Source organism: uncultured Lamprocystis sp., assembly GCF_903933125.1.
GTDB lineage: Bacteria > Pseudomonadota > Gammaproteobacteria > Chromatiales > Chromatiaceae > Thiodictyon.
This window is the reverse complement of the sequence record NZ_CAIZIZ010000446.1, coordinates 1-41442: the sequence shown is the minus strand read 5'-3', so window position 1 is coordinate 41442 and position 41442 is coordinate 1. Positions and strand designations below refer to the sequence as shown.

40 protein-coding genes and 1 pseudogene are annotated in these 41442 nt (G+C 65.1%); 14 read left to right on the top strand and 27 right to left on the bottom strand.

The genetic code is table 11. From position 1 onward, the window contains the following. The first annotated feature begins 612 nt into the window (after positions 1-612). Positions 613-1068 (top strand): hypothetical protein, encoded by a 456-nt coding sequence (locus QZY03_RS24150; protein WP_295585365.1) that lies wholly within the window; start codon positions 613-615, stop codon positions 1066-1068. 79 nt (positions 1069-1147) lie between these two features. Here the strand turns inward: QZY03_RS24150 and QZY03_RS24145 are convergent, their stop codons facing one another. After that, positions 1148-1882 (bottom strand): phytochelatin synthase family protein, encoded by a 735-nt coding sequence (locus tag QZY03_RS24145; RefSeq protein WP_295585364.1) that lies wholly within the window; start codon positions 1880-1882, stop codon positions 1148-1150. A gap of 66 nt (positions 1883-1948) precedes the next feature. Here QZY03_RS24145 and QZY03_RS24140 point away from each other — a divergent pair, with 66 nt between their 5' ends. Continuing rightward, positions 1949-3313: an MFS transporter gene (locus QZY03_RS24140; RefSeq protein ID WP_295585362.1), complete on the top strand. Its 1365-nt coding sequence runs from the start codon at positions 1949-1951 to the stop codon at positions 3311-3313. Between the two features lie 328 nt (positions 3314-3641). Next, complete coding sequence (locus QZY03_RS24135) at positions 3642-3968, top strand: hypothetical protein (protein ID WP_295585360.1); 327 nt, start codon at positions 3642-3644, stop codon at positions 3966-3968. Positions 3969-4703: 735 nt separating this feature from the next. Here QZY03_RS24135 and cydC read toward each other — a convergent pair. The 6 genes from cydC to QZY03_RS24105 form a co-directional block, all read right to left on the bottom strand. After that, entirely contained in the window at positions 4704-6425 is a 1722-nt protein-coding gene (gene cydC, locus QZY03_RS24130) for a thiol reductant ABC exporter subunit CydC (protein WP_295585358.1), read from the bottom strand. After that, on the bottom strand, positions 6422-8227 hold the full coding sequence (gene cydD, locus QZY03_RS24125) for a thiol reductant ABC exporter subunit CydD (RefSeq protein WP_295585356.1): 1806 nt from the start codon (positions 8225-8227) through the stop codon (positions 6422-6424). The genes cydC and cydD overlap by 4 nt, the downstream gene beginning before the upstream one ends. A 351-nt stretch (positions 8228-8578) precedes the next feature. After that, a complete protein-coding gene (locus QZY03_RS24120; protein ID WP_295585354.1) occupies positions 8579-9106 on the bottom strand; it encodes a lipocalin family protein in 528 nt (175 codons plus the stop codon). A gap of 21 nt (positions 9107-9127) precedes the next feature. Further along, positions 9128-9805: a DUF6134 family protein gene (locus QZY03_RS24115; protein WP_295585352.1), complete on the bottom strand. Its 678-nt coding sequence runs from the start codon at positions 9803-9805 to the stop codon at positions 9128-9130. Next, a complete protein-coding gene (locus tag QZY03_RS24110; RefSeq protein WP_295585350.1) occupies positions 9802-10608 on the bottom strand; it encodes a DUF1295 domain-containing protein in 807 nt (268 codons plus the stop codon). Before QZY03_RS24110 ends, QZY03_RS24115 begins: the two co-directional genes overlap by 4 nt. After that, on the bottom strand, positions 10601-10780 hold the full coding sequence (locus QZY03_RS24105) for a hypothetical protein (protein WP_295585348.1): 180 nt from the start codon (positions 10778-10780) through the stop codon (positions 10601-10603). Before QZY03_RS24105 ends, QZY03_RS24110 begins: the two co-directional genes overlap by 8 nt. Positions 10781-11120: 340 nt before the next feature. On the opposite strand from QZY03_RS24105, the gene QZY03_RS24100 reads away from it, so the two are divergent. Continuing rightward, positions 11121-11798, top strand: a complete 678-nt coding sequence (locus tag QZY03_RS24100) for an OmpA family protein (RefSeq protein WP_295585346.1) — start codon at positions 11121-11123, stop codon at positions 11796-11798. A 187-nt stretch (positions 11799-11985) separates the two neighbouring features. Here QZY03_RS24100 and QZY03_RS24095 read toward each other — a convergent pair whose 3' ends face one another. From QZY03_RS24095 to QZY03_RS24040, 12 genes are all read right to left on the bottom strand, one after another. Further along, positions 11986-12720 (bottom strand): FKBP-type peptidyl-prolyl cis-trans isomerase, encoded by a 735-nt coding sequence (locus QZY03_RS24095; RefSeq protein ID WP_295585344.1) that lies wholly within the window; start codon positions 12718-12720, stop codon positions 11986-11988. Positions 12721-12861: 141 nt separating this feature from the next. After that, on the bottom strand, positions 12862-13959 hold the full coding sequence (locus tag QZY03_RS24090) for an LruC domain-containing protein (protein ID WP_295585343.1): 1098 nt from the start codon (positions 13957-13959) through the stop codon (positions 12862-12864). Further along, a complete protein-coding gene (locus tag QZY03_RS24085; protein WP_295585341.1) occupies positions 13944-14066 on the bottom strand; it encodes a hypothetical protein in 123 nt (40 codons plus the stop codon). Before QZY03_RS24085 ends, QZY03_RS24090 begins: the two co-directional genes overlap by 16 nt. 72 nt (positions 14067-14138) lie before the next feature. After that, complete coding sequence (locus QZY03_RS24080) at positions 14139-14297, bottom strand: hypothetical protein (RefSeq protein WP_295585339.1); 159 nt, start codon at positions 14295-14297, stop codon at positions 14139-14141. A gap of 45 nt (positions 14298-14342) precedes the next feature. Next, positions 14343-14486: an LruC domain-containing protein gene (locus QZY03_RS24075; RefSeq protein WP_295585367.1), complete on the bottom strand. Its 144-nt coding sequence runs from the start codon at positions 14484-14486 to the stop codon at positions 14343-14345. A gap of 52 nt (positions 14487-14538) precedes the next feature. Beyond that, the gene (locus QZY03_RS24070) at positions 14539-14940 is read right to left on the bottom strand and encodes a hypothetical protein (protein WP_295585338.1); all 402 of its coding nucleotides are present in this window, start codon (positions 14938-14940) and stop codon (positions 14539-14541) included. Between the two features lie 375 nt (positions 14941-15315). Then, positions 15316-16584, bottom strand: coding sequence for a hypothetical protein (locus QZY03_RS24065; protein WP_295585336.1), 1269 nt, complete (start codon positions 16582-16584; stop codon positions 15316-15318). Further along, the gene (locus QZY03_RS24060; RefSeq protein WP_295585334.1) at positions 16581-17885 is read right to left on the bottom strand and encodes a hypothetical protein; all 1305 of its coding nucleotides are present in this window, start codon (positions 17883-17885) and stop codon (positions 16581-16583) included. Before QZY03_RS24060 ends, QZY03_RS24065 begins: the two co-directional genes overlap by 4 nt. After that, a complete protein-coding gene (locus tag QZY03_RS24055; protein ID WP_295585332.1) occupies positions 17882-21250 on the bottom strand; it encodes a hypothetical protein in 3369 nt (1122 codons plus the stop codon). Before QZY03_RS24055 ends, QZY03_RS24060 begins: the two co-directional genes overlap by 4 nt. 128 nt (positions 21251-21378) lie before the next feature. Further along, complete coding sequence (locus QZY03_RS24050; RefSeq protein WP_295585330.1) at positions 21379-21798, bottom strand: SufE family protein; 420 nt, start codon at positions 21796-21798, stop codon at positions 21379-21381. Between the two features lie 73 nt (positions 21799-21871). After that, entirely contained in the window at positions 21872-22198 is a 327-nt protein-coding gene (locus QZY03_RS24045) for an iron-sulfur cluster assembly accessory protein (protein ID WP_295585329.1), read from the bottom strand. Between the two features lie 72 nt (positions 22199-22270). Continuing rightward, complete coding sequence (locus QZY03_RS24040) at positions 22271-22933, bottom strand: LON peptidase substrate-binding domain-containing protein (protein ID WP_295585327.1); 663 nt, start codon at positions 22931-22933, stop codon at positions 22271-22273. Between the two features lie 286 nt (positions 22934-23219). Between QZY03_RS24040 and QZY03_RS24035 the strand changes: the two genes are divergently transcribed. From QZY03_RS24035 to QZY03_RS24005, 7 genes are all read left to right on the top strand, one after another. Further along, the gene (locus QZY03_RS24035; RefSeq protein ID WP_295585325.1) at positions 23220-25229 is read left to right on the top strand and encodes a hypothetical protein; all 2010 of its coding nucleotides are present in this window, start codon (positions 23220-23222) and stop codon (positions 25227-25229) included. A 20-nt stretch (positions 25230-25249) separates the two neighbouring features. After that, positions 25250-25669, top strand: coding sequence for a phosphate-starvation-inducible PsiE family protein (locus tag QZY03_RS24030; RefSeq protein ID WP_295585323.1), 420 nt, complete (start codon positions 25250-25252; stop codon positions 25667-25669). Continuing rightward, on the top strand, positions 25666-25821 hold the full coding sequence (locus QZY03_RS24025) for a DUF5993 family protein (protein ID WP_295585322.1): 156 nt from the start codon (positions 25666-25668) through the stop codon (positions 25819-25821). The genes QZY03_RS24030 and QZY03_RS24025 overlap by 4 nt, the downstream gene beginning before the upstream one ends. A 12-nt stretch (positions 25822-25833) precedes the next feature. After that, positions 25834-26409 (top strand): disulfide bond formation protein B, encoded by a 576-nt coding sequence (locus QZY03_RS24020; protein ID WP_295585320.1) that lies wholly within the window; start codon positions 25834-25836, stop codon positions 26407-26409. Positions 26410-26514: 105 nt separating this feature from the next. Continuing rightward, positions 26515-29307: a phosphoenolpyruvate carboxylase gene (ppc, locus tag QZY03_RS24015; protein ID WP_295585318.1), complete on the top strand. Its 2793-nt coding sequence runs from the start codon at positions 26515-26517 to the stop codon at positions 29305-29307. Between the two features lie 31 nt (positions 29308-29338). Further along, positions 29339-29986, top strand: coding sequence for a hypothetical protein (locus QZY03_RS24010; RefSeq protein WP_295585317.1), 648 nt, complete (start codon positions 29339-29341; stop codon positions 29984-29986). Further along, positions 29983-32217 carry an NACHT domain-containing protein gene (locus tag QZY03_RS24005; protein WP_295585316.1) on the top strand — a complete coding sequence of 745 codons (2235 nt, stop codon included), beginning with the start codon at positions 29983-29985 and terminating at the stop codon, positions 32215-32217. Before QZY03_RS24010 ends, QZY03_RS24005 begins: the two co-directional genes overlap by 4 nt. 289 nt (positions 32218-32506) lie before the next feature. On the opposite strand, the gene QZY03_RS24000 is transcribed toward QZY03_RS24005, so the two are convergent. Together QZY03_RS24000 and QZY03_RS23995 are read right to left on the bottom strand one after the other, a co-directional pair. Next, positions 32507-32665, bottom strand: a complete 159-nt coding sequence (locus QZY03_RS24000; RefSeq protein WP_295585314.1) for a hypothetical protein — start codon at positions 32663-32665, stop codon at positions 32507-32509. Positions 32666-32848: 183 nt separating this feature from the next. Next, positions 32849-33016 carry a hypothetical protein gene (locus QZY03_RS23995; RefSeq protein ID WP_295585312.1) on the bottom strand — a complete coding sequence of 56 codons (168 nt, stop codon included), beginning with the start codon at positions 33014-33016 and terminating at the stop codon, positions 32849-32851. Positions 33017-33219: 203 nt separating this feature from the next. On the opposite strand from QZY03_RS23995, the gene QZY03_RS23990 reads away from it, so the two are divergent. The 3 genes and pseudogenes from QZY03_RS23990 to QZY03_RS23980 form a co-directional block, all read left to right on the top strand. After that, on the top strand, positions 33220-34284 hold the full coding sequence (locus QZY03_RS23990) for a glycosyltransferase family 4 protein (RefSeq protein ID WP_295585310.1): 1065 nt from the start codon (positions 33220-33222) through the stop codon (positions 34282-34284). Then, complete coding sequence (locus QZY03_RS23985; RefSeq protein ID WP_295585309.1) at positions 34281-35030, top strand: polysaccharide deacetylase family protein; 750 nt, start codon at positions 34281-34283, stop codon at positions 35028-35030. The genes QZY03_RS23990 and QZY03_RS23985 overlap by 4 nt, the downstream gene beginning before the upstream one ends. 26 nt (positions 35031-35056) lie before the next feature. Continuing rightward, a pseudogene (locus QZY03_RS23980) lies at positions 35057-35825 on the top strand (AAA family ATPase); the annotation flags it as partial. Here QZY03_RS23980 and QZY03_RS23975 read toward each other — a convergent pair. The 6 genes from QZY03_RS23975 to QZY03_RS23950 all read right to left on the bottom strand — a co-directional run bounded on the left by QZY03_RS23975 (position 35792) and on the right by QZY03_RS23950 (position 41358). Further along, positions 35792-36922, bottom strand: coding sequence for a glycosyltransferase family 4 protein (locus QZY03_RS23975; protein ID WP_295585307.1), 1131 nt, complete (start codon positions 36920-36922; stop codon positions 35792-35794). The pseudogene QZY03_RS23980 and the gene QZY03_RS23975 sit on opposite strands and share 34 nt — an antisense overlap. Continuing rightward, positions 36919-38022: a glycosyltransferase family 9 protein gene (locus tag QZY03_RS23970; protein ID WP_295585305.1), complete on the bottom strand. Its 1104-nt coding sequence runs from the start codon at positions 38020-38022 to the stop codon at positions 36919-36921. The genes QZY03_RS23975 and QZY03_RS23970 overlap by 4 nt, the downstream gene beginning before the upstream one ends. Then, positions 38019-38282, bottom strand: a complete 264-nt coding sequence (locus QZY03_RS23965; RefSeq protein WP_295585303.1) for a DUF433 domain-containing protein — start codon at positions 38280-38282, stop codon at positions 38019-38021. The genes QZY03_RS23970 and QZY03_RS23965 overlap by 4 nt, the downstream gene beginning before the upstream one ends. Before the next feature lie 170 nt (positions 38283-38452). Further along, positions 38453-39028, bottom strand: a complete 576-nt coding sequence (locus QZY03_RS23960; RefSeq protein ID WP_295585301.1) for an HdeD family acid-resistance protein — start codon at positions 39026-39028, stop codon at positions 38453-38455. Positions 39029-39143: 115 nt separating this feature from the next. Further along, positions 39144-40535, bottom strand: coding sequence for a bifunctional enoyl-CoA hydratase/phosphate acetyltransferase (locus QZY03_RS23955; RefSeq protein WP_295585299.1), 1392 nt, complete (start codon positions 40533-40535; stop codon positions 39144-39146). Positions 40536-40689: 154 nt separating this feature from the next. After that, positions 40690-41358: an SPOR domain-containing protein gene (locus QZY03_RS23950; protein ID WP_295585297.1), complete on the bottom strand. Its 669-nt coding sequence runs from the start codon at positions 41356-41358 to the stop codon at positions 40690-40692. Between the last annotated feature and the right edge of the window lie 84 nt (positions 41359-41442).

Here is a 41442-nt window from a genome sequence, read left to right as displayed (position 1 = left end):
TCGTAGGGTGGATAAGCGCAGCGCATCCACCATCGGCCTCGCTGCCGACACACTGTTGGCGGCGGCCACCCAAATTTGGAACTGCTGGCACCCGGCGGAACAGCGTCGGTGGGCGACCGGACTCAGGCACACGGCAAGCACCCAAGTGACATCGTGACGACCGGCCGGAACGACGATCGAGACCCGCGATTGGCCGCAAGGACCGAAAAGCCGGACAATGACAGTCGCCCCGCACAGTCGTCGAGACGGAAATGCCCAATCCTCAGTTGCAGTTGGCGCAGGAGTTCATCCGCGGCACGGATCTGAGTGTCTTTATGACGAGCAAGGCCGTGAGGGTTTAACCTAAATTCGGCAGTTCGCACCACAAAGGCACAAAGATCACAAAGAAAGACAATGGGTTATTGCCATGATGCGCCTCACCTGGCTGGTGATCACCACTTCAACGCAACACATGGAAATCCTTTGTGTCCTTTGTGTCCTTTGTGTCCTTTGTGTCTTTGTGGTGCAACTGCTCTTTCTAGGTTTAAGCATTGAAGAGGTCGCCAGTCCCTCAAACTGAATACGCTTCGCATTGTCTACCCAAAGCAATACAGGATTTCAGGCACCGTCATCATGATTTCTCATGCACACTTTCGCCAACGTACCAGGGCGTTTATCACTGCCCTTGTGGTTTTTCCTTTGGTCTCTGCATCACATGGGGCAAGCTTCGACTGTGCTAAAGCCTCCAATCTCGTGGAAAACGCGGTGTGCTCGGATACGAAAGTCACTGAGAGCTTCAAACGGGCACACAAGAAGTTCGTGGGCCATGCCTATCAAGAGGGCGCGTCAGAAGATGAAGGGTTGGACGCTGATCCCGTCTTCGACGCGCAGGACTACCCCGATAAGGGCTTTCGCGTGCGGAGCTGCGACGCCGCAACCAACGTCGTGATGTTGAAGGGGATCGATCCGAATGCTGAGCCGGAACCTTTTGAGGTGGCGGTCAAGACAGTAAAAACAGAACGGGGATGGCTGGTCGATGGTGCCGGAATTATTAATATTCCGCGAGACCAGCAGGCGCGCAGAGAGTGACATATCCATTGGGTTAGGAAGATCCCGGTTGCTCGGCGATGCCGGCCCGCACCTGATTCTCGCCACCCGGGGTTCGCGATCAGGGTCGTGCCTTGGCGCTATCCGTTGTATTGAAGCCGCTGATCCGGATCAACCCCCGCATGCGTCCGGTCGCCGAGTCCGGCGTCTGCACGGCGGTATACAGGAGTTTAGATGGAATCAAGGAGGGTCCGTAGCCGGGCGTGACGTCCAGCAGCAGCACCAGATCGCGTTCGGCATCGTAACCGCCGATCGGCGAGAAATGGCCGATGGCGACCCCGAAGATGGGCGCCCGGTCGAAGTTGACGATCAAGCGGTCTGCGGGGTTGTCGGCCTCCCGGACCTGACTCAGGAACGCCTCATAGGAGAGGTCCCGCAACACCGTCACCTCGCCGATGCGGCGTTGCGCAATGAGCGCGGCCAGCGCGTCCAGTGTCATTCCCTGCATACGCATACTCAGCCACCCCCAGCGATCTCCATCGAACAGCGTCCGTTCGTCGGCGATGGGCGCGCCGATCGAGGCCAGCACGTTTAAGGCGCTCGCTGGGCCGCAGGATGTCAGGGACTCTTGGGTCTTGAAATGACCGAGGTAGGCACGTGCGATCGGGCCGGAAGACGCCGCGCTCCGGGCGGTCTCGCCAACCAGGACGCCAGGTGCGTACCGATCGGGTTGCGGCTGCGACAGGGACCGTGCGTGAAAGTGAAACGCCGTGCCGACGGCGCCCGCCAGCGCCAATGCCAGCACCAGGACGGCGATAATCCACCGCAAGCGAAATGATCGGGCAACGAAACGCACGGTTGACTCCTCCTTCTATGCTATCTTCCGGTGACGAAACGCCAGCTTCGTCACCCGGAATCCGCCATGTTACCCCTGTCTTCAGCGCCCCCTGCCTGGCCCGCGACCGACGACCTGCTGGCCCGCCGCACGCTGCGGCGTATCGCCTGGCGGTTGCTCCCGTTTCTTGGCCTGTTATACGTCGTCGCCTACCTCGACCGGATCAACATCAGCTTTGCGGCGCTGCAGATGAACCAGGACCTGGGTCTGAGCGCGGCAGCCTATGGTACCGGCGCCGGCCTGTTCTTTCTCGGCTATGTGCTTTTCGAGGTCCCCAGCAACCTGATTCTGCAACGGGTTGGCGCGCGCCTCTGGATCGCCCGGATTATGGTGACCTGGGGGCTGATCGCGATGGCTATGGCGCTGGTGCGCAGTGAAACGAGCTTCTATCTGCTGCGCTTTCTGCTCGGGGTGGCGGAGGCCGGGTTCTTCCCCGGCATCATCCTCTATCTGACGGGTTGGTTCCCAACCCGCGAGCGGGCGCGCGCGGTCGCACTGTTTGCCACCGCCACCGCACTGGCCGGACTGATCGGCAGCCCGTTGTCCGGCGCCCTGCTGGAACTGGACGGCTGGTGGGGGTGGCGCGGCTGGCACTGGCTGTTCGTGGCCGAAGGCTTGCCGGCAGTGCTGCTGGGACTCGTGGTGCTGGTCAAGCTCCCTGACCGTCCGGACCAGGCGCGGTGGCTGCTTCCGGACGAGCGTGATTGGTTGAACCGGACCCTGCAACAGGAGCGGCAAGCGGCCCGCGATCAGACCCGCCATACCCTGCGTGAGGCGCTGACCGATCATCGGGTTTGGGGGCTGGGTCTGGTCTATCTGTGCATGGTCATCGGCATGTATGGCATCGCCCTGTGGCTGCCGCAGATGCTGCGGGCGCTGACCGCTGCCGATGATTTCACTCTCGGCTTGCTCAACGCCCTGCCGTTCCTCGCGGCGGGGGTGGGGATGGTGGTGATCGGCTGGCACTCCGACCGGCGCGGCGAGCGGCGTTGGCATGTCGCCGGTTCGCTGGTCTTGGCGGCGGCCGGGGCCGGGCTGGCGGCGGCCACTCAGACCTTGCCGCTTGCGCTCCTGGCCTTTTCAATCGCCGCGATCGGCGTCTGGGGTGTCATGGGGCCGTTTTGGGCGCTCGCGACCGCGTTGCTCAGCGGCACGGCGGCCGCTGCCGGGATCGCGCTGATCAACGCGCTGGGCAACGTCGGCGGCTTTCTGGGGCCATACCTGATGGGCTGGATGAAACAGACGACGACCTCCTTCAGCGCTGGGCTGGCCGTCGTCGCCCTCATCTTGCTGGCGGGTTGCGCGTTGGTCCTGATGCTGCGGCTGCCGCGGCAGATGGTCGTCGCGGCGGAGGTCGCAGCGGGGTCATCCGATCCCGCGGCGCGACGCTGAATGGGCGCCGGTGGCTGTGCATCCTGAGTTCGTGGCAGCAGCTTGTTCTGGGGTGGAGTCGGTGGCGCTGTGGGCGATGGCGGAGGTGAATGTTGTCGCACTGCTCCAGCGCTTGGGGCTGAGCGCCCCACAACGGGCGCTGATCGTCGGCGCCATCATTGGGCGTAGGCCGCCCCGGGCTCGGATCGGGCGACCCACCGCTGGCTGGGTGAGCGCAGTGCGTTGGGGGAATTGCTGGGGGTCGACTTCGCGACCCTCCCCCTGGCGCCGTTCTACCGGGCGGCGGACCTGCTGATGCGGCACCGGGCGGGTGATCGAGCAGGCGGTCTTGACGCGCGTCAGTGACCTGTTCGGGCTGGACTGGCCGGTCACCCTCGATGATCTGACCAACACCTTCTTTGAGGGGGCGGCGCTTGGCAACCCCAAGGCCCAGCGCGGACACTCCAAGGAAAAGCGTAGCGACTGCCCGTTGGTGACCCTGGGGCTGGTGCTGGATGGCAGTGGCTTTGTGCGCCGCTCCCAAACCTTCGATGGCGCGGTGAGCGAGGGCACGACCCGGGACCCGGCAAACGCGCGACCTGCACGGTCGTCTGTTCGCACAGCGGACCCTCGTGTGCCCGACATGGGCATGTACTTGTTACGTGAAAGGAGGTAACCGCAGCGAGTGACAAGAAGCGTAGCGAAACCCAAGTTGGACGCCGCGAGGCCAAGCTGAAAGCAGGGCTACGCGGCGACACGACCGTAGGAACACGAACAGGCAGTGAGACCGGGTGCGGGCGATGAGCGGGCTAGGGACCGCGAAATCCAACAGTCACTGTATCGGATGTGGAAGGCGCGAAGGCAACCGACACGTGCCCGGCGCTGCAACGACGGCAGCTACCGGGGCGGCGGGCCGAGTCCGAGCGGGTGGATTCCCGCACTGGATGAGGCGCGTGGTGGCCGAGCGTTCCGGGTTCCGAGCGCCGACGCAAGAAGGGGTCCAATGGGCGTCCATCTCGGTGGACGCTTGCGGGCACAGCCCGCTAGGCTCAACCGCCGGATGCGGAAAACCGCATGTCCGGTGGTGTGGGAGGGGTGACGGGCGCAATCCCGTCACCCCGACCCGACCCGATCACGGTTCGCCCGGAGGGTCCGCCGTGTGGACTATTGGCGACCGGCCGGTACGATGATCAAGGCCACACAGTCGATCTTGGGGTCGATGGCGTGTTGTATCGTGAAACGATAGCGTAATCGGGAGCGCAGAGGAGCCGGGTGTCTCGTTTCGGGTCGGTCCGCGCAGCGAACCCTTCGCCTCTTCATCTGTGAACATCTGTGTCATCTGTGGATAAATCCGACCGCTCGCTTTGGCCGGAGCGCTGGTCAAGGCCCGCAACGCGTAACCCCGAACCCTTCAGCCCGTCCCACCCAACAACTCCGCCCCCGTCGCCCCCGCAATCACCGACGCATCCCCGCGCGCCAACACCCGCCCCTGATCCATCACCAGCACCTGATCCGCCCAGTCCAGGCCAACGGGTCGGTGGGTGATGAGGATGACGGTGCGCCCGGCCATCAGGCGGCCCAGTGATTCCATCAGGGCTTGTTCGGTTTCGCCGTCCAGTCCTTCGGTGGGTTCATCGAGCAGCAGGACGGGGGCGTCGCGCAGCAGGGCGCGGGCGATGGCGATGCGCCTGGCTTGGCCGCCGGAGAGCCGTACGCCGGTTTCGCCGGCCCAGGTGTCGTAGCCCTCGGGCAGGCCGGCGATGAAGTCGTGGATTTGGGCGACCCGGCAGGCTTGTTCCAGGCGGGCGGGTGAGGCGTCCGGGGCGGCGATCAGCAGGTTGTCGCGGATGCTCAGATCAAACAGGTGCGTGTGCTGGCTGACCAGCGTGACGTAACGGCGCAGGTCGTCGCCGCGGTACTGTGCCAGGTCGTGGCCGCCCAGGCGGATGGTCCCGCGGTCCGGGGTCCAGAAGCGCAGCAGCAGGTTGAACAGGGTGGTCTTGCCGGAGCCGCTGGCGCCGACGATCGCCACGCGTCCGCCTTGGGGGACGTCCAGGCTCAGGCCGTCCAGGGCGGGCGTGGCGACGCCGGGGTAGCTGAAGCCCAGGTCGGCGATGTGGAGGTCGAAACGGTCCGGGCGGGGTGAGGGTCCCGCGGGTTCTTCGACCGCCGGCCGCGCGTCGACGATGGCGAACAGGCGCCGCGCGGCGGCCAGGGTGCGGCCGAGTTGCTGGAAGGCCAGGGGCAGGGGAGCGACCGCCTCGAAACTGGCCAGGGTGAAAAGCGCCAGCATGGCGAGTTGGGGCGGGGCCAGGCGGCCGTCCGCCACCAGTGGGATGGCGAGCCAGAGCAGGGTCCAGAGGCTTAAGTTGGCGCAGAGTCCGACCGCGCCCTGGTTGATGCCGGAATAGCCTGCCAGCCGGACCTGTTCGGTCGCCAGGGTCCGGCTCAGGGCGTCGATGTGCCGCGCCTGCGCCGCCGCGGCGCCGTAGACCTGAAGTTCGGCCAGGCCCTGGAGTCCGTCGACGCATGCGGTGCGCAGTTCGGCCTCGGTTCGGGCGATGCGCTCGCCGGGGGCTTGACCCAGGGCGCGGCTCCACAGCGGCACGGCGACCCCGGCGAGCAGCAGGAAGCCCAGGCTGACGACGGCGATGCGCCAGTCGTAGAGCAGCAGGAACCCGAGCAGCAGACAGGCGCCGAGGGTCGCGACCAGCACCGGCACCAGTACCCGCACATAGAGTGTGTCGAGTGCGTCCACGTCGGCGCGGATGCGGCTTTGCAGGTCGCCGCTGTGGTAGCGCTGGAGCACGGCCGGCGCCAGGGGTTCGAGGTGGCTGTAGAACCAGACCCGGAGTTGGGCGAGCAGGCGCAGGGTCGCCTCATGGGTGATCAGCCGCTCCGCGTAGCGCCCGACGGTGCGCAGGATGGACCCGCCGCGGATCAGGGCGGCGGGGGTGAAATAGTTCATCGCGACCCCGGCCGATCCCGCCACCGCCATGGCAGTGATGAACCACCCGGAGACCGCCAGCAGCACCACGTTGGCGATCAGGGTCACCAGGGCCGCCAGTGCGCCCAGCAGCATCCAGTGGCGATAGGGTTTGAACAGCCGCAGCAGGCGGATGACGTCCTTCATGCGGCACCCCCGAGCCGACCCTGGCCGGCATAGGCGTGCAGCAGACGCCGATAGGCGCCGTCCTGTGCCAGCAGGGTTGTGTGGTCTCCGGACTCCACCACCCGACCCTGATCCAGGACCAGGATGCGGTCGGCCTTGCGCACCGTATCCAGCCGATGGGCGATGGCGATCAGGGTGCGTCCGCGCGCCAGTTCATCAATGCCTTCCTGGACCAGCCGCTCGCTCTCGGGGTCCAGGTTGGCGGTGGCCTCGTCCAGGATCACCAGCGGGGCATTGCGCAGGAAGGCGCGGGCCAGCGCGATGCGCTGGATTTGGCCGCCGGAGAGCCCGGCGCCGCGTTCGCCGACCGGCGTTTCATAGCCGGCCGGCAGGGTTTCGATGAAGCCCGCGGCGCGGGCGAGCAGGGCGGCGGTGCGCACCGCGTCCGGGTGGGCGCGGGGATCCTCCGGCGGGATGCCGAGCCGGATGTTGGCGCCGATGGTTCCCTGGAAGAGCCGGGGCTGCTGCGGCACCCAGGCGAGGTGCCGGTGCCAGTCGTCCAGGTTCAGGGTGCGCAGGTCGCGGCCGTTGACGGTCAGGGTGCCGGCGGTCGAGGTCAGGAAGCCCAGCAGCAACTGCACCAGGGTGGTCTTGCCGGCACCGCTGGTGCCGACCAGGGCCAGGCGCTCGCCGGGTTGGATCTCCAGGCTCAGACCGCACAGCGCCTCACGCCCTTCGCTGTAGCTGAAATGCACGTCGGTGAAAGAGAGGGTGACCGGGCCGGGCGCGGTCCGGGGGCCGGCGGGTGCTGCCGTCGCGCTGGTCGGCGCTGTTTCAGACTCCGGCCCCAGAACCTCGATCAGCCGCTCGGCGGCGGCCGTGGCTTCCATCCGGCCGTGGTAGTGGGTGCCCAGGCTGCGCAGCGGCAGGAAGAACTCGGGGGCCAGCAGCAGGACAAAGAAGCCGGTCTGGAAGTCGATCCGCGGCAGGCTGATCCAGGCCGGCAGCGGGATCTCGAAGCCGTAGAGCCGGAAGCCGATCAGCACGGCGACCACCGCGATGCTGATGGTGGCGAAGAACTCCAGTACGGCCGAGGACAGGAAGGCCACCCGCAGCACCCGCATGGTGCCCACCCGGTAGGCTTCGGAGACGGCCGCGAGTTCGGTGCCCTGGCGCCGGCTCGCGCCGAACAGCTTGAGTGTCGTGAGCCCCTGGATGCTGTCGAGGAAGCGCGCGCCCATGCGCGCCAACTCCTTCCATTGACGCTGGTTCAGCCGTTCGGCATTGCGCCCGATCAGAATCATGAAGAGCGGGATCAGGGGCGCCGTGACCAGCAGCACCAGGCCGGACACCCAGTCGAGCGGCCAGACCAGCAGCAGGATGGCGAAGGGCAGCGTCATGGCCAGGGCGCGGGCCGGCAGGAAGCGGGCGTAATAGGCGTCGAGATCGTCGACCCCTTTGGTCAGGGTCTCGACCAGGGCGCCGCTGCGTTCGCCGGCCAGGTAGGCGGGCCCGCGGGCTTGCAGGCGGTGATAGACCCGGTCGCGCAGTGCGACCTTGATGCGGGCGCTGCCGCGGATGGCGAAGCGTTCCGCTCCCCAAGCGGTGAGTGCGCGGGCGGCGAACAAGGCCAGCAGTTGCCACAGCCAGGGGCGCACCTCGGCGAGCCCGGCGTGCGCGAAGGTCACGGCGTTCAGGATCAGGGCCAGCAGCCACGCCTGGGCGATGAGGAGTGCGCCGTTCAGGCCCTGGAGCACGATGGCGGCAGGGAGTGCGCGTCCGGCCAGCGGAGTCTGGGCCTTGAGCCAGGCAGTGGGGGTCATGGGATCAGTGTACGGAAAACTCGGGGTAGCGGCAGGATACCGAGCCCGGTGCGCATACCGCAATGCGATGGGTCATGTGCAAGGGCACTTTGTCCCGGAGAACGGCGGTTGGGGTGACGCAGGAACCCCAACGTCAACCATCGACGGCTGGCCATGTTGGGGTTCGTTCCTCACCCCAACCTACATCGGGCCGATTTCGGGTGGGTCAGAACGTAGGTTGGGGTGACGAAGGAACCCCAACGCCGACCATCGAGGGCTGGCCATGTTGGGGTTCGTTCCTCACCCCAACCTACATCGGGCCGATTTCGGGTGGGTTAGCCTCTGCGGTCGGGCTTGAAGCCCGACCCACGGTTACCAGCGTTGCGGCACCCGCTGGACCAGCGCCGTGTCGTAGCCGACCGCTTTGAGGAACGCCATGATCTCGGTGAGCTTGGTTTCCGGGATCTCGGGCTTGCGGGCCATGACCCAGACATAGTCACGCGCGGTGCGGCCGATGACGGTGATGCTGTACTCGGGGTCCAGCCAGATCACCTTGTACTCGGCCTTGAAGGGCCAGATGAACTGCATTCCCCACAGGGCGTTGCCGGTGTTCGGCACCACGAAACCGGTCGGGTGGTAGACCTTCTCGGGTCCGTCGAAGGCGCCCTTGCGGAAGCGGAAGGTGGTGGCGATGGTGCCGTCCGGGTTCAGTGCGTAGGACTCGACCGCGTTGTGGGCACCCTTCTCGATAAAGGTCGGGATGTTGGCGATCACATACCAGTCGCCCATGAAGCGGGGCAGATCGACTTGGGGGACAGTCTCCATCGGTTTTTCCTCGGCGCCGACTCCGGCGGTCAGTAACAACAGGGTCAGGGCGATCAGTTGGGTGGTCAGTTTCATCGCTGTCAGGGGTTCCGTGTTCTAGATGCGTTCATAGCGGATGGTGCGGCCCTTGCCGGTGTCGCTTTCCAGTGCGATCCAGCGGCCGTCCGGGGTATACCACAGGCTGATATCGAGCTGCTCGGCGCGCAGCCGATAGCGCTCGGCCGCGACCTTACGGCCTTGCATCATACGGTCTTCAGTGCCGAGTGACTCAACCCGGACGCTGACCAGTTCGCCGGTCTGCGGGTTCAGCAGCCGTTGCTGCTTGAGGAAATCGCGGTTCCAGTAGGCGAAGGTGGAGACGCATTGCGGCAGGCGCTTGCTGTCCCCGTTGACCCGCAGCGCCAGGCCGTTCGTCGCCTGTTCGCCCTCGACCTTGAACGCCTTGCCGTTGTCGTCCGTGGTGGCGCGAATCTGCTCCAGGCAGCCGTCCCGCCAGGCCTCGCGGCTTTCGTGACGATAGCGGTAGGCGTTGAACACCAGCACTTTCACGTCGAAATTGGCACGGCTAACCACCTGCTTGCCGTCCGTGTCGGGGGAGACCTGGAAGCTGTGCTCGCCAATCGGTTCCTGATCCAGGTAGACGCGAAAGCGCATGGAGTCGGTGACGGCTGCCGCGGGATTGATCATCGCGGCGGTCAGGGCCAGGCCGAGCAGGGCCGCCATGCGGCCTGGACGACGCAGACGTGCCGGCGTTAAATCAGCGTGTCGGGTCATTTCGCGTCTCCGGTCTGGTTGTGCAGGGTCGGCCGCCGCGGCGGGCCGGGGATGAAGGCATTGGTTCTGGCGATGTAGTCACGGTATGCGGGTCGACGTTCGCCGATATTCTGTTCGAGCAGGGTGACGCCCGAGACGCGCAGGAGCAGCCAGGTCATCAGCACGGGTGCGATGATCGACCACCAGCCGCCGGCGGCCAGGGCGAACAGATAAAAGGCCCACCAGATGCACGCCTCGCCGAAATAGTTGGGGTGCCGGGTATAGCGCCACAGACCTTGATCCATGACCTTGCCGGCGTTCTCCGGTCGGGCTTTGAAGCGGGCCAACTGGTGGTCGCCGACACTCTCGAAGAAGAGGCCACCGAGCCACAGGAGCAGGGCCAGAGCGTCCAGGACGCCGAGCGGTGTCTGACCCAGGGCGGTGGCCAACAGCGGCAGCGAGATCACCCAGGCCAGCAGGCCTTGCAGTCCAAACACGATGTAGACGCTCTTCCACCAGAAGCCGGGATCATTACCCGCACGCATCGCGCGATAGCGCCGATCTTCCGGTTCGCCCCAGTTGCGCCGGGTGATGAAGGCGCCGAGTCGCAGCCCCCACAGGGCGACCAGCACGAGCACCAGCCAGGCGCGGTCGCCGGCGGCGGGTGCGCCCAGCACGTAGGTCAGCCCCAGCAGGATGAAAAACACCGGCCACAGGCTGTCGGCGATGCTCGCGTTCTTCAGCGGAATGCTCGCCAGCCAGCCGGCCAGGGCCAGGGCGAGCGCAACGGCCAGCCCGGTCCCATAGATGCCCGGATCAAACATCGCCGGGCTCCTGCCGCAGGGGTAAGGTCCGTGATGCGTCGCCACGGCCGCGGGTCGCCGCGGGTCGTCGCGGGATCAGCAGCCAGGGGGCCGGTTCTTTGCCGCGGGCCAGGTTGCGCCGGGTGCTGCCGTTGGGGGGTTGGGGGTCCCGACTCGATCGGTGGTTGAACATGGTGACTCCAGAATCGATGATTCGTCTTGCTGAATGTCCAACTAATGTCCAATCTTTGAGAAACAAGACCCAGCTTTATTCTTGGGAAATTTCCGGGGATTTGATCCATCGATATCGCTTTCGCACCTGATATCCGGACAGACCCTTGGTGGAGGGGCGGGTTTGTAATCCGCCCTAGGTCCGGTTATCGCGTCCGACGGCGTCAGCCGACAGCCGGCCCGACGCCGCGGGCGCGCTCTGCTATCATCGCGCCCACCGCGCGCTGGTCGGTCCGCGGACGCGGCCGTTGGTCGGCGCGCCAGTCCAGTCAACCATTTTTAGCGTCTTGGGGTCGTACACGATGAAACAGCGTTTTGTCAAAGGAGTCGCCACCGCGGCGACCGTGAGTGTGCTCATCACCGGTTGTGCCGCCGACGGCTCCGGGATGACTGAAACCGGAACCGGGGCGGCCATCGGCACTGCCACTGGTGCCGCACTGGGCGCCATCATCGGTTCACAGGGTGCCAATGCCGGTCGCGGCGCCCTGATCGGGGCGGTCGGCGGGGCCTTGATCGGCGGTATGGCTGGCGCCTATATGGAGCAGCAGCGCAAGGACTTCCAGAAAGCGCTGGCGGCCGAGATCGCCTCCGGTGTCATCCGTGTCGAAAAATTGCCTAACGATGAGTTGTTGGTGGGGATGACCGGCGAGACCGCGTTTGAGGTGGATTCCGATCAGATTCAGCCCGCCTTCTACAGCACCATGGACCGGATCGCGGCCATCGTGAAGAAATACGGCAAGACTGAACTGGTGGTCGCGGGTCACACGGACAACACGGGGTCAATCGAGCACAACCAGTTGTTGTCCGAGCGCCGTGCCGGGTCGGTGGATCGCTATCTGGAAGGCCAGGGTGTCGCCCCGGCGCGCATTGCCTCATCGGGCTACGGCAAGATGCAGCCGATCGCCAGCAACGACACGGAGGCTGGTCGCCGCCTGAATCGTCGTGTGGATATCACCATCGTGCCCATCACCGAGGGCTAAACTGCGCCCAGCGCGGTATGCGATGTTCTTGGATGGAATCGGCCCCGGCAGACTTGACGATTGCTGGAGCTGGCGCGGTTTATTGGAGCGGGGTATGGCCTTCGCACCTGATATCCGGACATGGCCTTGGCGTAGGGGCGGGTTTGAAACCCGCCCCTACACCCGATTGGCGTGTCGGACGCCTAAGTTACTTGCCCTTTTCGGGCTCCGCCGCCTCGGGTGTTTCCTCGGGCGTCGGCGCCTCCCCGACTGACAGCAATTCCACGTCGAAGATCAGCGTCTGGTTTGCCATGGGGCCGCTGTTGCCGTAGGCCAGCGTCGGCGGGACGAAGAGCTTGATCTTGCCGCCTTCCTTGATGAGCTGCAGTCCCTCGGTCCAGCCCTCGACAACCTCGTTCAACTGGAAGGAGGTTGGTTCTCCGCGCGAATAGGAGCTGTCGAACTCCTTGCCGTCGACCAGGGTTCCCCGGTAGTTCACGCTGACCTGATCGGTCGGGCTCGGGGTCTTGCCCTTGCCTGCTTCAACGATCTGATACTGGAGTCCGCTGGCGGTGGTGACCACGCCGGGCTGCTTGGCGTTCTCCTCCATGAATTTCTTGCCGGCTTCGATCATTTTCTGTTCCTGTTCAGCGGCCTTTGCCTTCTGTTCGGCGACGATCTTGCGTTTGAGCTCCATCAGCGTGGTGCGCATGTCCTGGGTCGGAATCAAGGGTTCGGCGCCGGAGATCGCGTCCTCAATGCCCTTGACGATCGCCGCCGTGTTCATCTCGACGCCCTGGCGTTTGAAGTCGCCGCCGATCTGATAGCCCAGGCTGTAATTGATGCGTGCGGTCTCATCCGCGAGGTTCAGGGGGTCGGCGGCCGATAAGATGCCATAAGGAATGGCCAGAAGTGCAACGCCGATCAGGGGGCGGATTCTCATCTTTACAGTGCTCCATATGATGTTGGATACGATGACGGGCGGTGAATACTACCAAGATTGATCAGTGAAAAAACAGTACCAGCTTGCGCCGGCCCTAAAGCTCTTTTCGAGCGTTCAGAGTTCAGATGGATCGCGGGGCGGTCACTTGGTCGGGAAGACGCAGTCCGCCACCGGGGTCTTGTACCAGTCGAGCGCCTTGGCGCCACTGGTGTTGACCCAATCCACAAAGCCAGGATAGCAGAAATGGACCTGCTGCTTTTCCAAAGGTTGTTGCCATTCATCCGGCAGATTGACCGCCCAGGGCAGACCGCGGTCCTTGGTCTTGTAGTAACGCCCGGCCTTGGGGTCGCTGCCCTCGTTGCCCCACCCAAAGAGCCAGCTCTTGTGTTTCGCCGTCGGCGGATGGTTGGGTAGATGCGTCTCACGCAGCCGGTCGCCGACGATGTAGATGAAGGGGTTGTAGGGTGCTGAGCCGAGTTCCTGACGGGTCAGTGCCTGCTTGAAGCGCGCCTTGAAGTGGATCGTCGGCCCCTGATCGGCCGCACAGTTGCGATCGGCGTTGAACTTGGTCGTGTAACAGGTGCGGGTGGTCGCATTCTTGCCGGCGATCTTTTTCGTGTCTTCGGTCAGGATCAGGGTCAAAGTCGTCTGACCGGGCTCGCTGACCAGCGGCACACCGGGTTGGTTATCGACCCAAACGCTGGCCGATTCGAGCGTGTCCGGCTTCAGTTGGGGGAAGTTGATCCCGAACCCCTGTGAATAGGCCGAGCCGCGCGCCTTGATCTGGAAGTGCCCCTCGATCTCCCGGATCTCGCCCGCCGCGTTTCGCCCCTCATCCAGGGTGTAGGCCAGCACCAGATCGTTCAAGTCGTAGTCACCCTCCAGCGGCCACAGATCCTCGAACGCCAACTGGGCGCGGCCTTTGTCGTTGGGGTAGGTCACGCGGGTGGTCAGCAGCGGGTCTTCCGGATAGTCGTCCAGGGTGTCCGGAATGCCGTCTTGGTCCAGATCGCTACCCTGGACATAATTCAACTCGATGATTTCTTCGGTCTTGATGGCGTCGATCGGGTTGGACTCGACCGCGAACATGACATCGTTGAAGTCATGGTCTCCGCCGCTGCGCCGCAGGTCTTCCATGCCCAACACCAGCCGTTGTCCCCAGGAGTCCTTGAGCAGCACCATATGCTTGCGAAGCTCCGCGGTGTCCTCCGGGTTCAGTGTGCTCAGGCTGTAGAACACGGGATAGCGTTGGGTATCCGAACCGCCGAGTCGTCATCGGCGATCAGGTTCTGCGATTGGGTGCGGATATCCTTCTGCTCCGGCAGGGTGTCGGCAATGCGCTTCATGAGCGCGGCGTCGACACGGACCAGGTTCTGGTCGAGGTCGAGCGGGATCCCGGCGCTGTCATGGTTCAGCAGTTAGGTCTGGCCGACGGTCTTGCCTGGTTTGGCGCTGAACAGGAATTCGTACTGGTTCCCGACCATGCCGTGGGCCGGCAGCGACAGTGCCGCGCAACAGAGCGCGGTGGCTGCACAGAACGGGCCTTGCCAGGGAGTGTTGGTGAGTCGTTTGATCATGAAATTTGGTCACTTAGCCGGGAAGACGCAGCCCGCCACCGGGGTTTAGTACCAGTTGAGTGCCTGGGTGCCGCCGCTGTTGACCCAGGCAACAAAGGTAGGATAACAGGTGTGGACCTGCTGTTTCTCATAAGGTTGCTGCCATTCATCGGGCAGATTGACCGCCCAGGGCAAACCGGTCTCCTGAATGCAAACGCCGGGTGAGGGTTCGCTGGTCCCTCAGTCATCGAGTGCCTCGAACTTATTCGAAGGTGTGCACGACGACGCCGCTGCCGTCCAGATCCAGTGTGACGGTATTGGGTATCCCAAAGACGCCGACGCGCACCATCAGTTGCCTGGCACCGGCAGGTACCCGGACCTTGCGCTCGAAGCTGCCGGTCGCGTCGGTCAACCCCTTGTCGAGCACGCGGGTCGCCTGGCCCTCGGCGTCCAGGGCCTCGAGGATTTCGACCGAGCGTTGGTCGGCCGGCGCGCCTTCCACATCATAGGCCGCGATCTGCACCCAGAGATCCTGTTCGGCGGTGTACTGGAAAGCCGCATCGGGTGAGACAACATCCTGTAACTGCGCGGCGGCGAAGGTGTTGGCGCAGGCGGCGACCAGCAGGAGGGCGGTGGTGAAGCGGATCAGCGTGTTGGTCGTCATGTCGGGCCTGCTTTCCAAGTCGGTTTGCTTTGGAGTCTGTTGTTAGACTTAAAGCAAATCCAATGCCATGTTTATTTTATTTAAATAACAGAAGGATAAAACTAGCTCGCCGAAGCGGATCGCTTTCTTGGATTGGTGGGGACGCGCGACTGCGTTGCAGATTGCCAAGCGCGGTAGTGGGGAAAGGCGGCGAGGGGTGAGTGATTCGCGTTTTGCGATAGAGGCGGCAGGCGCGGATGGGTGCGAACGCGAACCTGGGTTAGATTCCTTGAGTGATTCCGGCACCCGCGTCCGTGGTGCATGCCGAGCGTGCGGGGCACGCTGCGATTGAACGCGAATCGCTCTCGGGGAGCGGACGCTCCCGTCAGCTACCGCTTACGGCAGGGTCCCTGCCGGTGAGCGGATCGGTGCCGGCGGGGGCAGGGTGGGCAGGGTCGCGAGGATCTCCAGGATCTCCCTGCGGCCTTTGTCACTTGCAAACGGAAGCAACTCGGCATAGGGGATTTCCACCTCCTGATCGCAGGCCTGCACCATGTGCGGCAATTCGGTCGCGAAGACCATGCCGTGCAGGCCGAGGTAGGGGGCTTGCCAGGGGACCCAGCCCTCTTGCAGGGTCGCGGCGCAGCCCTCGTCGTCTCCATTCGGGTCCTTGCGGGCCGCTTCCGCTAAGAGATCAGGGGATCTCAGTGCCCGCGCCAGGACCAGGCGCAGCAGCCGCGGCCGGTCGGCGATCCAGTCCCAGAAGTCCACATCCTCGCCGGTCGCAAGGTCCCAGGTGTGGTGCGTCCGCCCCTCGTTTGGATGGGAACCACCGCAATCGACCGAACTCGCCTCCGCGGTGCCGAGCCAGCGTTCGCTCCAGAATTCGATCTCGCCCCGCACGTGCATGTCGGCCCAGAGGCGTTGCCGGCAATCGAAGAGTTCGAGGGTGGATTCGGCATCGCTCTGGGGCAGCCCCCGCAGCTTGCGGCTGATCGACGCGGCGTGCGGCCCCGGCTCCAGTAACTCGATGCCGGAGATCTCCAAGCCGTCGCCGATCGTCAGGGTGCGGGTGCGGTAGCGGTGGCCGGCAAAGGTCCGTGGCTCGCCGGTCACCACCCGAATCGACTTGGAAAAGGGCGCGGTGAATGCGAGGTTGTCGCAGGGCGGCCCGGTGGGGGCGTTCTCCGCGCCCGGATCGCCGATCAGGTACCCGCGGGTCAGGCGGATCGGCAGTGCCTGCCCGGTCTCCGCGGCAGTCCAGTGGCCGGTGATCTGCTCAGCCTCGGGTGTCAGCGCGGGGGCCTCCAGGTGCCAGATACCGGTGCCCGGGTCCTCTGGGACGCCCTCGCAGGGGCCCTCGCAATCTTCCTCCTCGACCGCCGGGTCATGAGGCTCCGCGTCACCGCCCACCGCCTGCCAGGTTCCATCCGGTTGCGGGTGCAGCGCGACCCGCCGCGGGTGACGCAGGTCGTAGAAGGCGCCGTCGCGGTCCGGACCGTCGAAACAGACGACGACCTCGCGCTCCCCCAGGGTCCCGCGCCAAATGCCGGTGAGGACACCCCCGTCGGCTGCGCGCAGTTCGTTACCCACCACCGGCCCTAAGGCCAACATGACCAGGGCCAGGAGTGCGGCGTGCAGCCGCCCGGTGCCGGGACAAGTCATCGGCAGCCTCCCGCGGTCGTGTCGGGGACCCGCCCAAGCTCGGTACACAGCGCCTGCTGCACGTCTTCAGACACCAGGTGGGCCAGGTCTAGGTAGGGAATGACGATCTCGGCTCCGCAGTCGTCCGTGGGTTCGGTAAAGGCGGTCGCGAACACCAGCCCGTCGGGCGCGAGCCCGGTCTGCCAGTAGTCGTTCGCCTCCAGGCGCCGCAGGCAGTCGTCGCGCGCGCCCGCCGCGGCGGCGCGCTGGAGGGCGCGCACGCGCACGCTGTGCAGCAGCGCTGCCATCTGCTCGGGGTCCTCGACCCAGTCGCGCAGGTCAAGTAAGGCCCCGCCCGCGAGCGCCCAGGTCCGGTACGCCACGCGCCGCGCCAGGGTCTCACCCCCGCGGCGGACCTCGCTGTCCTCGACGATGCTGAGCCAGTGGCGATTCCACAGTCGGATCTCGGCCCATTCCTCCAGCGCGCTGCCCTCGCCCCAGTCGTCGAGCAGGCGCAGGCGTGCCGTCCAGAGGTCATCGCGCAGCGCCGCGACGGTGGTCGGCAGGGCCGCCAGCAGGACCGCGTTCAGGCGCGCGGTGGCCGCCGCGTCGTCTGGCGTCTGCTCGCAGCACGGCGACGGGCGCGGCGTGGTCCTGTTGCGGTGCGTTCCGGTCGTGGCGTCGTCCAGCAGTTCCGGGCGGCTGATGCGCAGCGGATGGGTCCCGTAGGCGCTGACCACGCGGCGCACCCGGTAGCGGTGGTTGTTGAACCGGAAGGCTTCGCTGACCGACTCTCGCGGCGGCTGGTAGAGTCCGGCGGTGAAGGCCTCGGTGTCGCAGAAGCCGGGACCGGCCAGGGGCGGATCGGTCCGGGGTGTCAGCGGCGGGGACAAGCGCCGCAGGTGGATGGCGCCCGTTGGCTCGTGGTCCGGTCCGCGCATCACGCCGGTCAGGGTGTCGTCGGCGGGGTCGCCCAGCTCCCAAGTCCCTGGGGAGGGCCAGGGCTCGCCAGTGCCGGTGTCGTCGACGAGGTTGTAGTCACCGCCGCTCGTGCCGGCTGGCAACAGCGCGGTGGGAAGGCGGTCGCGCTGCGCGTAGTAGCGGCCGTAGCCTTGGGCCTCGATGCAGACGGTGATCGGAGCGTCGCCGAGTGCGCCTGCCCAGACTCCCATACGGGGGTCGAGGGCAGTGTCCTCGGCCGCGGCGATAAAGGTCGCGGCCAGCGCGCCGACCATCATTGCGCGCCGGCCCGGCCGCCGCCGGCGGTGCCGGTCGGTTGACGCGGCCAGCGGGTCCTCGGCGGGAGGCGGTGGACGTTTCACGAACCGTCCCACCATTCGAATGGCGTCTTCACCGGTTTGCCGTTCTCGAGTGTGAAGACCTCCACCGCCCAGCCCTCATAGGGGTTTGCGTCGATGAGGATCTCCATGGTCCCGTCGCCATCGAGGTCCAGGTAGTGGGACGGCACGCAGTCTTCTTCGCCGTCGGGCGCCCCCGACCAGTCGCAGAGCGCCGTCGGTTCCAGATCGCGCTCGGAGTGGGCCAGGAGGAGCAGCGAGTACAGGGTGCCTTCCCAGGGTGCATGCTCGGATTGGGTCCCACCTTTGGACTTGATCAGGTACTCGTCGCGGCCATCGCCATCCAGGTCGATGGCGTCCACACTGAGGTCGCGGACCGGCAAGTTCGGGGGATCATGCCGCGCCAGCACTCGCCGCACCAGCGGCATGAAGCGAGCACTGTCCGTGACTCTTCGCGGGCGCCGCGGCATCGCGTTCCACTCGCCCGCGACGGCCACGGTGGACTCCTTCAGGTCGCAGTCCGGCAGGGCCAGGCTCAGCCAGTTCGGGCCGGAGGCCTGGGCCGGACAGTTGGAGATTTGACCACCGGTGCAGGTGCGGAGTAGACCCTTGGTGCCGTAGAGACGCCAGCGCAGGGTCGGTGCGATCCAGTCCGGGCCGACCGGTGCACAGCCCCGGTGGGCCGCGGGAGAAAAGGTCTCATCGACCCATGCCTGGGGTCCATACCAGCGGCCCTGGGCCGAGCCGCCAAGGATGCCTACGCTCACGCCCTCGTCCATCATGGTCGTGCCGATCGCCACGGGATGCTGAAGGAGTCGGGGCGCCGTCGCGACTAGGGGCGCGGTCGCGGGCGGCCCGGCGGCGGTCGCTGAGCCCGCCAGCGGCGCCACGATCGGAAACCACACCGCCCCCAGGCGGGCGCGGTACGCGAGTCGGTCGCCGGTCGGGCTGAATACCGGATCGGCCACCGCGTCAAAGGGACCATCGTCGGTCGCGCCGATCTGCATGCGCGCCCGACCGTGCCGGTTCGCCGCGAAGGCGAGCGTGTTGCCGTCCGGGCTCCAGACCGGCGCGTCGCCTGGCGCGTCGCCTGGTGGGTCGCCATCCGTCTCGCTAAGGATGCGCCAACCCGGGGGCACTCCTTCGGTATCGGCACCCTGACTATCCCACCAGGCGGGGGCGCCGGTAACGCGGTTGAAGACCGCCCCTGAGCCGACCTCCAGGTCGGCCAGAGGCCGATCGCCGGACCAGAGCCGCGTCGGTGCAGCGTTGATTCCGTCGGGTGTCTGCGGTGTCGCGCGCACGAGGTACACCGGGGTCTCGGCGGCATCCGCAAACAGCGGGGCCCCGACGCTTCCCGGTGTGGCGACCCTGGGTTCCTGGCGTCCGCCCCAGACGACGAATTCGGCCCCGGCATCGGCGGCCCAGTAGGCGAGTTGGCGCCCGTTCGTGCTGAATACCGGGGTGCCGACCGGGTCGTACTCGGGTTCCGGTCGTCCATCGAGTACGATGAAGTCCCGTTCGTTGCGCCGGGCGCGAAAGGCGAGCCGGGTGCCGTCGGGGCTGAAAACCGGCAGCCCTACCTGGTCGTAGGCGGGACCGTGACGGTGGTCGCGGACCATGAACCAGTCGTTGCCGGTCCGCGCCGCGTAGGCGAGTTCGCCCTTGGCGCTGAAGACCAGGTCGGCGATGGTGGTGGTGCGTCCGGTGGCATCGGCGTTGAACCAGCCGATGTCGTCGTACAGCGAACCGGGGGTGTCGGCGACGACTGCCCGCCAGCCCTTGGCGTTCCGCGCCCGGTAGGCGGGCGGCCCGCCGGCCGGGCTGAATACCGGTGCCCCGGCACCGATCCAGGTTCGGCCCGGGGTGCCGTCGAACACGATGAACTCGCGGCCCCGGTCGCGTGCCCAGTAGGCGCTGTGGCGCCCGTCCGCGCTGAAGACCGGCGCGCCGACACGGTGGAACACCGCCCCCTCGCGGTCATCGACAACCACGAAACGCGCGTCCCCGCGCCGGGCGCGATAGCCCAAATGCCGCCCATCGGGACTGAAGACGGGGTCGCCGAGTCCGTCGTAGGGTGCGCGGCCCAGTTGGCCGTCGACCGCCAGGTTGGCGCTCCAGCACTGCCGCGTGGTGACGTCGTAGAGGGCGAGCAGTTGGCGCGGCGGCGTGGCAGGCGTCACAGGCTCGGTTTCGGGCTGGGGTACCGCGGGCGCCCCAAAGACCAGGATGCGCCGTCCGTCCGGGCTGGACTCGACGGTGCAGCAGTCCGCCGGGGCCGCGTGGTCGGCGCGCACCTGTTCCGCCGGCGCCGGCGGGTAGGGGTGTCCGGCGTCGGCGGCCAGGCGCGTGCGGTGATTGTAAAGCCAGCAGGAAGCCAGTGCCGGAATGGGACCCGGTGCGGCGGGGTCGAGACCGCCGGCCGGACTCAAGTCGGGGACTTGCAGCGGCACCAGGAGCCAGCCGGCCGCGCCGTCGTCCAGAATCAGGAGCGCCCGTCCGCCCGGACGGTTGTTGCCGGGCCGCGCGAGCGGCTCATAGAGCCTGGCCCAAGCCGTGCCTTCCGGGGTCTCCAGGCCCGTGGGGACCTCGGTGCGCTGGACCTGGCTTTGCAGGGCGGTCACCCGATTGACGGTGAGTCGGTGCTCCAGCTCACAGTCCCGGCGGCAGGCCGGCGCGCCGGCCGCGCGGTCCTGTGGATCGGCGTGCGCGGCGCAGTCCTCGGCGCACCGATAGGGCGCGAGCCCCGGCACCTCCCAAGCGGTTCGATCGGCGCGGCGGCGGGTCACCCACAGGGTCGGTGGGCGATAGTCGAGTCGCAGCGATTCGGCCTGGTCCGCGTGCAGGTCGACACGGCTGAAACGGTCGCTCGCCAGGGTCCAAGCGTCGACCAGCACCGGCGCCGCCGCGTCCGCGCGCCACACCAGGTCATGCCAGTGTCCGGCCCCACCGGTACCGTCCTCTCCCTCATCCCGATCCAGGTAGCGCAGCCAGTACAGCGGCGGCGGGCCGGCCAGCCGGCGCAACGACAGCGACCAGGGCTCCGGTTCGACGTGGCCGTTCGGTCGGGTGTCGGCGGCGGCACCGGTCAGCGGCAGCGCTGCGCGCCCTGGGATGGACAGCTCCAGTCGCGTTATGCCTCCCGCGTTCTGGACACAGCGCAGGCGAGCGAGCGGAGCAGAGGGTTCATCGGCGATCGGGATAGGCCGATCACAGATGGACGGCGGGGCGGTGGCGGTGCCGGGTGACGCGGCCTCGGCTTGCGGTGCCGGCGTGACCAGCCCGGCCGACTGCCCGGCGGATATCGAGACGAGGAGCAGAAGTAATGACAGGACACTGAACCCGTTCGCGCGCGCAGTCGGCGGGGCAATACGCTTCAGGTCGTCCACGATCAGGTGCTCATGGTCACCGCGCAGCGGCCAGTGCGCCTGAAATCGCCATCCTGGCGCTTCGCAGGGGCTCGCAGCCGCATCTGCGGTCGGACCGATGATTCAGGCCCAACTGCGCTGTCGGCGGTTCAGGCAAAGGGCCGCGCCTGCCGGCGCATCTGCTCGACGATGGCATAGACGCCAACGTGGCGATTGGGGCTCAGATGTTCTTCCAAGTGCAGACCTTCGAAGAGCGCATCCACGTCGGTTTCCTCGATTTCCGCGGCGGTCTTGCCTGAAAACAGGGTCACCAGGATCGCCACGACACCCTTGATGATCGCCGTGTCGCAGTCTCCGGAGTAGTGGAGTCGGGGTGGTGTGTTCGCGTCCGGATGAACCGCCAGGTGGACCGTACTCATGCACTCCCTGACCCAGTTTTCTTCGGTCTTGTCGACGGCCGGCATGGCCGGCAGGCGTTCGCCGATCTCGACCAGATACTGGTAGCGCTGGTCCCAGTCACCGAGCAGTTCGAAGTCTTCGATGACGGCATTGATCTCGTCACTGATCATTGAGAAATCCTGTCGGTTGATGCGGGAACAGAAGCAGGCGCGGGCAGGGAGGCCCCAGCGACTGGGAGCGTCGTCAGACGCTGAACGATTCCCCGCAGCCGCAGGTGTTCTTAACCTGCGGATTGCGGAACTCGAAGCCTTGATTGAGCAGGCTGGACCGCACGAAGTCGATCTCCATGCCATCGATCCGTGTCAGGCTGGTCTCATCGACCACCACCTTGACCCCGTGACTTTCAAAGATCTGGTCCTGATCATCCACGGCGTCGGCGTAATCGACCTCGTAGGCAAAACCTGTGCACCCGCTCTTCCTGGTGCCGACGCGCAGGCCGAGTCCATGCCCGCGCTGATCAAGCATACCGGCCACGTGGCGGGCTGCCGCTTCGGTGAGTGTGACGGCCATCTGGGAACCCTCTATCAAAGTCGACTCATGGGTTCCCAGATAGCCCTCACGGGGAGCCTTTTCAAGATCGCCTCAGTGCCGATGCTCCGCCACGTCCATGCTGGCGACCGAAGCCATGTCCATCAGGCCGCGCATCAGTCGGGCGCGCTCGTCGGTCGGGATGGTTTCGATCAGCGCCTGTTTGTCTTCCGGGCTCAGCGGCAGGTGGGCGCAGAGCAGGTTGACCAGATCGGCGTCGGCCATTTTTTGCACATCATCCCAGGGCACCTCGACCCCGCGCAGGGTGCAGTAGGCTTTGAGTGAGCCGAGAAACCCGTTGCGGTCAGTGAGGGTCACGCTTTCCTCGTGATAGTCTGCGGCGAAACGCTCCCAACCCGCGGAAACCCGCCGGTAGCCATGGCGTCCCTCCACCTCGGTGCGCACCTGGAAGCGGCACATGCCGGTCAGGACCAGCACGATGCGCCCGTCCGTCGTCTCGCTGTACGAGGTGATGCGGCCGGCACAGCCGATGTGGTGAATCTCCGGAACCTCGTCCAGCAAGGTCTCGCTGGTGGGCTGGACCATGCCGATCACGTGCGCCTCCGCCAGCGCGTCTGTCACCATGTTCAGGTAGCGTGGCTCGAAGAGATTCAGCGGGAGTTGAACGCCCGGCATCACCACCGCGCCGGGCAGGGGAAAAATCGGAATCTCGACGGGCAGATCGGCAAATTTCGGGAAAAACGGGCTGCGGCTCATGGCGGGCTCCGGGGGCGGTCGGCCATCGGGATCGGGTGGTCATTGCGCGGACATTCGCAGAATTGGGGACGACTTTCAGGGTTCCTAGCACCGGACTGATTGAGCCGCACGAGGGTGTCGCGGGGCTCGCTGATCACGGCTTGTCGGGTGTCCTTGCGAAGGATACAGATGGACTCCCGTGCGCCCCGTCCCGATTGCCTTTAGACTGGCGGCTGGTCATGACGCATACCCGCCCGATCTCGGGGTGCGCCGCGCAAACATTTGGTTACCATGGGGGAGATCCAGCATGTCGACGACCGCAGACTTTGAGGCCCGCACGCCATCCTGTAAGACCGTCGCCGACTTCGCGGCCTTGGCGCGGGAGGCCGCCGCGGTCGATGCGGGTTATGCCAAGATCCTGATCGAGAAAGCGCAGGCCCAAGCCAAGGGACTTGCCGACTTTCTGGATCTGGCGGCGACCCTGAAAGCGCAGGGCGAGGTCGCCGCGGCCCTGGATCTTTATAAGAAGGCCGCCCGCCATCTGGATGGCATGGCGGATACCGTGGCCTATGCCGCAGGCTTCATCGAGGTCTTCGCTGATTCGGCCGCCGCCCGCAAGGTGTTGGAGGACGCCGAGACCGACTGCCAGTTCCCCAAGGACTTCGCTGACCTGGCCGGCGGGTTCAAGGGGATCTGCGGCGATCAAGCCAAGGTTGCCGAGCTGATGGAGCAGGCGGCCGAGTTCGCGATGAGCGGTGAGGAGCATCTGGACCTGGCCCGCGGCTACTGGGATCTGTTGGGTGATCAAACCCAGGCGGCCGCGGCCTTTGCCAAGGCGCTGCCCGAGGTCAACGATAAGAACCAACTCCTGGAACTGGGTGGATTCATCGCCTCCCAGGTGGGTGACCCCGAGTTGGGTAAGCGTTTTTACGCCAAGGCCGAGGAGAAGCTCGCCTCCGCTGCCGAACGCATCAAGCTCGCCGAGGCGGTGCTCAAGGATACCGGTGACAAGGGGTATGCCGCCGCCGTCTACAGCCGGGCCGCCGACCGGCTGACTCAGCCGAATGACCTGATGGCCGTGGCCGCCAATCTGGTCGACCAACTCGGTGATCAAGCCGCGGCTGCCGCCATTTACCGTAAGGCCATGGCCGCCATGAGCGATCTGGGTCAATACACCAAGCTGCTGGAGGCGGTTGACGCGCAGATTGGCGATAAAGGTTTTGGCCGGGAGATCCTGGATCGCGCCGCGGCCGTTGCCGCCGGGACGCCGGATCTCCTGGACCTGGCCCGCCGCGCGGTCGTCACCATCGGGGATCAGGATCTGGCCCGGGGCCTGCTCGGCAAGGCCGAGGAACAGGTGTCTTCCGTCGGAGAGATGAAGAGCGTGGTGGCGGCGGTCAAGGACCATTTCGCCGGGATGCCTGACTGGGTCGCCCAGGTGGAGGACAAGCTCGCCCGGCGTGAAGCCAACCAGGAGAAATACGCGCTCTTCCAGGAGCGTGAGAAGAGTGCCGACTCGGCGGTCAAGACGCTGAAGCTGGCGGATGCCGTGATGGCCGAGTTGGCAGACCGCTTCTACGCGCAAAAGCTGTTGGCGGATGCGCAGCAGCGGCTGGAGGATGAGGGCTGGGACTTCTCCAGGGCCCGTAAACTGGTGGAGGGCGTGAGTCGCCATCTCGGCGACAGCGCGTGGGCCGAGCGCCTGCTGAAAGAGGCGGGTGAACGGGTTCAAGGGTTCGCGGGTGTGAGCGCGGTGGCCGAGTCCGCGGTCGAGCTCCTGCCGGACCGCGAGCGGTCGCGCGCTCTGGTCGCCGACCTGCTGGACGGTTTCGCACGGCAGTTGGGTGGGTCGGCCGGCGTCTATGACCTGACGAAGCTTGCCGCTGTACGCGGGCGCTTGCTGGGTGACGCCGCGGGCGCCGCGGCCGTCCTGGAGCAAGCCGCGGGGCAGGCAACCAGCCACTTCCAATGCGCCGAGATGGCGCGTGTCGCGCGCGATCTGGGGTTGGAGGCGCCCGCGCGCGACCTGGTCGCGAAGGCGGCCGCGTGCTGTGCGTCCGCGGGCCAGGCCCGGCAACTGGCCCGCCGGCTCAGCGCGGACGGGGTCGCTCAGGAGCAGATCCGCGCGGTCTATGTCGGGCTCAAGGACCGTCTGAGTCAGTCTGCCGACCGGGTGGAGTGGGCGGAGTCGATCGTCGATCTGTTCGGCGACCGCGCCTGGGCCAAACAGGAACTGGACGCGCTGGCGCAGTCGGCCCCGGCGGCCGAGATCGCTGAGATCGCCCGGCGCGCCCGGCGGCGCGCCGCCCACGCTTAAGTTCAGCGGGGAGATAGGCGATGTTTGATAATGTTTTTCATGCCTTCGAGAAGTTCCTTGCGGCAGTCTTGCTGATCCTGATCGCGGCTGTGGCCATGATCGCCGTGGCGGAGCTTGGCTATCTCCTCTATATCGATATGACCAGTCCGCATGGCCTGTTGATGGGCCTGAACGAGTTGTTCGAGATCTTCGGCATGTTCCTCATGGTGCTGATCGCGATCGAACTCATGTCCAGTATCTATATGTACATGAAGGATAAATCAGTGCACGTGGAGATGATGTTGTTGATTGCCATCACGGCCCTGACCCGCAAGGTCGTGATCCTGGACAAGGAAACGACCGACCCCATGGCCATGCTGGGGATCGCGGCCTTGCTCGGTACACTCGTCGGCGGCTATTACCTGGTCAAGCGCCAGGACGTGGCGGAGATGCACCGATGATGACCCTGCCGTTCGTTCTGGCCGCGCTTGGTCTGGGCGCGTTGTTCGTGCGGCAACGCGGCTTGGCGCTGGGGGCCTGGGTCCTGGCGCTGGCCGCTTTGCTATGGCTGTTCCACTTGCATGTCACAGACCCACTCCCGCTTGCCTTTTAGGGGCCATCGATCATGTTAAGGACCCTGTCCCTGCATCTGAACACCCTCGGTCTGCTCGCCATTGTCGCGGTGCTGGCGTTTGCCTTTGCGGACCAGGTCATCCACGGCGACCTGCCCTGTCCACTGTGTTTGCTGCAGCGGGGCGGTTTTGTGCTGGCCGGCTTTGGTTTGGCGCTGAATCTGACCTGCGGAACGCGGGCCAGCCATTACGCCGTGGTGATCCTCGGTGCAGTAGCCGGCGGTGCGGTAGCCGTGCGTCAGGTCTTGCTGCATATCGTGCCGGGCACAGGTGCCTACGGTGAGCCTTTTCTGGGGTTGCATTTTTATAGCTGGGCGGCGCTGCTGTTCGGGCTGATCATTGTCGGCACGGCCGTCCTGCTGCTGTTCGACGGCGGTTTCAACCAGTCGGACGACCGCCCCGGTACTCAGCCGGCAGCTCCGGGGCGCCTGGGTCTGCTGGCCTTGGTGCTGTTCACCCTGATGGTCTTGGCTAACATTCTGTCGACCGGCCTCGAGTGCGGGCTCGGTCTCTGCCCGGACAATCCCACGAACTACGAATGGCTCGCTCCGCCGCCGCGGACGCCCTAGGCCGATCGTGACCCGGGTCGCGGATTCATCCGACGGTGATCCGCTTCCAGGGGTTAGAATGCCCGCAAAGGCAATAACCCTAACGGCCGCAGGCAGACCCCCTTGATGAATCAGTTCACCAAAGACGAGGCGCTGGAGCGCGACGTCAAGCTTTTCACGGCCCTGCTGGGCGAGGTGCTGCGCGAGCACAGCCGCAAGCGGGTCCTGGTGATCGTGGAGCGCTTGCGTGACGGCTTCATGCAGTTGCGCGAACAGGAAGATGCGGCGGTGCGCGACCGGCTGATGAAGCGTATCGACGGGCTGGACGCCCAAACCCTGTCTGAGGTGATCCGCGCCTTCACCATCTATTTCGGGCTGGTGAATACGGCGGAGGAACTCAACGCCTATCTCTACCGCATGGATCGGATCAGCTCCGGCGAGCGGTTGTGGATCGGCTCACTCGACGACACCGTGCGCCAACTGCACGCCGACGGGGTGAGCGCGGAGAACTTCCAGAGCCTGCTCGACCATCTGGTCTATCTGCCGGTCTTCACGGCGCACCCGACCGAGTCCAAGCGCCGCACGGTCATGGATACCTTCCGGCGCATCTTCCTGATCGCCCAGGGGTTGCATCGCGAGCGACTCAACGAGGAAGAACTGGAGGAACAACTCCAGGCGATCCTGACCGAGATCCAGATTCTGTGGAAGACCGATGAGGTACGGGTCCACAAACCCCAGGTCACCGATGAGGTCAGCCAGGGTCTGCACTATTTCCGCGAATCCCTGTTCAAGGCGGTGCCTGAGCTTTACCGGTATCTGGAGAAGGCGATCCGCCGCACCTATGGGCCGGCCAGCGGGATTCGGGCACCGAGCTTCATTCGCTTCGGATCCTGGATCGGCGGCGACCGTGACGGCAACCCGTTTGTCAAGCCCGAGACCACGGAATTGGCGGTGCGTCTGCATCACGAACTGGTGCTGGAAGAATACCAGCGGCGGGTGGAGGGGTTGCGGCGGATGCTCAGCCACTCGGTGCCCATGTGTGCGCCCTCGCCGGCCTTCCTGGACAGCCTGGATGCGGATGAGGACTACTGGCTCAACACCATGGGTGAGAGCCTGCGCCGCCATGTCAACGAGCCTTATCGGCGAAAACTCGCCATCATGGCGCATCGACTCGCCGCCAATCTGGCGCGGGTGCGTGCGCGGATCCGCGGTGCGCACCACGAAGTCCTGCCGGCGGGCTACAACGGCGATCGGGAGTTCCTGACCGACCTCTATCTCATCCGCGACTCACTGATCCACCATGGCGACGCGAACGCCGCGGCCGGTCCCTTGCAGGATCTGATCCGGCTCGCCGAGGGGTTCGGTTTCCACTTGGTCCACATGGACTGCCGCCAGGAGTCCACCCGTCACACCCAGGCGGTGACTGAACTCTTCGCCCGCCAGTCCGGCGCACCCTATTACCAGGCTTTCGACGAGGAGCAGCGCCTGATGGCCCTGGCCGAGGCGATTGCCCACCCGCATCCCTTCATCGTCGACAAGGCGACGCTGACCCCGGAGACGCGCGAGACGCTGGAGACCTTCGAGGTCATGGCCCGCATGCGCGCGGAGATCGGCGCCGGTTGCTTCGGTCAGTACGTCATCTCGATGACGCACGCCGCCAGCCATGTGATGGAGGTCATGCTGCTGGCGCGTCTCGCCGGACTGGCCGGGCGCGACCGCGACGGCTGGTTTTGTCACATCCAGATTTCACCGCTGTTCGAGACGATCGAGGATCTGGGCCATATCCAGGGGGTCATGTCGACCTTGTTCGATAATCCGACCTATAGCGCCTTGCTCAAGGCTTCCGGCAATCACCAGGAAGTCATGCTCGGCTACTCGGACTCGTGCAAGGATGGCGGTATCCTATCCTCCAGTTGGAGTCTCTACGATGCCCAGCGCAAGGTCATCGCGCTGGCCGACGATCGGCGGGTGTCCTGCCGCATCTTTCACGGTCGCGGCGGCACCGTTGGCCGCGGCGGCGGCCCGACCCACGAGGCGATCCTGGCCCAACCGGTCGATACGGTGCATGGGCAGATCAAATTCACCGAGCAGGGCGAGGTGCTGTCCTACCGCTACGCCAATCCGGAGACCGCCCGCTACGAGCTGATCATGGGGATCAGCGGGCTCATCAAGGCCAGTCGGTGTTTGATCGAACCACTCACGGAGGATCGCAACGATTATTTGGGAATCATGGACGAGCTGGCGCGTTACGGCGAGGAAGCCTACCGCACGATGGTGCATGACACGCCGGGGTTCATGGATTATTTCTATGAGTGCACCCCGCTCGATGCGATCGCCCTGTTGAACATCGGCTCACGGCCGTCGCACCGTAAACCGGGTAACCGGACGCTGTCATCTATCCGCGCCATTCCCTGGGTCTTCGGCTGGGGTCAGTCCCGCCTGACCCTGCCGGCCTGGTTTAGTGTTGGTCAGGCCTTGGAGCGCTGGCGCGGCGGCGATGTGCAGCGGCTCGCCAAGCTCCAGCGGATGTATCACGAGTGGCCCTACTTCCGGGCCTTGTTATCCAATACCCAGATGGCCCTGTTCAAGGCCGAGATGCACATTGCGCGTGAGTACCTGCGTCTGGCGCAGGATCGCCCGCGCGCCGAAGTGATCTACGGGTTGATCGAGGCTGAATACGAGCGCACCCGCACCCAGGTGCTGAATGTCGCCGGACTGCGCGGGCTCATGGAAGAAACACCGGAACTGGCGCAGTCGCTGTCCCGCCGCAACCTCTACCTCGACCCACTGAACCATATTCAGGTCGCGGCCCTAGCCCGCTATCGTGGCGAAACCGACGAAACCAAGCGCGAAGAGTGGCTCGACCCGCTGCTGCGCTCCATCAATGCCATTGCGGCGGGGATGCGCAATACCGGGTAATTCGACCAATGTTTTAGAGCGATCGTGGACCATGGCTATACGCCGGATTGAAGTTCTTGCATTCGTCGATTGGACAGCTCAGATCTATAATGCGGGCGCAACGAAAATCCAGAATCCAATGCGGCGGGCTCAAGCTACTTTAGACAGGACATGTCGTGCACTCGCGGTATGTCTAACCGAAACGGAGCCGCACGTTTTATTCAATGTGCGATTGCGTCTTTATCACGGTTGGTATCGGGGGCTGACGCGCACCGAGAACCGAGATGCGATGAGGACGCTAGAGTCGAGTGCGGATTTCGAGTTCCCAAGGTTCGATCACGTCGTTTTCTGGCGGCCAATCGAGTATAGCGAGAATCTAATCAACGCATTGCCGCACCGGAAAAGGCAGAAACCGCCGCAGATAGAACTCCCCGACACCTGTCGCCCGGCGGCTGACTCTCATGGGGACGAACGTGAAAAAATGGTCGATACCGCCCTTGCTTGCGATTTGGTGACTCATGCTCGGTTTGATCCTGCGGACTGGCGGGTGATCCTTGCAGAGGATGATGATTTTGTGCCGGCAGCCTTCGTTGCCGAGGCGTGGTCGAAAGGTAAAGGTGGTCGTACGCTGCTGTTACGCCGACGACAACAAAGTAAGCATCTTGAACTCACCGGGATCCTTAAAGAGGATACGACATGATTCCAACGACTGATAGGCTTCGCGATGATCTCTCGCTGTTTTCCGATGTGGGAACAGATGTTCCGGTTGTCCATGAGGATTCCCGTCATGTCAAGGTTGTTCTGTATCGCAATGGCGTCAAGTTGTCACTGAAATTCGACAAGCATACCGGCTGTGTTGTTCAGTCGTCTAACGAGACCGATCCAGTCACCCGCTACCCGAATTACCGCGTCCTGCTCGCGTCTAAGGTATTTGCCGACTTGCGGACTTGGGCTAGTTCACAATACAGAATTTTAAGAACCTCAGTCGACGAGGCGCTGTTGCTTCCGGTATCGGGATCGATGACTATCGATACTGGGAGTATTGATGCTAACCTCGATAACATCGACGACTTTCTTACCGCTAGCCGTGGAGAGGGCGAGTGTTTAAGAACGCTCCTGATCGATGGCCCGGCAGGTGTTGGTAAAACCATCCTGATAGAGCGATTAGCACTGCGCCGTTCCCGCGATTTTATGCAGGTCCAGGCGCCACTTCTCTTACATGTTCAGAGTAGGGGACGGGTCTTGTCTTTTTTGCAGGACTTGATCGCCTACAGTTTACAGACCATGCGGGTGCAGGTTACCTATGACCAACTTCCAGTCTTGGTCAGACACGGATTAGTGCAGCTCGCGATCGACGGTTTTGATGAGCTAGGTGATCCTGAAGGTTATGATCTTGCCTGGGCACAACTGGCTCAAACGATCGAAGACATCGAAGGGCAGGGGGCATTGATCCTTGCCGGTCGTGAGACGTTCATCGGTCGGGAACGACTTCTGAAAGCGATTCCCCGCCTCGGGCGGGCGCACCACCGGCTGGGTGTGCTGAGCTTGAAAGCTGTTGATCCTAACGTTGCCAAGCGCTGGCTTAAGGGTCGCGACTGGCAGGAAAATGAAATAGCACATGCGGAAAAATTGGGGTTATTCGAGCAGGGATCGTACGCGTTGCGCCCGTTCTTTCTCTCCCAGTTGGCTGGCCTTGGCAAGAACACTGAGTTCCTGACTACTCCGCCGCTGATTCATTTGATGAACGCTATGGTCACACGTGAAGCCGGAAAATTCGGTGATCGTGTTGAGCAGGTCATGGATCAAGAGCAGCGCGAGCAATTCATAATTCAAGTGCTCGTCGAGGCGGCTCGGGATATTGCGGAGAACCAAACTGAATCGGTCGACGAGGAGATGCTGCTCTGGTTTGTGGAAATAGTTCTCGGTGATGGTTGCGACGACACGATCAAGCGACTGCTGAAGAACCGGATTCTTGTTCTTGCGTTTCTTGTTAATGATGACCGTCATGGCTACCGCCGGTTTGCGCATTCCGAGTTTTATAATTTTTTTCTTTCTCACTCAGCCATCAACGCTGTCCGGGATAAGGAGGTTCCAAAGTTCCTCCGCCGCACAATCCTTGGGGCGGATTTTCTGGTGAGTTTCGGCGCTGTATTCGAGTCTATACCATCCGTCCAAGCGCAGACCTTTCTTAAGGTTGGACAAGATCTCTTGTCACAAGCCTCGAATCTCGATCGATCCGGACGTAACATCGCTGCACTTCTCTTGGCGGCACTTCCCGTCTCGGATTTGCCGAACGGCGTTGGGATCGTCGGTGCCAATGTGGACGATGCAGTTATCAGGGGTACGGCTCAGCTCGCACGCATTGCCGATAGCTCCATCAATCAATTCGACCTGAGAGGGGCGGATATTTCGGGGGTGTTATTCGATTCGGTGGGAGTCAGCACGCTCATCGCGGATGAAACCACCCGCCTTTCATCATCATTTCCCGACGTCGGTTGGATTCAACTGGTGTCGGAAAGAAGCGATAAGACGCTGGACGGAGCGCTTGCAAGGGACTGGATCGATCGTCATGGAAGACGCCCGATGAACGTGGATGGTGCGATTGTGCCTGTCGATGTGAAGGATCACGATCTCTATAAGTTGCTGGAAAGGGCATGTCGGGTGATGCTGCGTCATCATTGGATACGTAGTTCGGGTGAAGATCGTGTGGCGCTTCTTGTAAGAGCCCCTTGCTGGCATGAACTAGAAACGTTGCTGATGAAATGGAGTCTCTTGACCAAAGAAATTGACAGGCAGGTCGGAGGAAGGCCTTCCATTTTTTATCACATCAAAAATGCGGCTGATATCCTCGCTGACAATCCAGAAAAAGAGGAAGTCGTTGGCTTTCTTCAGGAGATTGTAGCAAGCATCCGCAATTCGTTGGTTTGCTAGCAGTCTTTGTCGGTCTCACGTCCCGGCAATCCGAATGTTTGGCGATGCGCAGTCGGTCGAGGTCTTGCCGCGGAAAACCCTCTCATTTTTCTATTGCCTTCCGTAGCCGAAATCTCCCGCGTCGCGATAGCGGTGGCTGGGATGCAGAGCGAAACACTCATGGATGGCGGCAGACCACAGGTTGGGGACGAGATGATTACGTTGCGTTAAAAAAAGGCCAAGGGCCCATGCCGCCACCCGCATGGCGACCAGCGGGGCGATGGTCGCCGTTCCCCCGGTGCGCTGACCGTCAGCGCAACATCAGGCCGAGTTCGTACTCCAGGTTGTAGTGGCCGAACACCAGATTCGCCTCGCGGGTGAGGTCTTTGAACAAGTCAAGCGGGTCTTCCCCGGCCGAGATGCGCTCGCGCACCATCGTCTCCAGAATGTCTTTGAAACTTTGTTTCATCGGGAATCTCCGGAAGGAATCAGGACTCGCGGGCCACGCAGGCAGCGCGAACACGGCGCCTGGCCCCCCGCGCACCACGAAGGGGGCTCTGGTCCACGCCTTCGCTCATTAAATAGTGTAGCACCCGATTGGCCGATGTGTGCCGGGGGTACGCGATCACCCGGCGGGCGCGGGGTGCAGGGCTCAGGGTCGTTGCCGCGGCTCGTCGGCGTCGGCGTCCGTCGCAGGTGCATCCTGGGTCGATGTCGGCTCCGCGCCTTTGGATCTGGAGGTCTTGGGCCCGATGAAGAGCAGCCAGGCGGTGACCCCGATGAAGGCGAAGAACTCGATTGCGGGTCCATTTATCTGCATGATCAATCTCGCGGGTCAGTGAGAGTTCGAGCGGCGGTTCGGATCTTTGGGACCTGCGGCCATGGTCTCAACGGGGACGCGGGTAGGGCTTTTCCTGGTTGCTAATGTCGGTTCTCCGCGGGCTCGGCGTTGTGTTCGCGGTCGGCGCGCACTACCCTCGCGCCTGAGTTACTCACATGACCAGCCCGGATCCTGCATTTGGAATGAAGCCCCTCTTCGTATTGCACAGCCACGGCCGCGGCGGGGCCGAGACCCACCTGTTCGCTCTGGCGCAGACCTTGAGCCGCCGCGGCCACCGACCGGCCTACGCCGGCCCCGCGGATTCCTGGCTGATGAAGCGCTTCCGGGCGGCCGGCTTTCCCGGCGACGCTCTGCCGATGCATGGTTTCTATGACCCGGTCTCGATGTTCAGACTCGCCTGGATTGCGCGGCGCCGCGGTGCCGATCTCATCCACGGGCATCTGACCCGTGGTGCGCGGTATGCCGGCATCGGTGGGCGTCTGACCGGGCTGCCGGTGGTGGCGACAGCCCACTCCACCAACGCGGGGAAGCATTTCGGCCGTGCCGATCGGCTGATTGCGGTGAGCGGCGCCGTCCAGCGCTTTCTGGTTCAAGAGGGTTATGACGCGGAGCGGATCAGCGTGGTCTACAACGGCGCCGCGGACCCGCTGACGCTTCCAGTGCAGTCGACGCTGCGGCCGACGTTGAATTTGCCTGACCGCGCGGTCCTGTTCGGTATCCTGGCGCGCTTCCTGCGCGACAAGGGCCAGGACGTGGCGATCTCGGCACTGGCGCACTGCGAGCCACGGGTCCATTTGGCCCTGATCGGTGACCCGGAAACCCCCTGGGGCTCGGCGATGCGTGAGCAGGTGCGGATCGCGGGTGTCGCCGGACGTGTGCACTTCTTGGGATTCAGCGACACGGCGCCCCAGTTGATCCGCGAACTCGACGGATTGATCGTACCCTCCCGTCGTGAGGCTTTGTCACTCGCACTCATCGAGGCGGCGGCGGCCGGATTGCCGGTGATCGCCTCCCGTATCGGCGGTATCCCGGAGGTGGTGGTGGATGGGGAGACGGGTCTGCTGGTTCCGAGTGAAGATGCGGCGGCGCTGGCCGCGGCCATGGGCCGGCTGGCCGCGGACCCGGCGCTGCGCGAGCGGTTCGGGCTCAACGGCCGCGCCCGGTTCCTGCGGCAGTTCTCACTGGAGACCATGGCGGATCGCGTCGAGGCCGTCTATCGACAGGCACTGGCCGGGGCACGGCCATGAGCGGCATCTCGATTCTGATGTACCACCAGGTCGGCGACTTCCGACGCGTCCGGACGCATCGCGCGGTCTATTGCCATCATCGCCGCTTCGCCGCCCAGATGGCGCTGCTCAAGCGGCTGCGGTGCAGTGTTTTGACGATGGATCAGGTCCAGGCGTGCCTGGCCGGCGTGTGTCCGGTACCGTCCCGGGCGGTGGCTATCACCTTCGACGACGGCTATGAGAACTTCTATGCGTTCGCCTTGCCCTGGTTGCAGAACTACGGGTTTGCGGCGACGGTCTATGTGGTGGCCGGCCTGGTCGGCTGCCAGGCGCACTGGCTGCGGACCGATGGGTTGCCCGATGCGCTGCTGATGGACGCCCCACGTCTACGCGAGGTCCGCCGTGCCGGCATTCAGGTGGGTTCTCATGCCTTGAGTCATGTGCCGTTGGCCGGGTTGTCCCACCCGACGCTGGAGTCCGAGTTGTCGGGAAGTCGGCAGATTTTGGAGGACCTGCTCGGCGAACCCGTCACCCACCTCTGCTACCCTTACGGCAGTCACGATGCGGCTGTCGTCGCGGCGGCGGCCGGCGCGGGATACGGTACGGGTGTGACCTGCCTGCGAGCCCGGGCGACCAGCGCCTTCGATCCGCTCGCCCTGCCGCGCAAGGCGATTTCGCTTGGCGACGATCGGCTGGGCTTCCTCTGGAAGCTCTTGTTCAAGAATCGGCCCAAAGGGTCGGCGGTGGTTCGGGCGCCGGACCAGTGACAGTCTTGAATCCATTGATGTCCAAAATGAAATTTCCCTACGGCTTGAGCGATTTCGCCACCCTGATCCGGGACGGCTACTGGTATCAGGATCGCACCGAGCGGATTGCGATGCTCGAAGCGGCGGGGCGGCAACTGATTTTTATCCGACCTCGCCGTTTCGGCAAGAGTTTGCTGCTGTCTATGCTGGAGCACTATGACCAGCGGTTACAACGTCGGCGAGAGCATCTATCTGGAGCCTGACTTCAATGACCTGTGCGGCTTCACCGAGGCTGAAGTGGCGACCGTGCTGGATCATCTGGCGCAGGAGCGCGGGGACGACGGTGCGCCGGCTGTCTGGTCATCCGCCGCGGCGCTTGGAACCATGCGTACCTTCTACAACGGCTATCGCTTCAGTGAGGACGCCACGGCGAGTCTCTACAATCCAACCCTGACGCTTTATTTTCTGAAGGCCCTGCAGCGGCATGGCGAGCCGCCGCGACGGCTGTTGGACGAAAACCTGGCGATGGACCGCGGTAAGTTGGTCTACATCGCCGACCTGCCGCACGGCGAGGCGCTGCTGGTCCAAGCGTTGAGCGGCGACGCGACTGTGACGATCCCGGAGTTGGCACGGCGCTTCGGGGTGGCCGAGGTTTTGGCGGCGACCAAAGACCAGCCATTTATGGCCTCGCTGCTCTATTACTTCGGCATCCTCACCCTGGCGGGCGAGGGGGAACTGGGCAAGCTGATCCTGAAGATCCCCAACCTGGTCGCGCGCGCGCTCTATGTGGAGCGGCTGCGTGAGCGCTGGCTGCCGGACGCGGCCGAACGGGATTCGTCAAGTAATTCCCGATAGACCGCGAGATTCCCCTCCACCATCGCGGCGATGGAGAACTCCCGCGCCATCAGTGCCTGGCCCGCGGCACCCAGGATGCGGCGGCGCTGCGGGTCGGCGAGTAGCGCGGCAACCGCGGCGCTCAGGGCGGCAGCGTCTCCGGGGGTGACCAGCACACCGTTCTCCCCGTCGCGCACCGCCTCCGGAATGCCCCCGGCACGGCTGGCGACGATCGGCACCCCGGCGCTGGCCGCCTGAAGCAGCGCGACGCCAAGGCCCTCCATCAGGGCCGGGTGCACCAGCACATCAACACAGGGAAGCAATTCGTCCAGGTCGGTGCGAAAACCCGCCAGGGTCACCTGATCGGCGACTCCCAGGGCGCGCGCCTCCTGCGCGAGGTCCGCGGCCAGCGGGCCCTGGCCGAAGAAGATCACCCGCAGGTCCGGGTGTGTCGCGACCAGTGCCGGCAATGCCCGCAGCAGGACGCGGTGTCCCTTGCGTTCGATCAACTGGGCGACGACGGCGATCCAGAGTCCGTCTGCCGGTATCCCGAGCCGTTGCGCCGCCGCGGCGCGGTCGCCGGGTCGGGCGTAGCGCTGCCAGTCGACCGCGCTGCGCACCACCCGCAGCTTGTCGGCCGGCAGCCCGCCCGCGGTCAGCACCCGCCCGATCTCCTGCGAGATGGCGATCACCCGATCATGCAGTTGGTATTTCAAACGCACGAGCCAGGCTGCCTCGGGGTTGTCCACCCGCCTGGTGTGGACCACCGGCACCCCGGCCACGCGCCCCGCGATCCCGCCCATCACGTCCGCCCCGATGCGGCTGTGCAGGTGCACTAAGTCCGGCGCGCTCGCGCGGATCAGTCGCAGCAGGCGCGGCACCAGCAGCAGGTCCGCATCCCCGTGCATGGGCAGGCCCTGGACCTGGGCGAAAGGCGCGGCGGCGGCGGCAAGGTCGCAGCCGCGCGGGCAGGCGAGCAGGTTTTCGTGACCGCGCGCGTGCAGACCCCGGATCAGGTGCAGGACCTGGAAGGCCCCGCCGTAGAGGTGCCGGCCGCCCTCGACGTGCAAGACCCTCACGGCGCCTGACCGATGACCTGGCGGGCGGCGGCCAGCACCTCGCGCGCGCGGATGTCACGCATGCAGGTGAAGGCCCCGTCGCAGGTGGGTCGGCGCTTGCAGGGGGAGCAGGGCAGCCGGTGATAGAGCACCCGGGCGTTGGCGCGCGTCGTATCGGTGTAGGGGCAGGTGGAGCCGAACAGCAGCACGGACGGGGTGCCGTGGGCGATGCCCATGTGACTCAGGCCGGTGTCCACCCCCACCAGCAGGGCGGCGTGGTCGATCAGCGCGGCGGCCTCGCTCAGGCTGGTCTGGCCCGCGAGATTGACCAGGGGGTTATCTGCCCCATCAGCCGTTCCATCGGCCGCCCCGGCCGCATCGCTGATCCGATCCGCGGCCTCCCGGTCGCCCGGACCGCCCAGCAGCACCGGGATCAGCCCCAGGTCCGCGCGCAGGCGCCAGGCCAGGTCGGCCCAGCGGTCCTCGAACCAGTGCTTCTGCGGTCGGGTGGTGAAGGGGCACAGGGCCGCGAAGCCGCTGGTCAGCCCCTCCCGCACCAGCGTCGCGTCGGCCGCGGTCGCGGCGGCCGCGTCATAGTGAACGGCCATCGCGAAGTCGGCAGTGGGCAGACCCAGCATCTGTGCCAGATGCAGGTACTCGGAGCCGATGCGCCGCGGGTCGCCGCCGCGGTCAACCGTGCGGGTCATGAGCCAGGCGCTGCCCTCGCGCGAGCCCAGGCCGACCCGCTCCCGCGCACCGGACAGTCGGGTCAGCAGCCCGCTCTTGGCAAGTCCTTGCAAGTCCAGGGCCAGATCGAAACGCCCCTCGTGCAGCGTTTCACGCATGGCCAGCAGCCCCCTGGCCAACTGACCGAACCGACGTTCACGCCACAGCCGCCGCCAGTGGCCCATGGGGCAGACGATCACCTCGTCCAGATCCGGATGGCGGTCGAGCAGCGCCCGGCACTCCGGCTGGACCAGCCAGGCGATATGTGCCTGCGGACAGGCACGGCGCAGCGCCGCGATCAGTGGCGAGGCAAACACGATGTCGCCGATGGCGGAGAGGCGCACCAGCAGGATACGGGCGTGCGGGGCGATGGTGAGGGGTTGGTCCGGCGTCATGACGCAGTGATTCGGGGTGGCGCGTACCGAGCGCGCTTCGGCAGGTCGATGACCTGTTCGCGAGCCAACTCGGCCGCATACCGGATAGCCGCGTGAACATCGTCAGCGGTCAGTGATGGATAGCTGTCGATGATCTGTTGCGCGGCCAGCCCTGCGGCGAGGTTGTCGAGCACGACGGATACCGGTACGCGCGTTCCGGTGATACAGGCTTGCCCATGGCAGATCAGGGGGTCAATGTGGATTCTCTGTTCCCAAGTCATCGTTGTCTCCGGTTCCGGCCGTAGAGGGTCCGCACAGCGGACCCTACGGTAACACCCTGACCTGTAGGGGCCGCTATTCGGACCGACGACCCCGCGGATCGCACGGTGGCCGGGCTTATGACCAAGGTCGGCAGCGCGGATGCGGTCCGACCGCTCTCGGCCAACCAGGATCAGCGCGCGGCCTTGCGCGCATCCAGCGCCATGAAGAGATAGGACCAGCCATTGAAGATGAGTTCGATGGCGACGAACAGGCCGATCACCCACATGCCGGACTCCGGCCATTGGCCAAGGATCATGCCGCCCAGCACGATGGACACCAGGCCCGAGAGCGCCACCCAAAACCAGCCCGCCGCCGCCGGCCGCAGTTGGAAGGCCATGATGATGCGCACCAGACCGACCGCGATCAGAATGCCGGCCAGCACCAGGGTGAGGACGACGGAGGCACGCGCCGGGTCCATGATGATGTCGACCCCGGCCGCGATGTACAGCAGGGCGATCAGCACATGCCAGAGCACCGACTTCCAACCCTTGCAGGTGAAGGCATGGACCAGTTGAAAGAGTCCGGCGGCGAGGATCAGTATCCCGAAGAACAGGACGCTCGCCAGGGTGAGCATGAAGGTCATGTAGAACCCGGCGGTGCCCAGGATGATTGAAAGAATGCCCAGGGCCAGCAGCCAGCCCCAGTGCTTTTGTACCTCGGCGGAAAAGGCACCCTGGACGGTCGCCGCGTTGCTAATAGACATCATCGGTTCCTCTGTTGGTTGACGCGTTGTTGATAGGTTAAGTCAGGAGTCAGAACGATAGCCTTCGTACCTGATATCCGGACAGGCACTCGTGTAGGGGCGGGTTTAAAACCCGCCCCTACGTCTGCCCGGCCGCCTGCGGTGGTCGACGCCACGCCTGGGCGACCAGCACCATCACCGCCGTGGATGCCAGTCGGGTGCGCACGGTGTCGGCGCGGCTGGTCAGCACGATGGGCACGCGCGCCCCCAGCACGATGCCCGCGCTGTCGGCCCCGGCCAGGTACTGGAGCTGCTTGGCCACCATGTTGCCGGCCTGGAGATCGGGCAGCAGCAGGATGTCGGCCCGGCCCGCTACCGGGGAGACGATCTTCTTGGTCCGGGCAGCCTCCTCGCTCACCGCGTTGTCGAACGCCAAAGGCCCGTCGAGGGTGCCGCCGGTGAGCTGACCGCGGTCGGCCATCTTGCACAGCATGGCCGCATCGACGGTCGCCTGCATCGCCGGGTTGACGGTCTCGACCGCGGCCAGGATGGCCACCAGCGGCGTCGCGATGCCGAGCACCTGGGCGAGGTCGATGGCGTTCTGGCAGATGTCCACCTTGTCCCGCACCGTCGGTGCGATATTGATGGCGGCATCGGTCAGCAGGAGCAGCCGCGGATAGGTCGGAACATCCATCACGAACACATGGCTGACCCGGCGCTCGGTACGCAGGCCGGTCGCCCCGTCGACCACCGCGGCCATGAGTTCGTCCGTATGCAGCGAGCCCTTCATCAGGGCATCCAACTCGCCGGCGCGGACCATCGCCACCGCCTGCCGTGCCGCCGCATGGCTATGCTCGACGTCGACGATGCGATAAGGCGTCAGATCCACGCCTTCGGCTGCCGCGACGGCGCGTATCTTGGCCGCCGGTCCGATCAGCACCGGCGCGATGAGCCCGCGCTTGGCCGCCTCGATCGGCCCCAGCAGCGCGTCGCGGTCGCAGGGATGAACGATGCCGCACAGGACCGGCGGCAGCCCCAGGCAACGGGCGAACAGCGGCGCGAAGCCGTCGTTACGCCGCAGGATCACCTCGGGCGTGGCGACGTCCGAATAACGCAGTCGCGTTGTCGGTGCGGCGACGGTGCTGGTGCCCGTCACCAGCATCTCGTCGCCCCGGCGCACCTGACAGTCGAAAACGATCTGGTGATCGTCCGGACGTTTCTCCAGTGCGGTCACGGTGCCCACCAGTTCGTCGCCCACGGTCAGGTCGCCGCAAAAGCGCAGGTCTTGCGCCAGGATGCGCGTGCCCGGCCCCGGCAGCCGCCGGTTGAGGATGCCGGACACCAGGGCCTCGGCACTCACCGCCTCCACGATCAGTTCGGCCGCGGGGGCCGCGGCGTCGAGATGGAAGGGGTCGAGGTCGCCGGAGACCAGCGTCAGCGCTTCGACATCGGCGCGGCTCAGGCGCCGGGTGACGGTCAGCGTCGCCCCGACCGGGATTTCGTCATAGGTCTGATTGGTGTAGGAATCCATGGTCGGCCTTTGGTATTCACACGGATGCGACCGCTTCGGGAGCGGGCCAGGATGTGCGGCAACCGTCCGGTCGCCCGGAGTGCGCGCGGGGCAGTCCGGGCGTGATCGCGGACATGCGGAAAATCATACACCGATGGTGGGTTGCACGCATCCGTCAAAACCGACTCCCATCGCCGGGCTCAGGGGGCGCTTGGACCGGTAGCAGCCGCGTGCCCGCCGACAGCGGCCGCACCAGCGGTTTCAGGCGGCGCAGTCCGGCCGGGAGGGCGGCCAGGGCGGCTTCGGCCTCGGCTTGGGTGGCGTAGTCGCCCAGGAGCAGGGCATACCAGTCCTTGTCCCGATGGCGGCCTTTCAGCGTCCGCACCTGTCCGAACAGTCCGTGCTGTTGCGCGAAAGCGGTGAGGCCCGCGTCGCTGTTCACGGTCAGGAGTTGGATGGCGAAGCGCGGTTGGTCCTGGACCAGCGGGGCCGGGGAGGGGGTTACGGCGCCGGACGGTGCGGTCCGGTCCTCGCTCGTCGTCCCCGCCAAGGGCGTGGCCGGCATGATCCCAGGCGCGGAACCCGTCAGTCGTTCCAGCCCAAGCAGTGCGACCAGGATGAGCCCGGCGGCCAGGACCCGGCGCTCCGGCCGGCGCGGCGAGGGCGGGGGATGGTCGCCCTGGGCGAGCAGCAGGCTGTAGATCGGCCGGCCGCCCAACCCCTCGGCGGTGAAGGTGGCACTGAGACAGGTGAGAATGATCGGCAGGACCAGCGCGTGGGCGCCGGTCCAGCAATTCCAAATTTGAGGGTCTGCTGCGGCCCATGGTGGATGCGGCGCGCACAACCGACGTGCTGAATCCCGAACATCGTGCGGCGCGCCTTATCCACCCTACAAAATTGCAGGTTTTGTAGGGTGGATAAGCGCAGC

What these genes read in the sequence shown, in the direction of transcription:
- QZY03_RS24045 (WP_295585329.1), bottom strand. Translation starts at nt 22,198, where the DNA reads ATGGCCGTCACACTCACCGAAGCGGCAGCCCGCCACGTGGCCGGTATG.
- QZY03_RS23965 (WP_295585303.1), bottom strand. Translation starts at nt 38,282, where the DNA reads ATGACTTGGGAACAGAGAATCCACATTGACCCCCTGATCTGCCATGGG.
- QZY03_RS23995 (WP_295585312.1), bottom strand. Translation starts at nt 33,016, where the DNA reads ATGCAGATAAATGGACCCGCAATCGAGTTCTTCGCCTTCATCGGGGTC.
- QZY03_RS24085 (WP_295585341.1), bottom strand. Translation starts at nt 14,066, where the DNA reads ATGAAGCGCATTGCCGACACCCTGCCGGAGCAGAAGGATATCCGCACC.
- QZY03_RS24095 (WP_295585344.1), bottom strand. Translation starts at nt 12,720, where the DNA reads ATGAGAATCCGCCCCCTGATCGGCGTTGCACTTCTGGCCATTCCTTAT.
- QZY03_RS24065 (WP_295585336.1), bottom strand. Translation starts at nt 16,584, where the DNA reads ATGACTTGTCCCGGCACCGGGCGGCTGCACGCCGCACTCCTGGCCCTG.
- QZY03_RS24010 (WP_295585317.1), top strand. Translation starts at nt 29,339, where the DNA reads ATGGCTATACGCCGGATTGAAGTTCTTGCATTCGTCGATTGGACAGCT.
- QZY03_RS24150 (WP_295585365.1), top strand. Translation starts at nt 613, where the DNA reads ATGATTTCTCATGCACACTTTCGCCAACGTACCAGGGCGTTTATCACT.
- QZY03_RS24040 (WP_295585327.1), bottom strand. Translation starts at nt 22,933, where the DNA reads ATGAGCCGCAGCCCGTTTTTCCCGAAATTTGCCGATCTGCCCGTCGAG.
- cydC (WP_295585358.1), bottom strand. Translation starts at nt 6,425, where the DNA reads ATGAAGGACGTCATCCGCCTGCTGCGGCTGTTCAAACCCTATCGCCAC.
- QZY03_RS23960 (WP_295585301.1), bottom strand. Translation starts at nt 39,028, where the DNA reads ATGATGTCTATTAGCAACGCGGCGACCGTCCAGGGTGCCTTTTCCGCC.
- QZY03_RS24005 (WP_295585316.1), top strand. Translation starts at nt 29,983, where the DNA reads ATGATTCCAACGACTGATAGGCTTCGCGATGATCTCTCGCTGTTTTCC.
- QZY03_RS24050 (WP_295585330.1), bottom strand. Translation starts at nt 21,798, where the DNA reads ATGATCAGTGACGAGATCAATGCCGTCATCGAAGACTTCGAACTGCTC.
- QZY03_RS24110 (WP_295585350.1), bottom strand. Translation starts at nt 10,608, where the DNA reads ATGTTTGATCCGGGCATCTATGGGACCGGGCTGGCCGTTGCGCTCGCC.
- QZY03_RS24120 (WP_295585354.1), bottom strand. Translation starts at nt 9,106, where the DNA reads ATGAAACTGACCACCCAACTGATCGCCCTGACCCTGTTGTTACTGACC.
- cydD (WP_295585356.1), bottom strand. Translation starts at nt 8,227, where the DNA reads ATGACCCCCACTGCCTGGCTCAAGGCCCAGACTCCGCTGGCCGGACGC.
- QZY03_RS23970 (WP_295585305.1), bottom strand. Translation starts at nt 38,022, where the DNA reads ATGACGCCGGACCAACCCCTCACCATCGCCCCGCACGCCCGTATCCTG.
- QZY03_RS24115 (WP_295585352.1), bottom strand. Translation starts at nt 9,805, where the DNA reads ATGACCCGACACGCTGATTTAACGCCGGCACGTCTGCGTCGTCCAGGC.
- ppc (WP_295585318.1), top strand. Translation starts at nt 26,515, where the DNA reads ATGAATCAGTTCACCAAAGACGAGGCGCTGGAGCGCGACGTCAAGCTT.
- QZY03_RS24140 (WP_295585362.1), top strand. Translation starts at nt 1,949, where the DNA reads ATGTTACCCCTGTCTTCAGCGCCCCCTGCCTGGCCCGCGACCGACGAC.
- QZY03_RS23990 (WP_295585310.1), top strand. Translation starts at nt 33,220, where the DNA reads ATGAAGCCCCTCTTCGTATTGCACAGCCACGGCCGCGGCGGGGCCGAG.
- QZY03_RS23955 (WP_295585299.1), bottom strand. Translation starts at nt 40,535, where the DNA reads ATGGATTCCTACACCAATCAGACCTATGACGAAATCCCGGTCGGGGCG.
- QZY03_RS23985 (WP_295585309.1), top strand. Translation starts at nt 34,281, where the DNA reads ATGAGCGGCATCTCGATTCTGATGTACCACCAGGTCGGCGACTTCCGA.
- QZY03_RS24000 (WP_295585314.1), bottom strand. Translation starts at nt 32,665, where the DNA reads ATGAAACAAAGTTTCAAAGACATTCTGGAGACGATGGTGCGCGAGCGC.
- QZY03_RS24020 (WP_295585320.1), top strand. Translation starts at nt 25,834, where the DNA reads ATGTTAAGGACCCTGTCCCTGCATCTGAACACCCTCGGTCTGCTCGCC.
- QZY03_RS24030 (WP_295585323.1), top strand. Translation starts at nt 25,250, where the DNA reads ATGTTTGATAATGTTTTTCATGCCTTCGAGAAGTTCCTTGCGGCAGTC.
- QZY03_RS24035 (WP_295585325.1), top strand. Translation starts at nt 23,220, where the DNA reads ATGTCGACGACCGCAGACTTTGAGGCCCGCACGCCATCCTGTAAGACC.
- QZY03_RS24025 (WP_295585322.1), top strand. Translation starts at nt 25,666, where the DNA reads ATGATGACCCTGCCGTTCGTTCTGGCCGCGCTTGGTCTGGGCGCGTTG.
- QZY03_RS24105 (WP_295585348.1), bottom strand. Translation starts at nt 10,780, where the DNA reads ATGTTCAACCACCGATCGAGTCGGGACCCCCAACCCCCCAACGGCAGC.
- QZY03_RS24100 (WP_295585346.1), top strand. Translation starts at nt 11,121, where the DNA reads ATGAAACAGCGTTTTGTCAAAGGAGTCGCCACCGCGGCGACCGTGAGT.
- QZY03_RS24070 (WP_295585338.1), bottom strand. Translation starts at nt 14,940, where the DNA reads ATGACGACCAACACGCTGATCCGCTTCACCACCGCCCTCCTGCTGGTC.
- QZY03_RS24080 (WP_295585339.1), bottom strand. Translation starts at nt 14,297, where the DNA reads ATGATCAAACGACTCACCAACACTCCCTGGCAAGGCCCGTTCTGTGCA.